Here is a 47949-nt window from a genome sequence, read left to right as displayed (position 1 = left end):
TGGCAGGACATGCCCCTGACCGACGCCGCGCAGACCGTGCAGGTCTCGGCCTACCCCGACGCGTACGCCCAGTGGGAGCAGCAGGCCACCGACCTCGTCGCCCAGCACTGGAACAGCTGACCCACCGCACCGACCGATGGCCGGCACCCGACAACGGGTGCCGGCCATCGGCATACCCGGCCGGCACCCCGAACCCCGGGGTGCCGGCCATCGTCGTGCCCGAGAGAGATCTTGGACAGTTCCCGTCACCAGCTGACGGAAACTGTCCAAGATCTAGGGGCGGCCGGCGTCAGGCGTTGTTGTGCCCGGCCAGTGACTGACCGGCGACTGGCATGACGGCCCGTGGGGCGCGTCGGCCCGACCGGCATGCTGGCCCGTCGGGCCGGGCGGCATGTCGGCCTCTGTGGCGCGTCGGGTCGGGCGGCGCGCGTACCCCCGGGGTTTTTCAGTCGTGGTTGCCGCGGAAGATGTCGATCAGCGCGGCTACCAGCGCGAGCGCGATGATCCCCGTGGCGAGCAGGAGCGATTTCTCGAAGGCCGACGTCCAGTTGCCGCGATTGTCGGCGAGCGAGGAGAAGAACATCGAGCCGACCGCGGCGATGCCGGCCGCCGCTCCGATCCGCTGGCCGGTCTGGAGCATGCCGGCTCCGCTGCCTGCCTGGTCGACCGGCACCTGGGCGAGGGTGAGCGTCTGGTTGGGGGCGATGACCAGTCCGCTGCCGATGCCGGCGACGAGCAGCGGCGCGGCGGTGACCCAGGGCGCGGGGGCGTCCGGCGCGAGGTGCAGTGCGAGCACTGTGGCGGCCAGACCGATCACCACGGCGAGCAGTCCGATGGCGACCAGGGGACGACCGAAGCGGTTGACGATGCGTCCCCCGAGTGCGGACGCGGCGGCGGACCCGAGCGCGAACGGGGTGATGGCGAGACCGGCGACGAGCGCGCTGTAGCCGAGCCCGTTCTGCAGGAACAGGGTGAAGATGAAGAAGATCGCGGTGAATCCACCGAAGTAGACGAGCGCGATGAGCGCTCCGAGCGTGTACGACTGGAAGCTGAACAGGTGCAGGTCGAACAGGGGTTCGTGGTGCCGCGCGTACCGCCGTTCCCACAGCCCGAAGGCGACAAGCACCGCCAGGCCAGCGGGGATGAGCGCCCACTTCCACGGCGTACGCCACTGCTGTTCCTGGACGAGTGGCAGCAGGATCAGCACCACGCCGACGCCGAGCAGCAGCACACCGATCGGGTCGAGCCGGCGTCGGCCGGGCTGGCCGTCGGGTCGACCGGGCAGCAGCCGCCACCCGAGGATCACCGCGACGATGCCGACCGGCACGTTGACGAAGAAGACCCACCGCCAGCCGTGCTCCTCTCCGCCGAGGGCGATGAGCAGCCCGCCGAGCAGCGGCCCGACGGCGGTGGAGATGCCGATGGTGGCGCCGAGGATACCGAACGGGCGGGCTCGTTCCGGCCCTCGGAACAGCTGTTGGATCAACCCGATCACCTGTGGGTTGATGATGCCGGCGGCGGCGCCCTGGAGCAGTCGGGCGGCGACCAGCCAGGTGGGGGAGGTGGCCAGGCCGGCGAGCGCGCTGGTCAGGGTGAACAGCGCGATGCCGAAGACGAACGCGTTGCGCCGTCCGCGGAAGTCACCGAAGCGGCCGGCCGGTACGAGCACCAGCCCGAAGGTCAGCGCGTAACCGGAGAGGACCCACTGCAGGTCGCTCGGGGAGGCGTGCAGCGCCCGGTCGATGGAGGGCACCGCGACGTTGACGATGCTCACGTCGAGCAGCGTCATGAACGCGGCGACCAGCCCGACCCCGACGGCCTGCCAGCGCCGGCGGTTCTCCGCCGCGTCGACCGGCTGCGGCTCGCGCGCCGCGCTCATGGTGCCCCCCGTTGACGGTCGATCATGCATCCCTGACCGCTACCCCGGCAGGCGGGGGCCAATCGTCGGGGGTCACGCCATCTGGCGGGCGCAGAATCGGGGGCCGAAGTCGAGGCCGGCCATCGGCGAGTCCTCGCGGTGCAGCAGGCCCTTCTCGGTGAGTTGGTGCAGTGGAGTGTGCACCTGCTCCTCGGTCAGACCGGATCCCTCGGCGATCAGTTCCGGATAGGGCACCTGGCCACGTGCTTCGAGGGCGGTGACCGCCTGGTACACGCGCTGCTCGACGTCCGACAGCTGCACCCGCTGCATGATCTCCTCCTTTGCCCGCCCGCTCGGCGCGGACGGTCGCGCCAGGCCGGTTACCCCGTGCCTGACCGAAGATGCCCACCCGATCGGGCGGTTGGCAGCGCGCCGTGCCGGGGCCGCCCGGCGGAGGGTGCCCTAGGCTGCAACCGTGATCGTCTGGGATCTCGTCGTCGTCGGCGCCGGCCCCGCCGGACTCTCCGCGGCACACGCCGCGGCCCGCGCCGGCGTTCGTACGCTGGTTGTCGAGCGGGCCGCGCACCCGCGGTACAAGACGTGCGGCGGTGGGCTGATCGGCACGTCGCTGGCGGCCGTGCGCGGCCGCATCGAGGTGCCCGCGCACGACCGGGTGGACCGGGTGACGTTCACCCGCGACGGCCGGCGTGAGTTCACCCGCCGCAACGGCAGTCCGGTGGTGACCATGGTGCGCCGCGAGGAGTTCGACGACCGGCTGCGCGCGGCGGCGGTGGCCGCCGGCGCGCAGATGCGCGAGCAGGTCGCGGTCCGCGCGATCGAGCAGGACCCCGAGGGGGTACGCCTGCGGTTGGCCGACGGTACGACGCTCACGGCCCGCACGGTGATCGGCGCGGACGGTTCCTCGGGGGTGACCGCCCGACATGTGGGTGTGCGCTACCGGCAGGTGGACCTGGGGCTGGAGTTGGAGGTGCCGGTGCCGCCCGCCGAGCAGGAGCGCTGGCGCGGGCGGCTGCTGTTGGACTGGGGTGCGATGCCGGGTTCGTACGCCTGGGTGTTTCCGAAGGGCGACCGCTTGACGGTCGGTGTGATCGCGGGTCGGGGCGCGGGGGAGGGGACGCGGGCCTACCTGCGGCAGTTCGTCGACCGGTTGGGGCTGACCGGGCTGCCGGCGGAGCACGACTCGGGTCACCTGACCCGTTGCCGCGCCGAGGACTCCCCTCTGCGCAACGGCAGTGTGCTGGTGGTGGGGGATGCCGCCGGGCTGCTGGAGCCGTGGAGCCGCGAGGGCATCAGCTTCGCGCTGCGCTCCGGGGAGATGGCCGGCGCGGCGGTCGCCGACGGTGACCTGGCCGGGTACGAGCGGGCGGTGACCGAGCGCCTGACGCCGGAGATGCGGGCGGGGTTCCGGCTGCTCGACCTGTTCACCCGCCGACCGGAGGTCTTCCACGCCCTGTTGGCGACCCCGCCGGGTTGGCGGATGTTCGTCCGGTTCTGTCAAGGGCGGGCGAGCTTCGACGACATGCTGCGACGTCGACCGGTCCGGGCGGCGCTCGCGGTGCTGGACCGGCTGCCCGCCCCGCGCCGGCCGGCCGCCAGCATCCACCCCTGACCAACGCCTGCCGATGGCGCATCGGCCCACGCCATACACCCAGGATCCTAGGATGCCTTACGCGGTGTGTCGGCTCGCACCGACAGCCGATGGACCGTCAGCCGACAGACCGGTGCCGCGGGCGACCGGCCGTCAGACAATGGCGGAGTAGGAGGGGGTGCCGATGGCCGAGCAGCCGTTCACCGAGGACGAGTACGCGTTCCTGCGCCACATCCGGTTCGGGGAGTTGCCGCCCGCCGTACGCCCGGACGAGCGCGTCGCGCTGACCGAGACCGATCCGGGGCGGGACCGGCCGGAGAAGGCCGAGGACCCGATCCGCTGGAACGTGCAGGGCTGAGACCGGAACGGGCCAGGCCGGGAGACGAACGGGCGGGCCGGGGTGTCGCCACCCACGGCCCGCCGACGTTCTGCGGTCAGAAGACCGGCACGCCCTCGCGTACCAGTCGCCAGTTCGGCTGGAAGAAGTCGTCCGGGTTGATCGTCCCCTTGGCCTGCGCCCAGTCGATCAGCAGCTGGCGGATCTCCTGCTGCGCGTTGTAGACCTGGGTCTTCACGATGCCGGGGAAGTTGCCGCCGCCGCTGCGCCGGTAGTTGTTCACCGCCACCACGAACTGCGCGTCGTCCGCCACAGGGGTGTCGGTGCCGGGCAGCACCAGCCGGGTGATCCGCTGGCCGACCGGCTTGGAGATGTCGATGTCGTAGTCCAGGCCGGAGATCACGTCGTAGTTGTAGTCCGGCACGGCCGGGTCGCTGATCTGCTCCGGGTCCACGGGGGCTCCCGGGGCGAGGGTGCGGAAGTACTTCGCCGAGTACTCCAGGTACGCCCGGACCTCGGCGCCGCTGAGCACGACCGCCTCGAGGGTGTTGTCGTACACGTACAACCCGGCCACGTCACGGATCTTGACGTCGCCGGCGGGGAAGACAGCGGTACGGCTGAACGGCGCCGCGATCGACAGCACCGGCAGGTCGGCGTACGCGGTGCCGGCCAGCGCCGCGTCGACGACCTCGGTCTGCACGTGGTTGATGAAGTCCAGGATCGGCGTGTCCTTGTACCGCGACTCCGCCGCCGACAACTCCACGGTGGACTGCGCGACCACCTGGTTCACGTACGCCACTGTCTTCTGGTGTTGGGTGCGCACCGCGGCCAGGACCTTCGGGTCCTCGACCACCGAGTTGGTGTTCAGCATGGTGGCGGCCTTCTTGGTGATCGTCCAGCGGCCACGCTCACGGGCGAGGGTGAAGTCCATCCGGGTGAGCCGCTGGCCCCACTTCGACGGCTCGGAGAGCAGCACCTGCGCGCCGGTCCGCTCGTTGGTGACGAACCGCTCGACCACCTCGTTGTGGGCGTGCCCGAAGAGGATCGCGTCGATCCCGGGCACCTGCTGGGCGATCAGGGCCACCGGGTTCTCGTTGGGCAGCTCCGGGCCGTAGCTGGAGGTGCCGCTGTCGCCGCCGTGTGCGGAGATCAGCACGAGGTCCGCGCCGCGCGCCCGCATGATCGGCACCCACTTCGCGGCGGTCGCCACCATGTCGTCGAAGCGCAGCCTGCCCTCGACGTTGCCCTTGTCCCAGATGGCCACGCCGGGGTTGGTCAGGCCGAGGATGCCGACCCGCAGGGTCGGCGCCGCGAAGCCGAGGGAGACCTTCTTGATGACGTACGGCAGGAAGGCGGGCTTGCCGGTCTTCGCGTTGATCGCGTTCGCGGCGAGCGCCGGGAAGCCGAGTTGACGGATCCACAGGTCCAGCAGCGGCAGGCCGTAGTTGAACTCGTGGTTGCCCAGCGTCACGGCGTCGTAGTCGATGACGTTCATGGCGCGGGCCATCGGGTGCTTCTCGCCGGTGGCGGTGATCGGCTCCTGCTTGGCGTAGTACGTGGCGAGGGGAGTGCCCTGGATGGTGTCGCCGGCGTCGAGGACCAGCGTGGCCTTGCCGCGCCGCTCGGCGCGGATCTGGTTGATCAGGGTCGCCAGCTTCGCGACGCCGATGTCGTTGTGCTTGCTGTCGTCGTACTCGGCGTCGCGGTAGTAGTCCCAGTTGTAGACGTTGCCGTGCGTGTCCGACGTGCCCAGGAGGGTGAGGTCCCAGGTGCGCGACCGGGCGGCGCCGGCCGCCTGCGCGGGGGCGGCGGCGATCAGCGGGGCGGTCGCCGCCGCGGCGGCGACCGCGAGCACCTGGCGACGCGACGGGCCGGATCCAGAGGTCATGACGTGCCTTTCCATGGGGGTGGACGCGCCTCGTGAGCGCCTCGCGCACCATAACCAGCGCCTGTCACTTGCGCCACGCCAGCCCCGGTTTCCGCAGGTCGTTGCAGGGTAGGGCGTTCTGGACGAGGTCACGGGGGAGTAGTCCGCACAGTGCGAGGAGATGTCGGTGAGCGAGGACCAGCACACCCAGCAGGACCCGACCAGCCAGTACGGCCAGCAGTCCGGTTCGCCGGGCCAGCAGCAGTCGCCGCCCGGTTCGACGGGGGAGATGACGCCGAAGCCGGACCACGGTGAGGAGTCGTACCGGGGGAGCGGGAGGCTGGACGGCAAGCGGGCACTGATCACCGGAGGTGACTCGGGGATCGGTCGGGCCGTGGCTATCGCGTTCGCCCGTGAGGGCGCCGACGTGCTCATCTCGTACCTCAGTGCCCAGGAGGACGCCGACGCCCGCGAGACCGTCCGGCTCGTCGAGGACGCCGGTCGGCGCGGCATTGCGGTGCGCGGCGACATCACCGACGAGGCGCACTGTCAGGAGCTCGTCGACCGGGCGGTGCGTGACCTGGGCGGGATCGACATCCTGGTGAACAACGCGGCGTACCAGATGTCGCAGGACAAGGGCATCCTCGGGATCAGCACCGAGCAGTTCGACCGGGTGCTCAAGACCAACCTGTACGCCATGTTCTGGCTGTGCAAGGCCGCCATCCCCCACCTGGCGGAGGGCTCGGCGATCATCAACACGGCGTCGATCCAGGCGTTCGACCCGTCGCCGCAGTTGCTGGACTACGCCACCACCAAGGCGGGGATCGCCAACTTCACCAAGGCTCTCGCGGCCGACCTCGCCGAGCAGGGAATCCGGGTCAACGCGGTGGCTCCCGGCCCGGTCTGGACGCCGTTGATCCCGTCGACGATGCCGAAGGAGAAGGTGAAGCAGTTCGGCACCGACACCCCGGAGGGCCGCCCCGGTCAACCGGCGGAGCTGGCGCCGGCGTACGTCTTCTTCGCCTCCCAGGAGTCCAGCTACGTGACCGGCGAGATCCTGGGGGTCACCGGCGGTCGACCGACCAAGTGATCCGGCCGCCGGGTGGTCGCCGTGGCGGCCACCCGGCGGTGCGTGTTCGTGCTCAGCGAGGCCAGGTGGCGAAGCGGTGGCGCACCCGCGCGACGTCGTCGGCGCCCAGGCCGTAGCGGCCGAACCGTTTGTCGGACAGCCGGTCCAGGTAGCGGCCGGCGGCCCGCACGTCGGCCGGGTCCAGGGCGGGGTCGACCTGCCGGGCGAGCACCAGCAGCTGCGTCACGTCGTAGTGCTCCAGCGCCGCCGCCACGTCGATGAAGTCGCGGACCTCCCGCCGGTTGACCAGGGCCGCGATCTTGTTGGCGACCAGGTCGCGCACGTCCATCACCGGGCCGAGGTCCATCACGACCGGGCTCTGCTGCCGGTCCAGCCGGGCCAGGCTGAGCCGGATCTCCCGCCCGTCGCGGCTCACCACGAAGTCCTTCATGTCCTGGCCGTACCCGTCGAACAGATCGGCGAGCTCGCTGTCCGGGTCGGCGTCGGTGACGGTGAACCCGGCCCGCTCCAGCGCCCCGCGCACCCCTGCGGTGGCCGCCGCTGCGGCGCCCTCGACGTCGGCGAAGAGGTCCACGTCCTCGGTCGGCCGGGCGACCAGGCCGTGCGCGGCCCAGGCCACCCCGCCACCGAGCACGAACCGGTACGGCCCGGCGGCGGTCAGCGCCACCCGGGCCACCTCCCGGTAGAACTCGTGCAGATGGGGTGCGATCACGCCGCGCGCAGGCCGCGGTGCCGGCTCTCCCAGGCGAGGCGGACGCCCCGGGGCAGGTTGAGCAGCCGCCACACCCGGCGCAGTGTCCGCCCGTTGATCAGGACGCGCAGGTCGTCGGCGCTGGCGGTCTCACGCAGCACATTCTCGTACATCCAGAGCAGCTGGTCGGGGTCGCCGAGGTCGAAGGTGCGCTCGGCGTTCCACATCAACCGCACCGGCAGCTCGACCACGCCGCGGGTGGGGCCGGTGAGCTCGGTGAGGGTGCGCGCCACGACGGCCGGACGACCCGGGCGGGCCAGGAAGGCCACGCCGGTCGCGGTGGGCGAGACGGCCTGCATGCTGTCAGGGTAACGCCCGCCGGACCCGGTGTCGCTCAAGCGACCTTCCCCGGGCCTCGGCGCCCGCCCGGCGTGGCTCGCGGAAGCTGCCGGACACGTGCCAGCTCGTCCGGTTCCGCAGGGCTAGGGTGGCCGCTTCCCGGCGTCGTCCGAAGTAATCGTCCGACCCGGTGATGAGTTGTCGGGCCCGCACCCGTCATACCTGCGACGGGACACGACGAGACGGGAGCATGACGTGACGAGTGCGCACACGGACGAGCAGGTGGGCGAGGGCGGTCTGGACGGGGTCGACGAGTCGGCCTTCGCCGGACTGGCGGGTCGGCACCGGCGGGAGCTGCACGTGCACTGCTACCGGATGCTCGGGTCGTTCGAGGATGCCGAGGACACCGTTCAGGAGACGTTGCTTCGCGCGTGGCGGCGGCGGGAGACCTTCGCGGGGCGGTCGTCGTTCCGGGCCTGGCTGTACCGGATCGCCACGAACGCCTGCCTGGACCTGCTCGCCCGACGCCGTCCCGAGCCTGCGACAGGTGGCGAGGTGCGGTGGTTGCAGCCGTACCCGGACCGGCTGCTCGACGAACTGCCGGCGGGTGACGCGGACGAGCCGGAGGCCGTTGCCGTCGCGCGGGAGACGATCGAGCTGGCGTACCTGGTGGCGGTCCAGCACCTCGCGCCGCGCCCACGGGCCGTGTTGATCCTGCGGGACGTGCTGGGCTGGCCGGCCAAGGACGTCGCGGAGCTGCTCGGGGATTCCGTCAACTCGGTGAACAGCGCGCTGCAACGGGCCCGCGCCGGCATGCGCGAGCACCTGCCCGCCGAGCGGCAGGACTGGACCGGCGGTGCGGAGGACGTCGGGACGCGCGAGCTGGTACGCCGGTTCACCGACGCGAGCGTGGCCAAGGACATCGACGCGCTCGCCGCGATGCTGCGCGACGACGTGCGCTGCTCGATGCCGCCCACACCCGGCGTCCACGTCGGCCGCGACGCGGTGCTGAACGACTGGCTCCAGGATGGCTTCGCCGACCTGGGACGCCTGCGCGGCGTCCTGACGGCCGTGAACCGGCAGCCCGCCATCGCCTTCTACCTGTGGCGGGAGTCCGAGGGCGCGTACCTGCCGTTGACCATCGACGTCCTGCGGGTCACCGGCGGCGCGGTCGCCGAGATCGTCATCTTCCACGACGACCAGTTCCCGCGGCTCGGGTTGCCGCAGCGCCTGCCGGCGGACGGTGCCCGGTGACCGCCGCGGCCCCGGCGTCGGGCCGGACCAGCCGTGTTCACCGACTGCGCGGGCTCGCCGGTGTGGGGCTCCTCGCCACGCTCGCGGCGATGCTGGCCACGACAGTCGTCGCCGCGCTCGCCCGGGCCGCCGGCGTCGACTTCGCGGTCCCCGCCGGTGGCGAGACGATCCCGATACCCGGGTTCGCCGTGGTGACCGGCGTCTTCTCGGTCGTGGGCATCGTCATCGCCGCCGCTCTGCTGCTCTGGAGCACGCGTCCCGCCGCGCGGTGGGTGTGGACGGCGGTGTCGCTGACCGCGATCTCGTTGGTTGCGCCCCTGCTCTGCGGGGGCACCGCCGCCACCGTCACCGCCCTTGTTGGACTGCACCTCGTTCCCGCGGCCGTGATGATCCCCGCGCTGAGATGGAGCCTGCGCGCCGAGTGACGATGCCACGACGCCCCCTCCCCGATTAGCGAAGAGTCCTCATCTGACCTATGTTCGTGAGGTCGCTCGCGTGGGAGGGGGTGTCGGAGATGGGTCTGCGGACGTTCATCGAGGGTTGGCCGGTGTATCGGCAGCTCACCGGCACGGACCCGTTGGGCCGGGGCGCCGCCGCCAAGTCCGCGCGCTCGGCCGGCCTGACCGCCCGCACCGACACCGCCGACAGCGTGGCCCGCTCGGTGTGTCCGTACTGTGCGGTGGGTTGTGGCCAGCGGGTGTTCGTCAAGGACGGGCAGGTCACGCAGATCGAGGGCGATCCGGACAGCCCGATCTCGCGGGGCCGGTTGTGTCCGAAGGGTTCGGCGAGCAAGAGCCTGGTGACCAGTCCGCTGCGGCAGACGACGGTCCGCTACCGGCGGCCGTACTCGACGCAGTGGGAGGACCTGGACCTCGACACCGCGCTCGACATGATCGCCGACCGTGTCCTCGCCGCCCGCGAGCAGACCTGGGAGGACGTCGACGAGCAGGGCCGGCCGCTCAACCGGACGTTGGGGATCTCCAGTCTGGGCGGGGCGACGCTGGACAACGAGGAGAACTACCTCATCAAGAAGTTGTTCACCGCGATGGGGGCCTTGCAGATCGAGAACCAGGCCCGTATTTGACACTCCGCCACCGTCCCCGGTCTGGGGGCCAGCTTCGGTCGTGGCGGTGCGACGGATTTCCAGCAGGACATCGCCAACGCTGACGTCATCGTCATCCAGGGCTCGAACATGGCTGAGGCGCACCCGGTGGGTTTCCAGTGGGTGATGGAGGCCAAGCGCCGGGGCGCGAAGGTCTTCCACGTGGACCCGCGGTTCACCCGGACCAGCGCGGTGGCCGACGCGTACCTGCCGATCCGGGCCGGCACGGACATCGCCCTGCTCGGCGGCGTGGTGCGCTACATCCTGGACAACGAGCTGGACTTCCGCGAGTACGTGCTCGCCTACACCAACGCGGCGACGATCGTCAGCGAGCGGTTCAGCGACACCGAGGACGGCGACGGCTTCTTCTCCGGCTTCGACCCCGAGACCGGCAGCTACGTGCAGGACAGCTGGCAGTACGAGGGCCACGAGGACTCCTCCGGCAGCGGGCACACCGCCCAGGAGCGCGACAACGCCGCGGGGTTGGCGCACGAGTCGCACGGCGCGCAGGTCGGCGGGCAGACCCAGCGGGACGAGACGTTGCAACACCCCCGCTGCGTCTACCAGATCCTCAAGCGACACTTCTCCCGCTACACCCCGGAGATGGTGGAGCGGGTCTGCGGCATTCCGCAGGAGAAGTTCCTCGAACTGGCCCAGGCGTGGACCGCCAACTCCGGCCGGGACCGCACTGGCATGCTGATCTACTCGGTGGGGTGGACGCAGCACAGCGTGGGCGTGCAGTACATCCGTACCGGGGCGATCATCCAGCTGCTGCTGGGCAACATGGGCCGCCCGGGCGGCGGGGTGATGGCCCTGCGCGGTCACGCCAGCATCCAGGGTTCGACGGACATCCCGACGCTGTTCAACCTGCTGCCCGGCTATCTGCCGATGCCGCACCACGCCGAGCACCCCACGTTCGACGAGTGGGTGGAGAGCATCCGGCACCCGGGCCAGAAGGGCTTCTGGGGCAACGCCCGATCGTTCGCGGCCAGCCTGCTCAAGGCGTACTGGGGTGACGCGGCGACACCGGAGAACGACTACTGCTACGGCTACCTGCCCCGACTGACCGGCGATCACGGCACCTACCAGCAGGTGTTGAACATGATCGACGGGAAGATCAAGGGGTACTTCCTGCTCGGGCAGAACCCGGCGGTCGGCTCGGCGCACGGCCGGGCGCAGCGCCTGGGCATGGCCAACCTGGACTGGCTTGTCGTCCGCGACCTGTTCATGATCGAGAGCGCGACCTTCTGGCAGAACGGTCCCGAGGTGGCCACCGGCGAGATCGTGCCCGAGGAGTGCCGTACCGAGGTGTTCTTCCTGCCCGCCGCCTCGCACGTGGAGAAGGAGGGCTCGTTCACCCAGACGCAGCGGTTGTTGCAGTGGCGGGAGAAGGCGGTCGAGCCGCCCGGCGACGCCCGCTCCGAGCTGTGGTTCTTCTACCACCTCGGCCGCAAGCTGCGCGAGAAGCTGGCCGACTCGACGCTGCCGCGCGACCGGGCGCTGCTCGACCTCACCTGGGACTACCCCACGCACGGTCCGCACGCAGAGCCGAGCGCCGAGGCGGTGCTGCGCGAGATCAACGGGTACGACGTGTCGACCGGCCGTCCGCTGTCCAGTTTCGCCGAGGCCCGCGCGGACGGCTCCACAGCGATCGGCTGCTGGATCTACACCGGCGTGTACGCCGACGGCGTCAACCAGGCCGCCCGCCGCAAGTCCCGACACGAGCAGGACTGGGTGGCCGCCGAGTGGGGCTGGGCCTGGCCGGCGAACCGCCGCATCCTCTACAACCGTGCCTCCGCCGACCCGGACGGCAACCCGTGGAGTGAGCGCAAGCGCTACGTGTGGTGGGACGCGGAGAAGGCCGAGTGGACCGGCTACGACGTGCCGGACTTCGAAAAGACCAAGCCGCCGTCGTACCGGCCGCCGGCCGGCGCGTCCGGGCCGGAGGGGATCGCCGGCGACGACCCGTTCGTCATGCAGGGCGACGGCAAGGGCTGGCTGTACGCGCCCAGCGGTGTGCTGGACGGGCCGCTGCCGACCCATTACGAGCCGGTGGAGTCGCCGGTGCGCAACCCGCTCTACCGGCAGCAGGCCAACCCGACCCGCAAGTCGTACGCGCACCCGGTGAACTCGGTCAACCCGAGCCCACCCGAGGACCACAGCCAGGTCTTCCCGTACGTGTTCACGGTCAGCCGGCTCACCGAGCACCACACCGCCGGTGGGATGAGCCGCACGGTACGCCCCCTCGCGGAGTTGCAGCCGGAGATGTTCGTCGAGGTGTCACCCGAGTTGGCCGCCGAGACCGGGTTGGCGCACCTGGGGTGGGCGCACCTGATCAGCGGGCGCGCGGTGATCGAGGCGAAGGTGCTGGTGACCGACCGGCTCACGCCGCTGCGGGTGGACGGTCGGATCATCCACCAGGTGTGGCTGCCGTACCACTTCGGTTACGAGGGCCTGGTCACCGGCGACTCGGCCAACGACCTGTTCGGCATCACCCTCGACCCCAACGTCCTCATCCAGGAGAGCAAGATCGGCACCTGTGACGTCCGGTCGGGCCGCCGTCCCACCGGGACGGCGTTGCTCGACCTGGTCGCCGACTACCAGCGGCGGGCCGGCATCACACCGGGCGGACACGCGCCGGCCGTCACCACCGACCAGGACGTGGAGGGGCGCGATGGCTCCTGACCCGAACAGCCTCTACGGGCCGCTGGACCCGGCGCCGGACGCCGGTTATGTGGATGCGCCGCCGCGGATGGGGTTCTTCACCGACACGAGTGTGTGTATCGGGTGCAAGGCGTGCGAGGTGGCCTGCAAGGAGTGGAACGGTGTTCCGGGCAGTGGCCTGGATCTGTTGGGCATGTCGTACGACAACACGGGGGCGTTGACCGCGAACTCGTGGCGGCACGTCGCGTTCATCGAGCAGCCGCGTCCGGCAGGGCACGGCGGCGCGGCGTTCGCGGGCACGCCGACCGGCGCGACGGTCAGCGCGGCGTCGGCGGCGGTCGCCGCCGGCACCGGCGGCCCGACCGGCACCGACCCCGGCCTGCCGCCCGGCTCCCCGTCGGCCGCCGCACGCATGGTCACCGGCACCCCGACCACCGCAGGGCCGGCCCCCGGCGGCCGGCTCGACGTGCTCGGCGACCCGGCCGCCGCACCCGGCCCGCACCTCACCGTCACGCGCGACGCCCCCGACGACGGCGCGGGCCCGCAGTTCCTGGGGATGCCGGGTGGGCAGCCGCCGGGGCGGGGTACCGGTGTGGAGCAGCGGTCGGATTTTCGGTGGTTGATGATGTCGGATGTGTGTAAGCACTGCACGCATGCGGCTTGTTTGGATGTGTGTCCGACGGGCTCGTTGTTCCGGACGGAGTTCGGGACGGTGGTGGTGCAGGAGGACATCTGTAATGGGTGTGGGTACTGCATTTCGGCGTGCCCGTACGGGGTGATCGATCAGCGCAAGGGTGATGGTCGGGCGTGGAAGTGCACGTTGTGTTATGACCGGTTGGGTGCGGGGATGACGCCGGCGTGTGCGCAGGCGTGTCCGACGGAGTCGATTCAGTACGGGCCTCTGGAGGAGTTGCGGGAGCGGGCGGCGGCGCGGGTGGCGACGTTGCATGAGCGGGGTGTGCCTGAGGCGCGGTTGTACGGGGAGGATCCGAACGACGGTGTCGGTGGTGATGGTGCGTTCTTTCTGTTGTTGGATGAGCCGGAGGTGTACGGGTTGCCGCCGGATCCGGTGGTGACGACGCGGGATCTGCCGGCCATGTGGAAACGCGCCGGCCTCGCCGCGCTGGCCATGACGGCGGCGACCGTCGCCGCGTTCGTCGTCGGAGGATCCTCGTGAGCCCGGAGCGACAGCCGGTGGGCGATCGGTTCCGCCGGTTCACCGACGCCCGCGACGAGACGGCCGCACGGCAGTCCGGCGGTGACGCCGTCGCGCGATCGTCCGGTGCCGACCCGGCCCGGCGGTCGGGTCGGCGGCGCGGTCGCGGCGGCGGCGAGGAGCTGCGGGTTCCGGAGGCCGAGTTCACGTCCTACTACGGTCGGCCCATCCTCAAGGCGCCGGTCTGGAAGTGGGACATCGCCGCGTACCTGTTCACCGGCGGGCTGGCCGCCGGCTCGTCGCTGCTCGCCGCGGGAGGGCAGCTCACCGGCCGGCCGGTGCTGCGCCGCGCCGGTCGGGTCACCGCGCTGGGCGCCGTCAGCGCCAGCGCCGTCTTCCTGATCCGCGACCTGGGCCGGCCGCAGCGGTTCCACCACATGCTGCGGGTGGCGAAACCGACCTCGCCGATGTCGGTGGGCACCTGGATCCTCACCGCGTTCGGACCGGCCGCCGGGGTCGCCGCGATCGCCGAGGGCGCCGGCCTGCTGCCCCGCCGCGGGCTGCTCGGCGTGGCTGGCCGGGCACTGCCGCCGGTCGGGCACGCCGCCGGGCTCGTCGCCGCCGCCACCGCGCCGGCGCTGGCCACGTACACCGGGGTGCTGCTCGCCGACACGGCGGTGCCGTCGTGGCATGAGGCGTACCCCGAGTTGCCGGTCATCTTCGCGGGCAGCGCGCTGGCCAGCGGCGCCGGCGTGGGTCTGCTCGCCGCGCCACCCGCGCAGGCGGGGCCGGCCCGCCGGATGGCGGTGGCCGGCGCGGCCCTGGAGCTGTACGGCGCGCACCGGGTGGAGACCCGCCTGGGGCTGCTCAGCGAGCCCTACCGGTCGGGGCGACCCGGTCGGCTGCTGCGCGCCGGTCGGCTGCTGACCGCCGCCGGGGTGGCCGGGGCGCTGCTCGGCCGGCGCAGCCGCGCGGCGGGCGCGCTGTCCGGGGTGGCGTTGCTGGCCGCGTCGGTGGCCACCCGGTTCGGCATCTTCTACGGTGGCGTCGCGTCGGCGCGCGACCCCCGCTACACGGTGGTGCCGCAACGCGAGCGGGTGAACGCTCGACGGACCGGGGTGGATCCGGCGGCTGACTGAGCGGCCGCTTCGGCGTTGTGATCGAATGTCCGACGGAGGCGTTCAGGCGGCTGGTGCCCCTCCCGGTCTTCAAAACCGGTGTGGTCCGGGACCCGGGCCAGGCGGGTTCGATTCCCGTCCGTCTCCGCCAACGGCGGCAGGAGTGAGCGATGCGCGACGGCAGCGTGGACCCGCGACGCCGGGTGCCCCGCACCGACACGCTGCTCGCCGACCCGCGGCTGGCGGAGGCCGTCGCGACCCTCGGCCGGGACCGGGTCAAGGCCGCCGTCGTCCAGGCGCAGGAGCGGGCCCGTCGTGGCGAGATCGAGCCCGACGAGGTCCCCGACGCCGTGGTCGCCGGGTTGCCCGCCCCCGGTCCGCGTACGGTGCTCAACGCCACAGGCGTCGTGCTGCACACCAACCTGGGTCGGGCGCCGCTGTCACCGACCGCAGTCGCCGCGGTCGTGGCGGCCGCCGGACACACCGACGTCGAGCTGGACCTGCGCACGGGACGACGCGCGCGCCGCGGCCGGGACGCGATGGACGCGCTGGCCGCCGCCGTGCCGGACGCCGCCGCCGTGCACGTGGTCAACAACGGCGCCGCCGCGCTGGTGCTGGCCGCCACCGCGCTGGCCGCCGGTCGGGAAATCGTGGTCAGCCGGGGCGAGCTGGTCGAGATCGGCGACGGCTTCCGCCTGCCGGACCTGCTGGAGAGCACCGGCGCCCGCCTGCGCGAGGTGGGCACCACCAACCGCACCACGCTCGACGACTACGCCGCGGCCGTCGGCCCGCAGACCGGCTTCGTGCTCAAGGTGCACCCGTCGAACTTCCAGATCACCGGCTTCACCTCGGCCACACCGGTGCGCCACCTGGCCACGCTCGACGTGCCGGTGGTAGCCGACATCGGCTCCGGGCTGCTCGCGCCGGATCCGCTGCTGCCCGACGAGCCGGACGCGGCCGGCACCCTGCGCGCCGGCGCGGCACTGGTCACCGCGAGCGGCGACAAGCTGCTCGGCGGCCCCCAGGCCGGGCTGCTGCTCGGCGACGCCACGCTTGTCGAACGGCTGCGCCGCCACCCGCTGGCCCGGGCGCTGCGGGTGGACAAGCTGACCCTGGCCGCGCTGGCCGCCACCCTGCACCGCCCGGACACGCCGACGCGGACCGCGCTGCACGCCGACCCGGCCGCCCTGCGCCGCCGGGTGAGGCTGCTGCGGGACCGGCTCGGCGCCGACGGGTGCAAGGCGGAGGTCGTCCCGGCCGTCGCCGTGGTCGGCGGCGGCGGCGCCCCCGGCGTCGAGCTGGACTCGTGGGCGCTGAGCCTGCCCGAGCGGTACGCCGTGCCGCTGCGCACCGGCGAGCAGCCGGTGCTCGGCCGGGTGGTGCGGGGCCGGCTCCTGCTCGACCTGCGCTGTGTGCCAGCCGACGCCGACGAGGCCGTCCTGGCGGCCGTGCTGCGCGTCGGAGGGGACGACTGATCATGTTCGTCGTCGCCACCGCCGGGCACGTCGACCACGGCAAGTCGACACTGGTCCGGGCGCTCACCGGGATGGAACCCGACCGGTGGGCCGAGGAACGCCGCCGGGGCATGACCATCGACCTGGGTTTCGCCTGGACGACGCTGCCGTCCGGCGCGACCATCGCCTTCGTCGACGTGCCCGGGCACGAGCGGTTCGTGCCGAACATGCTCGCGGGGGTCGGCCCGGTGCCGGCCGCGCTGCTCGTGGTCGCCGCCGACGAGGGGTGGATGCCGCAGTCCGCGGAGCACCTGGCCGCGCTCGACGCGCTCGGCGTCGGGTACGGCCTGCTGGTGGTGACCCGCGCGGACCTGGCCGACCCCGCGCCGGCGGCGGAGCGGGCCCGCGCCGAGATCGCGGCGAGCAGCCTCGGCGCGGTGGAGACGGTGGCGGTCAGCGGGTTGACCGGCGCCGGCCTGCCGGAGCTGCGCGCCGCGCTGGACCGGCTCACCGCCCGGCTGCCCGCCCCCACAGTGGACGCGCCGGTGCGCCTCTGGGTGGACCGCAGCTTCACCGTCCGGGGCAGCGGCACGGTCGTCACCGGCACGCTGGGCGCGGGCCGGTTGCGCGTCGGCGACGAGTTGGAGCTGGCCGGGGCCGACGAACCGGTCCGGATTCGGGGCCTGCACTCCCTCGGCGAGGCCCGTCCGGAGGCGGCGGCCGTGGCCCGGGTGGCGGTCAACCTGCGTGGTACGCCCCGTGACCGGCTCGGCCGCGGCGACGCGCTGCTCACCCCGGGCCGGTTCCACCACACCGACGTCATCGACGTACGGCTCACCGGCGACCCGGCCGCCGACCTGCCCGCCACACTCACCCTGCACGTGGGGTCGGCGGCGGTGCCGGTGCGGGTACGGCCACTCGGCGCGGACACCGTCCGGCTGCGGCTGGCCCGCCCGTTGCCGCTGCTGGTCGGCGACCGGGCATTGCTGCGGGATCCCGGCCGACACCACGTCGCTGGTGGCGTCCGGGTCCTCGACGTGGCGCCTCCGCCGCTGTCGCGCCGGGGCGCGGCTGCCGCCCGCGCGGCGGTTCTGGCCGACCTCGACGGTCGACCCGACCTGGCCGGTGAGCTGCGCCGCCGTCGGCTGGTGCGGGCCGGCGCGCTGCGGCGGATGGGTGTGCCGGTGCAGGCCACACCGGTGGCCGGTGACTGGCTGGCCGACCCCGCGCACTGGCGGCGGCTCGGCGAGCAGCTCACCGACGAGGTCGGCCGGTACGCCCGGGAGCACCCGTTGGAGCCCGGCATGCCGGTGGACGCGTTGCGTCAACGCCTCGCCCTGCCCGACCGGGCGCTGGTCGAGGCGCTGATCCGCCCGCCGCTGCGGGTCCACGCGGGGCGGATCGGCACGGCCGCCGTCGACACCCTGCCGGAGCCGGTGGCCCGGGCCGTGCAGCGGGTCCGCGCCGAGTACGCCGACCGGCCGTTTCGCGCCCCCGAGGCGGACCGCCTCGTCGACCTGGGCCTGGGCCCGCGGGAGATCGGTGCGGCGGTGCGCGCCGGCGCGCTGCTGCGGCTGGCCGACACCGTGGTGCTGCTGCCCGATGCGCTGGACGCGGCGGTCACCGTGCTGGCCGCGTTGCCGCAGCCGTTCACCCTTTCGGCGGCCCGGCAGGCGTTGGACACCACTCGCCGGGTGGCGGTGCCGCTGCTGGAGTTGCTGGATCGTCGCGGCGCCACCCGCCGCCTGCCCGACGACGCCCGGGTCGTCGTCACCTGAGCGCGCCACCCGCGATGGTCGGGGGCGGCCGGGATTGCGGCGGGCTGCCAGGGTGGAGCGATGGCCGAGCTGTCCGCGTCCCCGTCCGTCTCGCGGCCGTTTGGTGACCGGTGGCGTGGTGTCGTTTCGATCGCGCTGCGCTGGGGGTTGCCGCTGCTGTGGGTGCTGTGGGCTGCGCTGGCATGGTGGGTGGCGCCCCGCGAGGCGACGGCGGGCCAGCTCGACCGGGATCTGGCGGCGGGCCGGGTGGTGACCTTCCAACGGGCGTCGGGCTGGGCCGACGACGACGCGTACTGGGGCAGCCGACCGCAGCCGCGGTACGACCCGCAGGGCGCGATGATCGCCTGGAGCGTGCCGAACGGCCACGTCCGGTACGCCTTCGTCGAGCCGCCCGAGGAGCAGGCGGAGCCCACCGGGTCGCAGTCGACGGATCGACCCACCGGGTTGGACGCGAGACTGGCCGCGTCGGCGGGTCCGTGGCAGTCGGCCGGCGCTGTCGCGCACCGGCTCGCCGACGCCGCCGGGCTGCTCGCTGGCGCGGTGACCCTGCTGTGGCTGGTCCGGCTGGCCGTTGGCGCCCCGCCGCTGGTCGGCAACCGGTGGTTCTGGTACTGGATCGGACTCCTGCCGTTCGGGGTGGGCGTGCTGGCCTGGTCGTACCGTGAGATCTGGCGACCGCCGCCGGTGCCGCCGGCCGTTCGCGGCTCGGGGTGGCGCGGCGCCGGTTGGCTGCTGCTCGCCGGGGTCGGCATCGTCCTGTTGGTGTCGGTGGCGCGTGCTCTGTTCGGCGGCTCGGTGGTGCCGGGCTAACCGGCCCCCCGACCGTCGGCGGTCACCTACGGTGACGCCATGGACCCTTCGGCCATCTGGCGGGACCGGCAGCACCAGTGGCGGATCGAGGCGTACCGCGCGCCGGATCTACGGTTTGCCATCTACGCGACCAACGGCCCCACCGAGTCGGTGCCGCTGTGGCTGTTCGGCATGTCGGCGCTGGCCCGGTGGTTGATGACCCACTCGATCTCGCTGGACGACCTGGAGGTCGACTGAGCGCCCCCGGCCGGAAACGGGACCCGGAGCCGGGTGCGCTGCGGTTAGGTGACCTGAGGCGGTCAACGGGGGTGGGCGGTGGGCGGTCAGCTGGGGCAGTTGGCGCTGGTGGCCGTGCTGGTGCTGGTCAACGCCGCGCTCTCGGGCAGCGAGATGGCGCTGGTGACGCTGCGGGAGGGGCAGCTGCGCCGGTTGGGTCGGCGGACCCGCGCCGGTGACCGGCTGGTCCGGCTCTCCCGGGACCCGAACCGCTATCTGGCCACCATCCAGCTCGGCATCACCCTGGCCGGGTTCCTCGCCTCGGCTGCCGCGGCGGTGTCGCTCGCCCAGCCGTTGGTCGGCCCGTTGGGTTTCCTCGGCGCGGCGGCCCGACCGGCCGCGGTGCTGCTGGTGACCGTGGCGCTGACCTTCGTCACGTTGGTGCTGGGCGAGTTGGCGCCCAAACGCCTCGCCATGCAGCGGGCCGAGCGGTGGGCGTTGCTCAGCGCCGGGCCGCTGGACCTGCTCGCCCGGGTGTCCCGCCCGGCGGTGTGGCTGCTCAGCGCGGCCACCGACGTGGTGGTCCGGCTCGCCGGCGGGAACCCCCGGGCCAGCCGGGAGGAGATGACCGAGGAGGAGTTGCGGGAGATGCTGGTCAGTCAGCGTGGCCTGTCGGCGCAGCAGCGGGAGATCCTGACCGGCGCGTTCGACATCGCCGGCCGGACGCTGCGGGAGATCCTGGTGGCCCGCCGGGACGTGACGACGCTGCCGACCGACCTGGCCGCCGACGAGGGGGTACGCCTGCTGGCCGCCGCGGGCCGGTCCCGCGCCCCGGTGACCGGCCCCGGCGGTCTGGACGAGGTGACCGGCGTGGTGCACATCCGCGATCTGGTGCGGGCCGGCACCGGGACGGTGGGGGAGCGGGTCCGGTCGCCGTTGCTGCTGCCGGTCACCCTGCCGGTGGCCGACGCGTTGCGCCGCTTGCGCCAGGAACACCAGCAACTGGCCCTCGTCGTCGACGAGCACGGCGGCATCGACGGCATCGTCACGCTGGAGGACCTGCTGGCCGAGGTCGTCGGCGAGTTGTACGACGAGACCGACCGCGACGTGCGGGACGTGGCCCGGGAGCCGGACGGGTCGCTGCTGGTGCCCGGTGACTTTCCCCTGCACGACCTGCCCGATCTGGGGGTGCGACTGAGCTTCCCGCTGTCGCGGGAGTACACGACCGTGGCGGGGCTGGTGCTGGCGCGGTTGGGGCACCTGCCGGGTGAGCCGGGCGAGACGGTGCGGTTGCCGGGCCTGACCATCGAGGTGGTGGAGGTCGCCGACCGGGCGGTGCGGCGGGTGCGGCTGCTCGGCTTCGTCACCGAAACGTGAGCGCGTCGCCCAGAAGAGGGACAAGACCCACGAAAAGCCGCCCAGCGGATGCTCCTCGCCTAGCGTGCGGTACGTGAAGGACCGAGGGTTGCGTACGTTCGTCACCGTGCTCGCCGGTCTCGCGGTGATCTACTTCGGCAGCGCGGGCCGCAGCCCCGAGGAGGGCCGCGGCCTCTCCGGCGGGGTCATCGTCCTGGCGCTGCTCGCCGCGCTCGGCGTGTGGCACCTGACCCGGCCGGGCGACAAGACAGTCAAGTGAGCGCCTCACCCGGCGGCGACGCGGGTGACCTCGCCGGCGGACTCCTCGCCGAGCGCCACCCGCACCAGCGCCGAGGCGAGCCGACCGAAGTCCGGTTCGTCGACCAGCGAGGCCAACCGGTCCGGTGAGCCCGGCAGGCCCAGCCGCTTCGCGCCGGCGAGGGCCCGACGGTCGGCGTACGGGCGCAGGTCGGACCACACCGTCTGGGCCTCGCGCAGGTAGATGTCGGCGCCGGTGGGCCCGATGCCGGGAAACTCGGTGAGCCGTCGGCGCAGCCCGGCCGGGTCACCCTGGGCGTCCCGGTGCAGGCGCCGCAGGTCGCCGTGCCAGCGGTCCAGGCACAGCCGGGCGCCGGTGCCGAGCATGGTGGCGGTGCGCTCGTCGTAGCGGCGGTAGTGTCCGCGGCCCAGCGCGTCGACCCGCTGCTGCCAGCTCGCCGCCTCCATCGCCTGCGGTGTGCGGTAGCCGGCCGCGAACAGCTCCCGCGCGGCGTCGACAGCCACGCACGCCCGGATCCGGGTGCTCAGCAGGGTGGCCAGCACCAGCAGCTGGTACAGCGGGCCGGGGCGGTCGGAGAGCCGGATACCGGCCTCCTCGGCGTACGTGTGGCTGCGCCGGTCCAACAGGACCCGCACCACCGCTTCATCGTCACCCACACCTCGTGCGTACCCACCCCGCGACCGGCTAGCCCTCCCACGTGTGACCGGGGCCGGAATGCCCTCGGGCGGGGCGGGTATGCGCACGGTGGAGGCGGTCGATGCCGTCTGCCGTACCCGGAGGGGAGACACCTCGTGACGAACCCGCAGCAGCAGGAGTTCCGGCGCAACGCACTCGGTGGGACCAGCCAGGACAACAAGGGCCCCGCCCCGGGCGGGCACCCGGCCAACCGTGGTACCTCGCGGGGTGACCAGGGTCGACCGGTGCCCAAGGGCCAGGTGTCGCCGTACGGCCCGGCGGGTGAGCCGGTCGCCGAGGACGACAGCGACACCCGGGCCTAACGAGCGTGACCTGACGGCCGCCGCAACCTGTTCCAGGTGGCGGCGGCCGTCAGTCCGTACGCCAGGTGCGGGACGATGTCGGAGATCCAGTCGGAGCGCCCCCAGGTGCGCGGATCGCTGATCCCCAGCACGGTGATGGACCCGTCGGTCATCGTCATGACCCCGGCGCCGAGCACGCCGGTGGCCATCGGCAGTGGCTGGCGGCGCCCACCGGCGTAGAGCGCGAACGCCACGCCGGCGGCGATGCCCAGCCCGTAGCCGATCAGGGCCCCGAGCCCCGAGCGGCGGTTCGCCGCCCGGGGCCCCGACCCCAGGTCCACGTGCGCGATGCCGGCCAGCCGGTCGACTGTCTGCTCCGGTGTGCTGCTCGCCGCTCGTGCCCGCAGGGCGATGTCCAGGTAGCCGACCACGTTGAGCGCGGTGGTGCCGACGGCGCCCGCGATGGCGCCGTCGGCCAGGTCGACCCCCCTCACTTCGGATCGCCCGGTTCGCGTTCACTCTTGGGTCCGTAGGTGCGCTCGCCGCGTACGACGCCCCGTTGGCCGCGATCCTCCTGCAGGATCCGGTTCGCTACCTGGTTGGCCTTGCCGTCGGGCACCCGTCGTCCGGAGTCGTCGATCGCGTTGCGCAACCGCGCCCGCTGCTTGTCGTACGCGTTGCTGCCCGGCCGTGGTCCTGGCATCTGCTGCCTCCTTCGTCGCCGTTGGCGTACCGCGGCCGTCTACCCGTCTCGCGGCGGGCCAACCCCGGGGGTCAGCGGGGGCCGCGCACCACGGCGACCGGGCACCGGGCGTGGTGCAGCACCGACTGACTCACCGACCCCAGCAGCAGGCCGGTCACCTCGCCGCGCCCCTGCCCCCCGACGACCATCAGTTGGGCGGAACGGGACGCCTCGGCGAGCACCGCGCCGGTGCGCCCGTGCGTCGCCCGCCAGGTCAGCCGCAGCCCCGGGTGGCGGTCGGTCAGCCCGTCCAGCCAGCCGGTGAGCATCCGCTCCTGCTCAGCGTGCAGCTGCGCCTCGTCGTACACCAGGGGTTGCATGTCACCGGGGCCGCTGCTGCCGGGGTGCCGGTAGGCGTGCACCGCGCGCAGCGGCACGCCGCGCGCCACGGCGGTCTCGGCGGCGAAGTCGGCGGCGAGCCGGGACGCCGCCGAGCCGTCCATCGCCACCAGCACCGGCTCGTCGGGGCGTTGGTCGCCGCGGGCGACGAGCACCGGGCAGTCGGCGTACGCGCAGACCTGCACCGCCACCGAGCCGACGACCAGCGCGGAGAAGCCGCCCAGCCCGCGGTCGCCGAGCACGATGAGCGCGGCGGTGGGGGACTCACCCACCAGCACGGCGGAGGCCTCGCCGTCGATGATCTCACCGGAGACCGTGAGCCCGGGTGTGGTCGCCTCGGCCTCGGCCACCGCGGCGGCCACCAGTTCCTCGGCCCGGTGGCGCAGTCCGGCGCCGGGCGGCGCGTCGGGAGCGGGGGAGACCGGCACGTGCAGCAGCGGCCAGATGAACCCGTGCACGACCCGCAGCGGTCGGTGCCGGCGGACGGCCTCGGCGGCGGCCAGGCGCACCGCGCGCAGGGACGACTCCGAGCCGTCCACGCCGACCACCACCGCCGCGCTGTCCGCCGAGTTCACCCGTGTCACCTCCCGCCGGGCCAGTATCGCGGGCGTGGCGGCGCGGCGGAGCGATACCGCCGGTCGGGCCCGGGTCGGTACGCTGGCGGCGACCGGACGGGGAGGAGCGTCGTCGATGGGTGAACCGGACGAGCCGAGCACCGCCCGCATGATCGACTTCTGGCTCGGCGGGGAGCACCACTTCGACGTCGACGTGGCCGCGGCGGGCGCCTTCGAGCAGGCGTACGGGCCGTGCGCGCCGGTCTTTCGGGAGCTGCGGGCGTTCCTCGGCCGGGCGGTGCGGGCGATGGCCGAGCAGGGCGTGGACGGGTTCCTGGTGTTCGGCGCGGGCGTGCCGACGATGGGCAACGTGCACGAGGTCGCCGCCGAGGCCACCGTGCTCTACACCGACGTCGACCCGGTCACCATCCGGCTGGGGCAGCGGATCCTCGCCGACAGCGACCGGGCGGGCTACGGCTACGGCGACGCCACGGACATCGGCACTGTCGACCCGGCCCAGCTGCACCGATTCGTCCCGGGGTGGGGGCGGCGGCCGGTGGGGGTGGTCTTCCTCGGGCTCGCCGCGTTCCTCGACGACGCCACGCTCACGCGCACCCTCGACGAGCTGTACGCCGCAGCGGCGCCGGGGAGCCTGCTGGCCGTGGACTTCGACACCGAGGAGTTGGCCGCCCACCCGCAGGCGCTGGCGATGATGGGGCCGGCGTTCCGGATGCGTCCCCCGGCGGCGTTCGCCCCGCTGCTCGGTAGGTGGACGCCGACGGCGGACGGGATCGTCCCGGTCCACCGGTGGCGGCCCGCCGGCCCGCCCGCCGACGTGCCGGACGCCTTTCACGGCGTGCTGGCGACACGGGGCGCCGACTGACCCGCGACGACCGGTTGTCCGGGGGCGTCCGTATGATGCTTGCCCTGTAGCAAGTTTCTGGAGGGACGACCAACCATGGTGGACGCGCCGGACGGGGTGTCGCGCGCGCTGCGCGAGGCCGCGCCCGACCAGCTGGCGGAAGCGGCGGACCGGGCGATCCGGTCGGCGTTGGGCGCGTTGCGCACCGACGTGTTCGTCGCCGACTACCGGATCAGCGGTCTCTGGCCGGTGCTGGATCCCGACCTGCCTGCGGCCGGAGCCCTGGCCCGGCACACCGTGGCGCAGCGCTGCTTCTCCAGCCAGCAGCCGGTGCGCGACGGGCTGGACGACGGCGCGTGCCGGCTCTACCTGCCGCTGACGGTGTGGGGGGAGCGGCTGGGTGTGCTGCTCATCGAGCTGCCGACCGTCCCGGGCCCGGCGGTCACCGGCCACGCCACCGACATCGCCGGCGACCTGGCGGTGGCGATGCGGGCAGCGGACCGCGAGACCGACCGCTATCGCCGGGCCCGTCGCCGCGAGCGGCTCAGCATGGCCGCCGAGATGCAGTGGGACCTGCTGCCCGGTCGCAGCGTGTCGCACCGCGCCTTTCACCTGGCCGGGCAGTTGGAACCGGCGTACACCGTCGGCGGGGACCACTTCGACTGGTCGTTGGACGGTGACCGGCTCACCCTGACGGTGCTCAACGGCGAGGGCACCGGCCTGGCCGCGTCGCTGCTGACGGCGGTCACGGTGAACGCGATGCGCAACGCCCGCCGCTCCGGCGGTGGCCTCGTGGAGCAGGCGGAGCTGGCCTCGGACACGGTCTACTACCAGCACCGGGGGCGTCGGCACGTGGCCACGCTGCTGCTCGAGCTGGACATCCGCACCGGGCGGGTGCGCGCGGTCGACGCCGGTTCGCCGCACCTGCTGCGGATGCGTGGCGCGACCGTCGAGCCGGTGAAGCTGGAGCAGCAACTGCCGTTGGGCATGTTCGCCGAGACCCGCTACGAGCTGCAGGAGTTCACGCTCGCGCCGGGTGACCGGGTCTTCGTCGTCAGCGACGGGGTGTGGGCGGCCGAGCCGGCGGGGCGGGAGCCGTACGGGCAGCGGATGATGGCCCGATCCCTACGGGCCACACGGTTGCAGCCGGCGACCGAGGCGGTTGGTACGGTGATGCGCGAACTACACGCCTACCACGCGGATTCCGATTTGCGCGACGACGCCGTCGTCGTCTGCCTCGACTGGCATGGTCCGCGTGAGCGGGACGGCGGATGAGGGTCGCCGCCGCCGCGCCGGGCGGGCACCAGCGCGACGACGGCAGGGGACATCGGGTGGAGCGACCTGGGGATCTCGCCTCGGCGATCGACGCGGCCGCCGAAACGCTGATCGCCGTGCTCGACTCGGCGGCGTCGCGGCATCAGGTGCCACCGACGCAGCTGCGGGTGCTGATGCTGATCAGCGGCCGGCAGGAGACCAACGTCAACGGCCTCGCGGAGTTGCTGGACGTGGTGCCCTCCTCGGCCAGCCGTCTCTGCGACCGGCTGGAGGCGACCGGTCTGTTGCGCCGGGTGGCCGACCCGCGCGACCGGCGGGAGGTGCGGTTGGTGCCGACCGCCGCCGCCCTGACCCTGCTGCGGGAGCTGGCGGAGCGGCGCCAGCGCGCGGTGCAGGCAGTGCTGGACAGGATGCCCCCGCGGATGCAGCACGATCTGTTGCTGTCGTTGCTCGCCTTCGGTCGCGCGGCGACGCAGACGGTGCCGGAGCAGCAGAGCGATCAGGCGGTTCAGACGGCCTGAACCGCCACGCTCCTTCCACTAGTATCCTAGGACGCCTTAGACGTCGTGATCCACGCCACAGTGCGGCACAGCCGCACCAACGGCACGCGGCGGCGACCGAGGAGCGCGGGGGAGCCCGATATAGTGGCAGCGCACTCAGCCGGCCCGTGATCATCGAGATCACGGGCCGCATCAGGGCAGAGGTCCCATCCCGGGGCCGCAGGGGAGCCGGCGGTTGCCGGCCCGACAGCGCGTACGACCTCCGCCGCGCCCGTTCACGGTCTGGCGTCGGGGCGTGCGGTGGAGGAGGTTCGGTGTCGCGTCGGCCGGCTCGGGCAGAGCATCCGCGGGACACCGGTGACCAGGCTCCCGGCGACCAGGTGCTCACCCTGCCCAACCTGATCAGCTTCGGGCGCCTGCTGGGCGTACCCCTGTTCCTCTATCTGTTCCTGGTGGCCCGCGCGGACGTGGCGGCGGTGGTGGTGCTGGCCATCGGCGGCACCACCGACTGGGTCGACGGTTGGATCGCGCGCCGGCTGCGTCAGGTGAGCCGGCTCGGAGAGCTGCTCGATCCCCTCGCCGACCGGCTCTACATCCTCGCCACGCTGCTCGCCTTCACGGCCCGGGAGGTGGTGCCGTGGCAGTTCACGGCGGCGCTGCTGGCCCGGGAGGCGCTGTTGCTCGGCTCGCTGGCGGTGTTGCGCCGCTACGGGTACGGGCCGCCGCCGGTGCACTACGTGGGCAAGACCGCCACGTTCCTGCTGCTCGCGGCGTTCCCGGTGCTGTTGCTGGCCACCGAGTGGAGTGCGGCGGCGACGGCGACGGCCGCGATCGGCTGGGGGCTGGCCTGGTGGGGGCTGGTGCTCTACTGGGTGGCTGGCGCCATGTACGTGGTGCAGGCGGCGCGGCTGGTGCGCGCGGCGCGCGGCCCGGGAGCGGCCACGTGAGCGCGACGCCGCCGGAGCGTCCCCGCACGGATCGGGTGTACGCCCCGGACTTCCTCACCGAGCTGTTCCGCAACCCCCTGGATCCGGGGTACGCGGACGCGGCGGCCGCGTGCCGGCGGGCGGCGTCGTCGCAGGACGACGCGTCCCCGGGTTGGCCGGCGCGGTCGGTCAGTCTGGTCGTGGTGGTGGTGCTGGGCTTCCTGTTCGCGGTGGCGTACCGCCAGACGATGGCGGACGAGCCGGGGCGTGCCCAGGCCCGCTCCGGGTTGGTGGCGCAGATCAAGGAGCGGGAGGGCCAGACCGACCGGTTGTCGGCGCGCGCGGACCAGCTGCGCGAGGAGGTCAGCCGCCAGCGGGACGCGGCGTTGAGCGGGTCGACCGCGGCCCGTCTGCGGGACCTGGAGGCGGTCACCGGGCTCGGCCGGGTGCGGGGTGACGGTGTGGTGGTGCGCCTGGCGGACGCGCCGGGCAACGCGGATGCGGTGACCGGTAAGGGCGCGGGGCCGTCGCAGGTGCTGTACAGCGATCTGCAGGGTGTGGCGAACGCGTTGTGGAGCGCCGGCGCGGAGGCGATCTCGATCAATGGGCAGCGGTTGACGTCGACGTCGACGATCCGGACGGCGGGCGAGGCGATCCTGGTGGATTTCCGGCCGGTGACGGGGCCGTACGAGGTGTCGGCGATCGGGCCGGGGTCGATGCGGCGCAAGTTCGAGGACAGCCGGAACGCGGCGGTGATGCGGGAGGTCGCGCAGAAGACCGGCCTGTCGTTCGGTGTGCGCAAGGCGGAGGACCTCACCCTGCCGGCGGCTCCGGAGCCGCAGCTACGCTACGCCAAGCCGTCGGTCAGTCCGAGCCCTTCTGGGTCGGGTGTCCGGTCCGGCAGTCCTGGGTCGTCGGGTTCGCCGGGGACCGCTAGTCCTTCCGGAGGTGGCGGATGATCGCGGTGCTGGCGTTGCTCGCCGGTGTGGTGCTGGGCGTGTGGCTTGATCCCACGGTGCCGGCGGCGTTGCAGCCGTACCTGCCGATCGCGGTGGTCGCCGCGTTGGACGCGGTGTTCGGTGGGGTGCGGGCGAAGTTGGACCGCATCTTCGACGACAAGCAGTTCGTGGTGTCGTTCATCTCGAACGTGCTGGTGGCTGGTCTGATCGTCTATCTGGGGGATCAGTTGGGGGTGGGCGGGCAGTTGTCCACAGGTGTGGTGGTCGTTCTGGGTGTGCGGATCTTCGGGAATGTGGCGGCGATCCGTCGGCACCTGTTCCGGGCGTAGGTTTGACAGCGATGAGCGACGAGCAGGCGGAGACGGGGACGGGTTGGCCGCAGCCGGCGGGGCCGGGGCGGCCGGGTGGGCCGGCTGGTGAGCCGGATCCGCGGCCGGACGCGCCGGACCCGGACGAGTTGAGTCCGTTGGCGCCGCACGGTCCGACGGAGGAGCCGGAGTCGCCGGACGCGGAGCCCGGGGTGGCCCCTGTCGATGACGGCGCGACGGTGGACCTGAGCGCGATGTCGCGTCCGGCTGAGCCGGCGGACGAGCCGGTGGTGGAGTCGGCCCCCGCGGCGTCGGTGCGGTCGCGGTTCAGCGCGGCCGGGGTGATGATCGCGGCGTTGTTGGCGTTGCTGGGGTTCACGCTCGTCGTGCAGTTGAGGACGACGTCGACGGATCCGACGTTGGGGGCGACGCGTCAGGAGGACCTGGTGCGGATCCTGTCGGATCTGGATGCGCGCGAGAACCGTCTCCAGCAGGACATTCGGGCGTTGGAGGACAGTCAGCGGCAGTTGGCCTCGGGTGCGCAGGGTCGGCAGGCGGCGTTGGACGAGGCGACTCGTCGGGCGGACGAGCTGGGGATTCTGGCGGGTACGTTGCCGGCGGTGGGTCCGGGGTTGACTGTGCAGTTCTCCAGCAACGGGATCAAGCCGATCACTGCGGACCGGGTGTTGGACGCGGTGCAGGAGTTGCGGGGCGCGGGCGCGGAGGCGATGCAGATCTCCGGTGGTGACCGGGAGACGGTGCGGGTGATCGCATCGACGTACTTCCTTGATGGGGACAACGGGTCGTTGGTGGTGGAGGGGCGTCGGTTGACGGGTCCGTTCACCATCACGGTGATCGGTGATCCGGCGACGATGCGTACGGCGTTGAACATTCCTGGTGGGGTGGTCGCGTCGGTCCGGGGTGACGGCGGTAACGTGACGTTTGGGGAGCGTGAGGTTGCCGAGGTTTCGGCGCTGCACGTGCCGACCAAGTAGGAACACGCCCGTCCGGTCTCCTGACCGGCGCGGCCGCGCCGGGCCCGGGTGGTCCGGGGCACCGATGGATGAAGGACGCGTCTGGTGATTCCCGAGGATCTGCGATACACCGCCGAGCATGAGTGGGTGGCGGGTGACGGTACCGGCTCGGTCCGGGTCGGCATTACGCACTTCGCGCAGGACGCGTTGGGTGACATCGTGTACGTGCAGTTGCCGGAGGTGGGTGCGGCCGTCGCGGTCGGTGACTCGCTGGGTGAGATCGAGTCGACCAAGAGTGTGTCGGAGATCTACGCGCCGGTTGCGGGCACGGTGGCGGCGCGTAACGACGCGCTGGGTGACACTCCTGAGCTGATCAACACGGATCCGTACGGTGCGGGTTGGCTGGTGGAGATCACGCCGAACGATCCGACGGCGACGGACGGGTTGCTGACGGCGGGCGCGTACCAGAAGATCACCGAAGGCTGAGTGTGCTTGATCCGGTGTGCGGGATGTCTGCGCGCGTCCGGTTGCCCTGCATTTCGGCGCTGGCTAGGCTCGCCCAGTCGACCGAGAAGAACCCATTAGTTGAGCGTTGTGGAATTGCCTTCCCGGGCACGGGGAGCCAGCCGCCGGGTGGACGAGCGCCCGGCGGCCAGACCCGCCATTACCCGACGCCGACCGAACAGATCCGTGAGGTGGTCCCATGACGCGCCCAGACGACGAGTTCCCCCCACTCGACGTCACCTCGACGCTCAATCTCGGCTCGCTCGACGAAGTGCTGGAAGGGCCGGACACCGATGTGGTGCCGAGCCGGATGTCCGGTTCGTTGCCGCCGGGTATGGCGTTGCTGGTGGTTCGTCGCGGCCCGAATGCGGGTGCCCGGTTCCTGTTGGACCACGATGTGACGACCAGTGGCCGGCACCCGGACAGTGACATCTTCCTCGACGATGTGACGGTGTCGCGCCGGCACGCGGAGTTCCACCGTGATGGTGGGACGTTCACGGTGCGGGACGTGGGTAGCCTCAACGGCACGTACGTGAATCGTGAGCGGGTCGAGGCGGCCACGTTGAGCAATGGTGACGAGGTACAGATCGGTAAGTTCCGGGTGGTGTTCATCGCCGGTCCGCGCCCGGAGGAGGAGGCCGGCCGGGGGTGAACGAGCCTGCGGCCTCCACGCCACCCGGGGCGGCCCGGTCCCAGCCGCTGATGAGCATCGGTGAGGTGCTGGGGCAGTTGCGGGTGGATTTCCCGGACACGACGATTTCGAAGCTGCGGTTCCTCGAGGCCGAGGGGCTGGTGGAGCCGCAGCGGACGGCGGCGGGTTACCGGAAGTACAGCTGGGACGATGTGGCGCGGTTGCGGTTCGTGCTGACCGCGCAGCGGGACCGGTACCTGCCGTTGCGGGTGATCCGTGAGCAGTTGGCGCAGTGGGATTCGTCCGGCGAGCAGCCGGAGCGGTCACGGCCGGCGTTGGTCGCGGTGGGGCCCGATGGTGAGGTGCCGGGTCGGGAGTCGGCGGAGCCGGCCGAGTCGTCGCAGGTGCGGCTCGGCCGGGCTGAGCTGGTGGCCCGCAGTGGGATCGACGAGTCGACGCTTGTGGAGTTGGAGCGGCTCGGTGTGCTGGTGTCGGATCCGCCGGGGTGGTACGACGCGGATGCGTTGATCATCGCGTCGGCGGTGGCGGGTTTGGCGGCGTACGGGTTGGAGCCGCGGCACCTGCGGGGTTACCGGAGTGCGGCCGATCGTGAGGTCGGGTTGTTCGCGCAGTTGGTGGCGCCGTTGGCGCGGCAGAGTGATCCGGCGGCGCGGGCGCGGGCGGCGGAGACGGCGCGGGAGTTGGTGGCGTTGTCGGAGCAGTTGCACGCGGCGTTGGTGCGGGTGGGGCTGCGGTCGACGTTGGGTCGGTGAGGGTGCCCGGCAGGTGGCGGTGGAGCGGAAAGATCTCTTCTGCGAAGCGTGCCGTAGGCTTGCCGGGGTAACCCCTCTCTGGCGCGGGCGTGGTGCTGTAGCGCATCGGACGACCGTGTTGCGGTCCGTGTACCGTGCAGGGAAGGGCGCGGTGCGGCGTAGGTGACAACGACACGGAGGCGGCGGTGCGCGAGCTGAGCGTGGTCGGAGTTCGGGTGGAGCTGCCCAGCAACCAGCCGATCGTCCTGCTCAGGGAGGTCGAGGGCGACCGCTATCTGCCGATCTGGATCGGCGCGGTCGAGGCCACGGCTATCGCTTATGAGCAGCAGGGGGTCAAGCCGGCCCGTCCGTTGACGCATGATCTTTTGCGGGATGTGTTGGCGGCGTTGCAGGCGCCGTTGCAGGCGGTGGAGATCACCGAGCTGAAGGAGAACGTGTTCTACGCGGATCTCCTGATCGGCGATGGGGTGCGGGTGTCGGCGCGGCCGAGCGATTCGATCGCGTTGGCGTTGCGCGTCGGTGCGCCGATTCGTTGTGCGGAGCAGGTCCTCAGCGAGGCGGGGATCGTTATCCCCGATGAGCAGGAGGATGAGGTGGAGAAGTTCCGCGAGTTCTTGGAGCAGGTGCGTCCGGAGGATTTCGCGGGCTGAGCGGCTTCGGTTCCGCGTTGGCGTCACGGTGGGTGACGTCGGCGCGTGGTGGTGATCTTTCTCGGTGGCTGCGCGGCGTGTCGCGTCGGTTCCTCCGTGGTAACCCCTGAAGGTGGCGTTAGGGTTGCCGTGTCGAGGGGTGCGCGTCGGACGAAACGATGCGTCGCCGCACTGACGGGGAGGTTGTCCGGATGCACGAGCCGCAGGATCCTGATCCGGGTACACAGGTGGGTGAGCCGGGCGCGTCGTCGCCGGGTGTGGCGACTGAGGGTGACGGCTCGGTGGGCTACCGAGGTGTGACGGCCTGCCACGCGGTGGGCATCAGTTACCGGCAGTTGGATTACTGGGCGCGGACGACGCTTGTGGTGCCGAGTGTGCGCGACGCGTCGGGTTCGGGGACGCAGCGGTTGTACTCGTTCCGCGATCTGGTGGTGTTGAAGGTCGTGAAGCGGTTGTTGGACGCGGGGGTGTCCCTGCAGAACATCCGCAAGGCGATCGAGGCGTTGCGGTCGCGTGGTGTGGAGGATCTGGCGGGCATCACGTTGATCTCCGACGGGACGACGGTGTACGAGTGCCGGTCTCCGGAGGAGGTGGTCGACCTGTTGCAGGGTGGCCAGGGCGTCTTCGGGATCGCGATCGGTGGGGCGTTCAAGGAGATTCAGGGGTCGTTGTCGCATCTGCCGGCGGAGCCGGCGGCGAGCGGCCCGGCGGAGCCTGCGGTGGGGTCCTCGTCGGATCCGGTGGGTGACGAGTTGGCGGCGCGGCGGGCGAGGCGTCGGGCCGGCTGAGTCGCGGTGCGCGTCCGTTGGCGTGCGGTCCGTTGATACGGGTGACTTTTTTGGCTGCGGCCGCCTGGTGACTGTGGGTCAGGTCGTGGTGTCCGGGTGCGGGTTCCCCGGGTGGCCGATTCCACTGTGGACACTGTCGGTGCTCTTCTGGTTGCCGTCGGTGGATTTCGGGTTCCCTTGTGATGACGGTGCGTGTGCGTCAATTGTCGGGAAACCGATAGGGGGGCCCTGACCGGAGGTCGCGGGCACGCTATGGTCCGTCACGGTCCCTGGCGTGCCGCCGTGGCATGACGGTGTGGCGTCGGTGGCCGTTGCCCCTGCGCGTCACCGCGCGCGCGACCTGTCACCCCGGAAGGAACGACCGTGACGGTTACGGAAGAGACCGCTCCAGCCTCGAATTACGACCGCATCGGCGGTGCGAGTTCGGTGAAGGCGGCCGTGGAGCTGTTCTACGACAAGGTGCTCGCCGATCCGGAGTTGGCGGGTTATTTCGCCACTGTGGACATGACGGGTCAGCGTCGGCACCTGGCGTTGATGTTGACGGTGGTGCTGGGCGGCCCGAACGAGTACACCGGTCGCGGGTTGGCCGAGGCGCACCAGCCGTTGGGCATTCCGGTGGCGCACTACGCCAAGGTGGGTGAGTACCTGATCGCGACGCTGGCCGAGCTGGGCGTTCCGGCCGACGTGCAGGACGACGTGCGGGCGGTGCTGGTGCAGGTGCAGGACCAGGTGGTGGCCACCGGAGAGCGTCCGGGCGTCTGAGCGTGGACGCGGCCCGACTCAAGCAGAGTTGGTCCCTCGTCGCCGGGCACGGCGACGAGGTGCCGCTCTACTTCTATTCAACGTTGTTTCTGGCGCATCCCGAGACGCGGCAGATGTTCCCCACGAACATGGCGGGGCAGCGGGACCGTCTGGTCACCGCGTTGGGTCACATCGTGTCCCACGTGGACCAGGTCGATCGGCTGGTGGGTTTCCTGCAGGACCTCGGCGCGGATCACCGTAAGTTCGCGGTCCGCGCGGAGCACTATCCGGCGGTCGGTGAGGCGCTGCTGGCGACGTTGCAGCATTTCCTCGCCGAGCAGTGGACCGATGAGCTGGCCCAGGACTGGGCTGCCGCGTACGGGCTGATCGCGCAGGTGATGATGGAGGCGGCGCAGGCCGCCGAGGCGGTGAACCCGCCGTGGTGGGTGGCCGAGATCGTGGCCCATGAGCGGCGGGCGTTCGACGTGGCGGTGTTGACGGTGCGTCCGCAGTACCTTTTGCCGTTCACCCCGGGTCAGTCGATCGGGGTGTCGCATCCGTCGGTGCGGTCGTGGCGGTACTACTCGCCGGCGAACGCGCCACGCGCGGACGGCACGCTGGAGTTGCATGTGCGGGCCGCGCCGGGTGGCGCGGTGTCGTCGCGGCTGGTGTACGGCTCGGCGGTGGGGGACCGCGTGCATCTGGCCGCTCCGGTGGGGGACCGCCTGTCGTTGTGGTCGGCGGGTTCCAGTGATCTGTTGCTGCTGGCGTCGGGCACCGGCTGGGCGCCGGTGAAGGCGCTGGTGGAGCAGGTCGCCGCGGAGGGGTCGGGTCGTCGCGTGGATCTGTACGTGGGTGCGCGGTCGCGCAGCGAGTTCTACGACAGCGACGCGATCGACAAGTTGGCGTCGTCGTATCCGTGGTTGACGGTGACGTACGTGGTGGGCGCGGACGTGAACCGCCCGGGTGAGTTCGTGTACGCGGTGGACCGGGCGTTGGCCGATGGGGACTGGCGTTCGCGGCACGTGTACGTGTGCGGGTCGGACGAGATGGTGTCGCACGCGGTGCAGTCGTTGGCTCGGGCGGGTTACCACGAGGGTCAGGTGCATCACGAGGGTCTGGGCAAGCAGTGGTACGGCCCGGCGTGGCGTACGGCGGTCCAGCAGTCGAGTGAGGGGGGTGACCGGTGAGCGCGAGGAGTGAGCTTGCGAGCCCCGCAGTCGCGAAGGAAGGGCGTGAGCGGTGAGCGCGACCCCGATCAGCCGGTACGACGGTATTCAGGTGTCCGGCGGTGTGCAGGTGCGGATGACCTCCGACCGGGTTCGGCGGTGGGAGTTCGGGACGGCGCCGTTCGCGCGGCGTGGCTACGACAACGCGGACGTGGACCGGTTCCGGGTGCAGGTCGCCGACGAGTTGGATCTGTTGGCGACGCAGATCGCGAACCTGCGGGCGGAGAATGAGCGGCTCACCGACCGGGTGGAGTTGCACCGCCACGGGGTGATCCCGAGTACGCCGGCGGCGGCGAAGGTGCCAGCGGCCAAGGAGGTGAATCTGCTGTCGGCGGCGCAGCGGGAGGCCGAGCAGATCATCGCGCAGGCGCACGACTACGCGCGGCGGGTCGCCGAGTACGCCCGGATGCAGTACGAGAGTTACATGCGGGCGGCGGCGGAGGAGGCGAAGCAGGAGGCTGAGCGGGCGGTCACGGAGTACCGCAGTTCGGCCGGGTCCAGCTTCGACGACACGGTGGCGACCCGGGAGGCGTTGCGGATCTTCGGCGAGATGATGGTGTCGCACATGCAGGCGGCGGCGCGGCATCTCGACGACGGCAGTGAACAGTTGGCGCGCACGATGGACCGGATCGCGAAGGAGACGCCGGGGGCGCCCTTCGTGGGTGGCGCGGCCGGGCAGGCGGCGTTGCCCCGTCACCACCAGCGGTGAGTTGTCAGGGGTGGGGTTCGCTGCGGTGGACCCCACCCGGCGCGCTGGCGGCGGTGGCATAGTCGAAGGGGCCAGGCGGGGCTGATATCGGTGGCCCGCCCCGGGGAGAGGCGCCGTCGTGTCCGTATCACCCTCACCGGATCCGCTGGCCGCGTTGGAGGCTTCGGCGTGGGCTCTGGCGGCCGCGGTCGGCACCATGAGTGACGCCCTGTCGGCCCCGCTCGCCGAGGTCCTCGCGGCGTCGCCGCACCGCAGCGCGGTGCTGGAGGCCGCTGGTCTGCTGTCCTGGGATGCTGGGGTGCCGGTCGCGCACCCGTCGCTGTTGGCTGCCGACGGGCCGACCGGGCGCAGCGCGGTGCAGGCGCGGTTGAGTTCGCTGCGCCAGGCGGTCGCCGCGGCGGCGCAGGAGCCGTCGGGGCCGGGCGGGACCGGTTGGGCGGAGCTGGGCGACGAGGTGTTGCTGCATCAGGGTCGGGCGTCGGCGGCGACCGGCCGGGCGTTGGCCACCCGGGTGGTGCCCGAGTTGCCGGGGCTGGCGCGGCGCCTGGGCTCGACCGACGGCCGGGTGCTGGACGTGGGCACCGGTGTGGCGGCGTTGGCGGTTGCCCTGGCCCGGGCGTTGCCCCGGGCGTCGGTGGTGGGGATCGACGTGCTGCAGCGGGCGTTGGACCTGGCCCGCGGGGAGTTGGCCGCAGCGCCCGACGTCGCGGATCGGATCAGTCTGCGCCGTCAGGACGTCGCGGAGGTGGCCGAGCCGGGCGGGTACGACCTGGTGTGGCTGCCGGCGCCGTTCCTGCCCCAGCAGACGTTGACGGTGGCGTTGCCCCGGCTGGTGCAGGCGTTGCGGCCAGGCGGCTGGCTGGTGGCGGGCACCAACCCGCCGGCGGCTGATCCGTTGCGGGCGGCGGTGGGCCGGTGGAACGCGGTCCGTAACGGCGGCAACGCCTTCGACGCGGACCGGATGGCGCAGGTGCTGGCGGGGGCGGGGCTGGTGGATGTCCGTCGTTTCCCGACCGTGCCCGGCGGGCCGGTGCTGGTCGCCGCGCACCACCCCGGGGGCTGACCGCCGCCGACCGGGGGTGCCCCTCGACGGTTGGGTCGGTCAGGTGGCGGCGGCGCGGATGGCGTCGGCGATCGGGGTGGGGCCGTCGACGAGTTCCAGGGTCGTGCCGGCGGTGCGGGGTTCGTCCAGGAGCGCGGCGAGGACGTGGGCGACGTCGGCGCGGCTGATCGCGCCGCGGCCGGCGTGTGGGGTGAGGGTGACCTGCCCGGTGGGTTCGTCGTCGGTGAGCCGGCCGGGGCGCAGCACCGTCCAGGCCAGGTCGCGGGCGCGCAGGTCGTCCTCGGCGGCTCGTTTGGCGCGTAGGTAGGCGGCCCACACGTCGTCGGTGCCGGCGGCGGGTGGCTTGTCCACGCCCATGGAGGACACCAGCAGGTAGCGGTGGACGCCGGCGCGGGTGGCGGCGTCGGCGAGCAGCGCGGCGGCGCCCCGGTCGACGGTGTCCTTGCGGGCGGCGCCGCTGCCGGGGCCGGCGCCGGCGGCGAAGACCACCGCGTCGGCGTCGCGCAGGTGCGCGGCGACCTCGTCGACGTCGACGTGTTCGAGGTCGCAGACGACCGCTGTGGCGCCGGCGGCGCGCAGGTCGTCGGCCTGGTCGGGGTTGCGGATCAGGCCGACGGCGGTGTCGCCGCGGTCGGCGAGGTGCCGCTGGAGCAGCAGGGCGATCTTGCCGTGGCCTCCGGCGATGACAACACGCATGTGTCCAACCTACCGCTGTCGCCAGGCTTGACCTTGACCTGCGGGCAACCCCCAGGCTGGTGTGTGCCGGTCACCGTGACCGGCGCGAGGAGGAAGCCGACGTGGGGTTGTTGACCATCGGGGCGTTCGCCCGGGCGGCGGGACTGACGCCGAAGGCGTTGCGCCTGTACGGACGGGTGGGGGTGCTGGCGCCGGCCGCGGTGGATTCCGAGTCGGGATACCGGCTCTACGACCCGCGGCAGGTGCCGCTGGCCCGGCTGGTGGCCCAGTTGCGTCGCATCGGCATGCCGCTGGCGCAGATCCGCGCCGTGTGCGAGCTGGAACCCGCGGCGGCGGCGCAGGCCGTCACCGCGTACTGGCGGCAGGTGTCGGTCGACACCGCGGTCCGCGCCCGGCTCGCCGGCCTCCTCGTGGATCACCTGTCCGAGGGGAGCGCCACCGTGTCGAGAACGAACCGCACCGTCGCCGTCCGCTACGCCGCCGGTTGTGACACCGGGACCGTGCGGGACAGCAACGAGGACGTCGCGTACGCCAGTGAGCGGTTGCTGGCCGTCGCCGACGGGGTACGGGGGCCCGGCGGCGGGGCGGCGAGCGCCGCCGCCGTCGACGCGCTCACCGCGTTGGAACTCGCCGACGGGCCGGCCGTCGACCTGCTGACGATGCTGGCGGGGGCGGTCACCGACGCGGACCGGGTCGTGCGCGAGTTGGCGACCGACGACCACCAGCCGGCGACCACGCTGACCGCGCTGCTGCGCAGCGGCACCCACCTGGCGCTGGTGCACGTCGGTGACACCCGCGCGTACCTGCTGCGCGACGGTGAGCTGTCCCTGTTGACGCAGGACCACACGTGGGTGCAGGCGCAGGTGGATCAGGGCCGGCTCGACCGCGACGAGGCGGGCGCGCATCCCCAGCGGGCGGTGCTGGTGCGCGCGCTGGGCGGCGGTCAGCAGGTCGAGGCCGACCTGGCGTTGCGGGCGGCGTTGCCCGGTGACCGGTACCTGCTGTGCTCCGACGGGCTGTGGGCTGTCGTCGACCGGGTCGCCCTGTTCTCGACACTGACCGCGGCGGCCGATCCGGAGCACGCGGTGCGGGCCCTGGTCGACGCCGCGCGGGCCGCGGGGGCGCCGGACAACATCGCCTGCGTCGTCGCCGACGTCGTCGCGGTGTAGGAGCGCGGCGGGGTGGCCGTCGCGCGGGTGCGGTGCCGGCGGCCGCCGGCACCGGACGAGGCTGCTGCCGGGCGTACGGCGTCGCACGTGGCCGGCTGCCGGCGGTGTTCGGCATCGGCGGGCGCGCTGAGGCAGCATGAAGGGGTGACGAAGAGCCTGGAGGCGTTGACCTCGCTGGTGGCCGGCGGCGGAGTGGTGGTGCTCAGCGGGGCGGGGCTGTCCACCGAGTCGGGTATCCCGGACTATCGGGGGCCCAGCGGGGTGGCCCGCCGGCACACCCCGATGACCTTCCAGGCGTTCACCCGGGATCCCGTCGCTCGGCGGCGGTACTGGGCGCGCAGCCACCTGGGGTGGCGGTTGATCGCCCGCGCGGCACCGAACGCCGGGCACCGGGCGGTGGCGCGGCTGCAACGCGCCGGTCTGGTCGACGCGGTGATCACGCAGAACGTCGACGGGTTGCACGGTGCCGCGGGCAGCGACCGGGTGGTCGAGTTGCACGGGCGCCTCGACGAGGTGGTCTGCCTGGACTGCGGCAACCTGACCTCCCGGGAGGAGGTGGACCGGCGGCTGCGCGAGGCCAACCCGGACTTCGTGGCCCGTGCCGCCGCGGTCAACCCGGACGGTGATGTGGATCTCCCCGATGAGCAGGTGGCCGGGTTCCGGCCGGTCGACTGCGGGATCTGTGGGACGGGGATGCTGAAACCGGACGTCGTGTTCTTCGGTGAGACGGTGCCGCCCGAGCGGGTGGCGCGGTGTTTCGCGCTGGTGGAGCAGGCGCGGGCGGTGGTGGTGCTCGGGTCGTCGTTGACTGTCATGTCGGGGCGCCGGTTCGTGATCCGCGCGGCGAAACACGGCATTCCGGTCGCGATTGTCAACCAGGGGCCGACCCGGGGTGACGGGTACGCCACGGTGTGCCTCGACGCGCCGCTGGGAGCGCTGCTGCCGGCGCTCGCCGACCGGGTCGCCGGCGAGGCCGCGCCGCTGGCCACAGCGGCCGGCGTGTGACGTCACAGGGGTAGGACATGAGCCGGAAACACCGGCGCTGGTAGCGTTGACCATGCCGGTACCACCCACGTGGGAGAGACCGCCCGAGAGCAGCAGGGGCGGCGCCGAAGGGGCAAATCCTCCCCGGAACCTCTCAGGCAAAAGGACCTCGTGGGCAGGCACTGTGGAGCGCTGTGCGGGCGCGACAGAGGGGGAGGCCGATCCGTCGACCTCGCCCGGGAGCGCCAAAGATGTCCGTAGAGCAGTTCGCCACCCGTCACATCGGTCCCGGCCCCGACGATGAGCGTCGCATGCTGGAGGTCGTCGGCCACGACTCGATCGACGAGCTGATGGACGCCGCGATCCCCGAGGTGATCCGCTGGCACGGCACTCTCGACCTGCCGGAGGCGGCCACCGAGGCCGAGGCGATCGCCGAGCTGCGGGCCCTCGCGGCCCGCAACACCGTCGCCGTGTCGATGATCGGCCTGGGCTACCACGGCACGCACACCCCGGCGGTGATCCGCCGGAACGTCCTGGAGGACCCGGCCTGGTACACGGCGTACACGCCGTACCAGCCGGAGATCAGTCAGGGCCGCCTCGAGGCGCTGCTGAACTTCCAGACGATGGTCACCGACCTGACCGGCCTGGCCACAGCGAACGCCTCCATGCTCGACGAGGGCACCGCCGCCGCGGAGGCGATGACCCTCGCCCGGCGGGCGTCCAAGAGCAAAAGCGGGGTGTACGTCGTCGACGCCGACGCCCTGCCGCAGACCATCGCGGTGATCACCAGCCGGGCGGTGCCACTCGGCATCGACGTGCGGGTCCTCGACGTCGAGCGCGACGAGCTGCCGGCCGAGTTCTTCGGCCTGCACCTGCAGTACCCGGGCGCGTCGGGCGCGGTGCGCGACCACGCGGGTCTCGTCGAGGCGGCGCACGCCGTCGGGGCCCTGGTGACCGTCGCGGCGGACCTGCTGGCGTTGACGCTGCTGCGGGCGCCGGGGGAGATCGGCGCGGACATCGCCGCCGGCACCACCCAGCGCTTCGGCGTACCGATGGGCTTCGGTGGGCCGCACGCCGGTTACCTGGCGGTGCGCTCGGGCCTGGAGCGGATGCTGCCCGGGCGCCTGGTCGGGGTGTCCCGCGACGCGGACGGCAACCCGGCCTACCGGCTGGCGTTGCAGACCCGCGAGCAGCACATCCGGCGGGAGAAGGCGACCAGCAACATCTGCACCGCCCAGGTGCTCCTCGCGGTGATGGCCGGCATGTACGCCGTCTACCACGGCCCGGACGGGCTGCGCGCCATCGCGGCGCGTACCCACCGGATGGCGGCTTCGCTCGGGGCGGTGCTGCGCGGCGCGGGCATCGAGCTGGAACACCAGCGGTTCTTCGACACGATCACCGCGATCGTGCCGGGACAGGCCGCGGAGGTGGTCGCGGCCGCAGCGGACGGCGGCGTCAACCTGCGGCTGATCGACGCCGACCGGGTGGGCATCTCATGCGACGAGACCACCACGGGCGCACACGTGAAGGCGGTGGTGGCCGCGTTCGGTGTCGAGTTCCGCACCACCACTCCCCGCGACTTCGACGAGAGCCCAATCCGGGGGGCCCTGGCCCGTACCAGCGACTTCCTGACCCACCCGGTGTTCCGTAGCCACCACTCGGAGACGGCGATGCTGCGCTACCTGCGCCGGCTGTCGGACTTCGACTACGCCCTGGACCGGGGCATGATCCCCCTCGGCTCGTGCACGATGAAGCTGAACGCCACCACCGAGATGGAGCCGATCAGCTGGGCGGAGTTCGCGCACATCCACCCGTTCGCCCCGGACGACCAGACCGCCGGGTACCGGGAGATGATCGGGCAGCTGGAGTCGTGGTTGGCCGAGGTGACCGGTTACGACGCGGTGAGCGTGCAACCCAACGCCGGGTCGCAGGGTGAGCTGGCCGGTCTGCTGGCCATCCGCTCCTACCACGCGTCGCGGGACCAGGCGCACCGCGACGTGTGCCTGATCCCGTCGTCGGCGCACGGCACCAACGCGGCCAGCGCGGTGATGGCCGGCATGCGGGTCGTCGTGGTGGCCTGCGACGACGACGGCAACGTCGACCTCGTCGACCTCGACGCGAAGATCGACAAGCACCGCGACGCGCTCGCCGCGATCATGGTGACGTACCCGTCGACGCACGGTGTGTACGAGACGGGCATCGCGTCGCTGTGCGCGAAGGTCCACGACGCCGGCGGCCAGGTGTACGTCGACGGGGCGAACCTCAACGCCCTGGTCGGGTTCGCCAAGCCGGGCAAGTTCGGGGCGGACGTGTCGCACCTGAACCTGCACAAGACGTTCTGCATCCCGCACGGCGGCGGTGGCCCCGGGGTGGGCCCGGTGGCGGTGCGCGCGCACCTGGCGCCGTTCCTGCCCGGTGACCCGCTCGGCGCGCACGCCGACGCCACCCCGGCGATCTCGGCGGCGAAGTACGGGTCGGCGGGCATCCTGCCGATCCCGTGGGCGTACCTGCGGATGATGGGCGCCGAGGGCCTGACCCGGGCCACCGGCGTGGCGGTCCTCGCCGCGAACTACGTGGCGGCGCGGCTGCGCGGGCACTACCCGGTGCTGTACGCCGGCAACAAGGGCCTGGTGGCCCACGAGTGCATCCTCGACCTGCGGCCGTTGACCAAGGCGACCGGGGTGAGCGTCGACGACGTGGCGAAGCGCCTGATCGACTACGGCTTCCACGCGCCGACGATGTCGTTCCCCGTCGCCGGGACGCTGATGGTCGAACCGACCGAGAGCGAGGACCTGGCCGAGCTGGACCGGTTCTGCGACGCGATGATCGCGATCCGCGCGGAGATCGACCAGGTGGGGTCGGGGCAGTGGCCGGCGGGGGACAACCCCCTGGCGAACGCGCCGCACACCGCGGCGATGGTCAGCGGCGACGAGTGGCCGCACGCGTACCCGCGTTCGGTGGGCGCGTACCCGGGCGGGGTCGACCGGGCCGGGAAGTACTGGCCGCCGGTGCGGCGCATCGACGGCGCGTACGGAGACCGGAACCTGGTCTGCTCGTGCCCGTCGCCGGAGGCGTTCGAGGACTGACGTCGGCAGGCCGGGGCGGGCGGTTTCGGGCCGCCCCGGCTACGCCGCGACCTGGGCGCAGACGTCCCGTACCGGGGGACTAGCCTGGGTCGACGGCGGCTGGTGTGGTGACGCTGGGTGGTCGTTCAGGCCACGAGAGCGTGTCGGGCGGGGCCGCGGTGCGGTGCGATGCTGCTGCCGTCGGGAAGCAGCTCGCCGGTGTCCTCGAAGACGATCACACCGTTGCAGAGCAGGCTCCAGCCCTGCTCAGGGAAGCAGGCGAGGACCCGGGCGGCTTCCCGGTCGGTGGCTTCAGCTAAGGGGCAGGTCGGTTGGTGCTGGCACATCGGGTTCTCCGGACTGTGGGGGCACTGTGTCATGGTTCACATGACCAGTGACGCACAGTACCAAGCGAAAGTGTCCAGCATCGAGCAGGTGCCGGCCTGGCGTACGGGAAATCCACTGAACGGATGAGGAAGGTCGGACCATACGGCGTGGAAACGCTCCCACAGGTGCCTGTCGATGTGCCGGCGGCACCCACCGCGTGTCGCGACACGCTCGCTGAACGCGCCCGCCTGCACTGGCGCCGCACCGACGGCGGCGACCCCGCGGTCCTCGCCGAGGAGTTCCTCGCCGCGCACGGCCTGAACCTACGCGACCTCACCCGGCCCACCCCCACCCACCACGACACCCGCGCCTGCGGCGCCGCCCTCTACCTGTCCGCCGCCGCCGGAGCACACCTGGCCGGCGCCCCCACCGCGGCGCCCGAACCCGCCCCGACCCTGCCCGACCTCGCCGTCGTCGTCTACGACCACGCTCGGACCCGACGCGCCCCCGCCCGCACGGCGACACCCTGGTGGCTCGGCGACTGGACCGACAGCTGGACACCCGAGCAGCACGCCGCCGCCGTCGACGCCATCCGCGCCGCCATCGGCCGCGGCGACGTCTACCAGGCCAACCTCGTCGGCCACGCCGCCGCCCCCTACACCGGCGACCCCCTGCCCGCCCTGCGCCGCCTCGGCGCGCTGCCCGGCGCCCGCTACGGCGGAGTCCTCACCGGCCACGGCTGGGCCATCGGCTGCGCCTCACCGGAAACCCTCATCGAGGTCCGCGACGGACACCTGATCACCCGACCCATCAAGGGCACCCGCCCCGCCACCGCCGCCGGCCGCGCCGAACTACTCAGCAGCGCCAAGGAACGCGCCGAACACATCATGATCGTCGACCTGGAACGCAACGACCTCGCCCGCATCGCCCGCACCGGCACCGTCACCGTCGACGACCTGTTCGCCGTACGCCGCTGGTGCGACCTGTGGCAGGCCGAGTCGACAGTGCGCGCCACCGCCGCCGACGGCCTCGGCCTGGCCGACCTGCTGCGCGCCACCTGCCCCGGCGGCTCCGTCACCGGGGCGCCAAAACTCGCCGCCCTGACCCACATCGCCGCCGGAGAACCCGTCGGCCGCGGCGCCAGCATGGGCGCCCTCGGCTGGGTCGCACCCGGGCACGTCGACCTCGGCCTGACCATCCGCACCGCCGCCACCGACGGCGACATGATGCACACCTGGGCCGGCGGCGGCATCACCTGGGACAGCGACCCCGCCGCCGAGGTCGCCGAAGCCGCAGCGAAAACCGCGCCCATCCGCGCCACCCTGGCCGGACGCTGACCCGGCCACCGGCGGCGATACGCTGACCCCCATGACCATGCGGCCCATCCGGATCATCGGCGACCCCGTCCTGCGCACCGAATGCGCGCCGGTCACCACCTTCGACGCCGAGCTGCGCGCCCTGGTCACCGACCTGATGGACACCCTGCTGGGCGAACCCGGCCGCGCCGGCGTCGCCGCACCGCAGATCGGCGTCGACGCCCAGGTGTTCGTCTACGACGCCGACGGCCACCGCGGCCACCTCATCAACCCCACCCTGGAACTGTCCGACGAACTCCAGGACGACGAGGAAGGCTGCCTGTCCATCCCCGGGCTGTACTTCCCGACCGTACGGGCCCTGCACGCCACCGCCCACGGCGTCGACCAGAACGGCGAACCACTCACCATCAGCGGCACCGGCTTCCTCGCCCGCGCCCTGCAACACGAGACCGACCACCTGCGCGGCACCCTCTACGTCGACACCCTGCGCGGCGACACCCGCCGCCGGGCCCTGCGCGAGATCCGCGCCGGCCGCTTCGACTCACCCAGCCGCCGCGCCTAGAGCCCCCGCACCCGGGCCCGCCCGGTCAGCGGGCCACCCACTGGTCGTGACCCAACTTGGCGACCAACGCCAGCACCACGACCAGCAGCACCACCCGCACGAACCCTGACCCGCGCCGCAACGCCATCCGCGCACCCAGCACCGCGCCCGCGACGTTGCACACCGCCATCCCCGCGCCCAGCAACCACCACACGTGCCCGGTCACCCCGAATACCACCAACGCGCCCAGGTTCGTGCCCGCGTTGATCACCTTCGCCATCGCCGACCCGTGCACGAAGTCCGCACCGATCAGCGCCGTGAACGCCACCACCAGGAACGTCCCCGTACCCGGCCCGATCAACCCGTCGTACAGGGCGATACCGACACCGGCCACACCGATCGCCACCGCGACCCGCACCGGCGTCCGCCGCGCCGGGACCGCCACCACCCCCAGCCGCGGACGCAGCAGCACGAACGCCGCCACCGCCACCAGGACCACCAACACCACCGGCCGGTACGCCGACGCCGGCACCGCCCCGGCCAACGCCGCACCCACCCCGGCGCTGAGCACCGCCAACCCCGCCGCCGGCCCCACCATCCGCCAGTCGAGCTTCGTGCGCCGCGCGTACGTCGCCGCCGCCGTCGTCGTACCGAAGATCGCCGCCAACTTGTTCGTGCCCAACGCCGTGGCCACCGGCAACCCCGGCGCGGCCACCAGCAACGCCGGCAACAGCAACAACCCACCACCGCCGACCACGGCGTCCACCCACCCGGCCATCGCCGCGGCGACCAGCAACGTACTCAGCGATACGGCGTCCACGGGCCGCAATTCTTCCCACCCGACGCGCCCGACCGGCCCCCGAAGTGGCAAGACTCACCGCTCACCGACCCCGCGTACGCCGCAACCACACCCCCAACGCGCCAACCGCCACGAACACCAGCATCGAACACAGCAGCACCTTCACCACACGGCAACCCTCCCACGGGGACGTAAGGTGCAGGAGTGCGCCTGGCCACCTTCAACCTGCTGCACGGCCGATCCCTGACCGACGGACTCGTCAACCCCGACCGCCTCGCCGCCGCCGTACGCGCCCTCGACGCCGACGTCCTCGCCCTGCAGGAGGTCGACCGCGACCAACACCGCAGCGGCAACCTCGACCTCACCGCCATCGCCGCCCGGGCCCTCGACGCGCCACACCACCGCTTCGCGGCAGCCGTCGTCGGCACCCCCGGCGAACAGTTCCGCCCCCTGCGCCACGACGACGACGGCCACGGCGAACCCTGCTACGGCATCGGACTCATCAGCCGCTACCCCGTACGCAGCTGGCACGTCACCCGACTCAAGCCCGCCCCCGTGCGCTCACCGGTCTACGTCCCCGGCCCCGGCGGCGGCCTCATCCTGCTGCACGACGAACCCCGCGTCGTCCTCGCCGCCGTCCTCGACACCCCACACGGCCCCCTCACCGCCGCCGCGACCCACCTGTCCTTCGTGCCCGGCTGGAACGCCCGCCAACTCCGCCAGACCGTGCGCGCCCTGCGCGCGCTACCCGGCCCCCGCGTCCTGCTCGGCGACCTCAACCTGCCCGCCGGCCCCGCCCGGTTCATCTCCGGCTGGCGCCCCCTGGGCCGACGGCCCACCTACCCCTCCGGGCAGCCCCGCGTCCAACTCGACCACGTCCTGGCCGACCGGCACGCCCTCGGCCAGTTCCCACCCGTACGGGCCGTCACCGCACCACCGTCCACCATCTCCGACCACCGCCCCCTGCTGGTCGACCTCGGCTGACGACCGACCCCGACTCCACGCGGCCAGCGCCGAGCCGCAAGATTCCCTCAAGATCATTGCATCGACGAACCCCGACGATCATGCTGGGCGGGTCGCGCCACGATCACGTCGGAGGCCACATGAGACGCCCGCGAACCACCCTCGTCGCCGCAGCCACCCTCATCGCTCTCACCCTCACCACCGCACCCACCCCCGCCAACGCCCAGAGCGCCGCGCAACCCAACCAGGTCGCCGACCTCACCGTCCGCCAGGCCGACGGGTACGCCACCCTCGCCTGGACACCCGTCGACGGCGCCACCGACTACCAGATCGAACGCACCGCGGTCGACACCAACGGCACCCCCACCGGCGCACCGACAATCGTCGGCGTCTGGCGCCCCAACCGCCAGATCAACCAGCAGGCACCCACCTTCGCCGACGCCGGATTCAACCCCGGCGACAGCTTCCAGTGGCGCGTACGCGCCCGCACCGGCACCACCGAACAGCCCTACTCCGACCCCGTCACCGCCACCACCACCGCACCCTGGGGCAACCCCGACACCCCCGGCCAACAACTGCGCACCCAGTGGGAGACCACCCACGCCGCGCAGTACACCAGCGACACCGACGAGTACGCCTACACCGCCGCCATCGACGCCCTCAGCGACCGCGTACGCGTCGTCGAACTCGGCCGCACCGTCCAGAACCGACCCATCAACATGCTGGTCATCGGACACCCCACCCCGGCCACCACCCCCGAAGCCGTCGCCGCCACCGCACCCGTGGCCATCAACTGCAACGTGCACGGCAACGAACCCGGCGACCGCGAAGCCTGCCTCATCATGGCCCGGCAACTCGCCTTCAGCACCGACCCCCGCATCACCGACCTGCTCAGCCACACCACGGTCCTGATCGTCCCCACCATCAACGGAGACGGCCGCGCCAACAACACCCGCGGCAACTCCACCGGCCAGGACCTCAACCGCGACTACTCCCTGATCCGCCAACCCGAAACCGCCGCGTACATCAGGATGGTCCGCGACTACCGACCCGTCGCCGGCTACGACGGCCACGAGTTCGGCAACTCCCGCGCCGGCGACCTGCCCATGCTGCCGCCCCGGCACCAGAACGTCCCCCAACCCATCTTCGACCAGTCCCAGGACATGATCGAAGGCCACATGTACGCCAAGGGCGCCGAAGCCGGCTGGTGGCCCTGCCCCTACGGCTGCGAAGGCGGCGGCAACGTCGGCCTCAGCGAAGAGACCATCCTGCGCAACACCCTCGGCCTCAAGAACGTCACCAACTCCCTGCTGGAACTGCGCAGCTCCGGCGGACAGACCCGACCCGACGAGGGCAACACCGCCAACAACCGGCGCCGCAAGACCTACTCCGCCCTCTGGACGTTCCACCAGTTCCTCGACTACCACCGCGCCGACCGCGCCAGCATCCTCACCTCCCGCGCCGAGGCCATCACGATCCAGGCCGCCAACACCGGCCGCCTCGTCTTCCGCGGCTCCCCCCCCCAAACCCCCCCCCCCCCCCCCCCCCCCCCCCCCCCCCCCCCCCCCCCGGGGGCCCCCCCCCCCCCCCCAAAAAAACCCACCAA

General features: G+C 72.5%; 50 protein-coding genes, 1 tRNA gene and 1 riboswitch. Of the genes, 39 read left to right on the top strand and 12 right to left on the bottom strand.

Annotated elements, in window-relative coordinates:
- Window positions 1–445: 445 nt before the first annotated feature.
- Both AB0B39_RS28725 and AB0B39_RS28720 read right to left on the bottom strand, forming a co-directional pair.
- Entirely contained in the window at window positions 446–1909 is a 1464-nt protein-coding gene (locus AB0B39_RS28725) for an MFS transporter (protein WP_357575872.1), read from the bottom strand.
- Between the two features lie 42 nt (window positions 1910–1951).
- Window positions 1952–2188: a hypothetical protein gene (locus tag AB0B39_RS28720; protein ID WP_234591430.1), complete on the bottom strand. Its 237-nt coding sequence runs from the start codon at window positions 2186–2188 to the stop codon at window positions 1952–1954.
- Between the two features lie 145 nt (window positions 2189–2333).
- Between AB0B39_RS28720 and AB0B39_RS28715 the strand changes: the two genes are divergently transcribed.
- Window positions 2334–3488: a geranylgeranyl reductase family protein gene (locus AB0B39_RS28715; protein ID WP_357575871.1), complete on the top strand. Its 1155-nt coding sequence runs from the start codon at window positions 2334–2336 to the stop codon at window positions 3486–3488.
- A 163-nt stretch (window positions 3489–3651) separates the two neighbouring features.
- A complete protein-coding gene (locus AB0B39_RS28710; protein WP_234591432.1) occupies window positions 3652–3825 on the top strand; it encodes a hypothetical protein in 174 nt (57 codons plus the stop codon).
- A 76-nt stretch (window positions 3826–3901) separates the two neighbouring features.
- Here AB0B39_RS28710 and AB0B39_RS28705 read toward each other — a convergent pair whose 3' ends face one another.
- Window positions 3902–5692 (bottom strand): 5'-nucleotidase C-terminal domain-containing protein, encoded by a 1791-nt coding sequence (locus AB0B39_RS28705; RefSeq protein WP_357499110.1) that lies wholly within the window; start codon window positions 5690–5692, stop codon window positions 3902–3904.
- 166 nt (window positions 5693–5858) lie between these two features.
- Between AB0B39_RS28705 and AB0B39_RS28700 the strand changes: the two genes are divergently transcribed.
- Window positions 5859–6761, top strand: coding sequence for an SDR family oxidoreductase (locus AB0B39_RS28700; RefSeq protein ID WP_357499112.1), 903 nt, complete (start codon window positions 5859–5861; stop codon window positions 6759–6761).
- A gap of 52 nt (window positions 6762–6813) precedes the next feature.
- Here the strand turns inward: AB0B39_RS28700 and AB0B39_RS28695 are convergent, their stop codons facing one another.
- A complete protein-coding gene (locus AB0B39_RS28695; RefSeq protein WP_357499114.1) occupies window positions 6814–7473 on the bottom strand; it encodes a nucleotidyl transferase AbiEii/AbiGii toxin family protein in 660 nt (219 codons plus the stop codon).
- The gene (locus AB0B39_RS28690) at window positions 7470–7811 is read right to left on the bottom strand and encodes a hypothetical protein (protein ID WP_234591437.1); all 342 of its coding nucleotides are present in this window, start codon (window positions 7809–7811) and stop codon (window positions 7470–7472) included. The genes AB0B39_RS28695 and AB0B39_RS28690 overlap by 4 nt, the downstream gene beginning before the upstream one ends.
- A 235-nt stretch (window positions 7812–8046) precedes the next feature.
- On the opposite strand from AB0B39_RS28690, the gene AB0B39_RS28685 reads away from it, so the two are divergent.
- From AB0B39_RS28685 to AB0B39_RS28630, 12 genes are all read left to right on the top strand, one after another.
- Window positions 8047–9045 (top strand): RNA polymerase subunit sigma-70, encoded by a 999-nt coding sequence (locus AB0B39_RS28685; protein WP_357499117.1) that lies wholly within the window; start codon window positions 8047–8049, stop codon window positions 9043–9045.
- Window positions 9042–9470: a DUF6069 family protein gene (locus AB0B39_RS28680; RefSeq protein ID WP_357575870.1), complete on the top strand. Its 429-nt coding sequence runs from the start codon at window positions 9042–9044 to the stop codon at window positions 9468–9470. The genes AB0B39_RS28685 and AB0B39_RS28680 overlap by 4 nt, the downstream gene beginning before the upstream one ends.
- 89 nt (window positions 9471–9559) lie before the next feature.
- Entirely contained in the window at window positions 9560–12832 is a 3273-nt protein-coding gene (gene fdh / locus AB0B39_RS28675; RefSeq protein WP_357575869.1) for a formate dehydrogenase, read from the top strand.
- Window positions 12822–13988, top strand: coding sequence for a 4Fe-4S dicluster domain-containing protein (locus AB0B39_RS28670; protein WP_357575868.1), 1167 nt, complete (start codon window positions 12822–12824; stop codon window positions 13986–13988). Before fdh ends, AB0B39_RS28670 begins: the two co-directional genes overlap by 11 nt.
- A complete protein-coding gene (gene nrfD / locus AB0B39_RS28665) occupies window positions 13985–15106 on the top strand; it encodes an NrfD/PsrC family molybdoenzyme membrane anchor subunit (protein ID WP_357575867.1) in 1122 nt (373 codons plus the stop codon). The genes AB0B39_RS28670 and nrfD overlap by 4 nt, the downstream gene beginning before the upstream one ends.
- Before the next feature lie 34 nt (window positions 15107–15140).
- Window positions 15141–15236 (top strand) — tRNA-Sec (locus AB0B39_RS28660).
- Window positions 15237–15255: 19 nt separating this feature from the next.
- Window positions 15256–16560 carry an L-seryl-tRNA(Sec) selenium transferase gene (gene selA, locus AB0B39_RS28655; RefSeq protein ID WP_357575866.1) on the top strand — a complete coding sequence of 435 codons (1305 nt, stop codon included), beginning with the start codon at window positions 15256–15258 and terminating at the stop codon, window positions 16558–16560.
- 2 nt (window positions 16561–16562) lie between these two features.
- Complete coding sequence (gene selB / locus AB0B39_RS28650; protein WP_357490563.1) at window positions 16563–18317, top strand: selenocysteine-specific translation elongation factor; 1755 nt, start codon at window positions 16563–16565, stop codon at window positions 18315–18317.
- A 60-nt stretch (window positions 18318–18377) separates the two neighbouring features.
- Window positions 18378–19127, top strand: a complete 750-nt coding sequence (locus AB0B39_RS28645) for a hypothetical protein (RefSeq protein WP_357575865.1) — start codon at window positions 18378–18380, stop codon at window positions 19125–19127.
- 39 nt (window positions 19128–19166) lie between these two features.
- The gene (locus AB0B39_RS28640; RefSeq protein WP_234586099.1) at window positions 19167–19364 is read left to right on the top strand and encodes a hypothetical protein; all 198 of its coding nucleotides are present in this window, start codon (window positions 19167–19169) and stop codon (window positions 19362–19364) included.
- A 78-nt stretch (window positions 19365–19442) separates the two neighbouring features.
- Window positions 19443–20720 (top strand): hemolysin family protein, encoded by a 1278-nt coding sequence (locus tag AB0B39_RS28635; protein WP_357575864.1) that lies wholly within the window; start codon window positions 19443–19445, stop codon window positions 20718–20720.
- A gap of 73 nt (window positions 20721–20793) precedes the next feature.
- Window positions 20794–20979: a hypothetical protein gene (locus AB0B39_RS28630; RefSeq protein WP_234586346.1), complete on the top strand. Its 186-nt coding sequence runs from the start codon at window positions 20794–20796 to the stop codon at window positions 20977–20979.
- Window positions 20980–20984: 5 nt separating this feature from the next.
- On the opposite strand, the gene AB0B39_RS28625 is transcribed toward AB0B39_RS28630, so the two are convergent.
- On the bottom strand, window positions 20985–21635 hold the full coding sequence (locus AB0B39_RS28625; protein ID WP_357575863.1) for a hypothetical protein: 651 nt from the start codon (window positions 21633–21635) through the stop codon (window positions 20985–20987).
- 135 nt (window positions 21636–21770) lie between these two features.
- Here AB0B39_RS28625 and AB0B39_RS28620 point away from each other — a divergent pair, with 135 nt between their 5' ends.
- Window positions 21771–21977 carry a hypothetical protein gene (locus AB0B39_RS28620; protein WP_234586106.1) on the top strand — a complete coding sequence of 69 codons (207 nt, stop codon included), beginning with the start codon at window positions 21771–21773 and terminating at the stop codon, window positions 21975–21977.
- Here the strand turns inward: AB0B39_RS28620 and AB0B39_RS28615 are convergent.
- The 3 genes from AB0B39_RS28615 to AB0B39_RS28605 all read right to left on the bottom strand — a co-directional run bounded on the left by AB0B39_RS28615 (window position 21974) and on the right by AB0B39_RS28605 (window position 23612).
- A complete protein-coding gene (locus AB0B39_RS28615; RefSeq protein WP_234586111.1) occupies window positions 21974–22450 on the bottom strand; it encodes a hypothetical protein in 477 nt (158 codons plus the stop codon). The genes AB0B39_RS28620 and AB0B39_RS28615 overlap by 4 nt on opposite strands.
- Window positions 22447–22659 carry a phosphatidylethanolamine-binding protein gene (locus AB0B39_RS28610; protein ID WP_088948250.1) on the bottom strand — a complete coding sequence of 71 codons (213 nt, stop codon included), beginning with the start codon at window positions 22657–22659 and terminating at the stop codon, window positions 22447–22449. Before AB0B39_RS28610 ends, AB0B39_RS28615 begins: the two co-directional genes overlap by 4 nt.
- 71 nt (window positions 22660–22730) lie before the next feature.
- Window positions 22731–23612, bottom strand: coding sequence for a universal stress protein (locus AB0B39_RS28605; protein WP_357575862.1), 882 nt, complete (start codon window positions 23610–23612; stop codon window positions 22731–22733).
- Window positions 23613–23727: 115 nt separating this feature from the next.
- Here AB0B39_RS28605 and AB0B39_RS28600 point away from each other — a divergent pair, with 115 nt between their 5' ends.
- The 16 genes from AB0B39_RS28600 (at window position 23728) to AB0B39_RS28525 (ending at window position 36483) form a co-directional block, all read left to right on the top strand.
- The gene (locus AB0B39_RS28600) at window positions 23728–24474 is read left to right on the top strand and encodes an SAM-dependent methyltransferase (protein WP_357575861.1); all 747 of its coding nucleotides are present in this window, start codon (window positions 23728–23730) and stop codon (window positions 24472–24474) included.
- 75 nt (window positions 24475–24549) lie between these two features.
- Window positions 24550–25728, top strand: coding sequence for a PP2C family protein-serine/threonine phosphatase (locus AB0B39_RS28595; protein WP_234586117.1), 1179 nt, complete (start codon window positions 24550–24552; stop codon window positions 25726–25728).
- 56 nt (window positions 25729–25784) lie between these two features.
- Window positions 25785–26249, top strand: coding sequence for a MarR family transcriptional regulator (locus tag AB0B39_RS28590; protein WP_357490632.1), 465 nt, complete (start codon window positions 25785–25787; stop codon window positions 26247–26249).
- Between the two features lie 293 nt (window positions 26250–26542).
- Window positions 26543–27175 carry a CDP-alcohol phosphatidyltransferase family protein gene (locus AB0B39_RS28585; RefSeq protein ID WP_234586119.1) on the top strand — a complete coding sequence of 211 codons (633 nt, stop codon included), beginning with the start codon at window positions 26543–26545 and terminating at the stop codon, window positions 27173–27175.
- A complete protein-coding gene (locus AB0B39_RS28580; RefSeq protein WP_357575860.1) occupies window positions 27172–28113 on the top strand; it encodes a DUF881 domain-containing protein in 942 nt (313 codons plus the stop codon). The genes AB0B39_RS28585 and AB0B39_RS28580 overlap by 4 nt, the downstream gene beginning before the upstream one ends.
- Complete coding sequence (locus AB0B39_RS28575) at window positions 28110–28442, top strand: small basic family protein (RefSeq protein WP_007460356.1); 333 nt, start codon at window positions 28110–28112, stop codon at window positions 28440–28442. The genes AB0B39_RS28580 and AB0B39_RS28575 overlap by 4 nt, the downstream gene beginning before the upstream one ends.
- Window positions 28443–28453: 11 nt before the next feature.
- Window positions 28454–29416 carry a DUF881 domain-containing protein gene (locus tag AB0B39_RS28570; protein ID WP_357490546.1) on the top strand — a complete coding sequence of 321 codons (963 nt, stop codon included), beginning with the start codon at window positions 28454–28456 and terminating at the stop codon, window positions 29414–29416.
- A gap of 84 nt (window positions 29417–29500) precedes the next feature.
- Window positions 29501–29881, top strand: coding sequence for a glycine cleavage system protein GcvH (gene gcvH, locus AB0B39_RS28565; protein ID WP_234586125.1), 381 nt, complete (start codon window positions 29501–29503; stop codon window positions 29879–29881).
- A gap of 217 nt (window positions 29882–30098) precedes the next feature.
- The gene (locus AB0B39_RS28560) at window positions 30099–30551 is read left to right on the top strand and encodes an FHA domain-containing protein (protein WP_007071101.1); all 453 of its coding nucleotides are present in this window, start codon (window positions 30099–30101) and stop codon (window positions 30549–30551) included.
- A gap of 50 nt (window positions 30552–30601) precedes the next feature.
- Window positions 30602–31303, top strand: coding sequence for a MerR family transcriptional regulator (locus tag AB0B39_RS28555; protein ID WP_234586290.1), 702 nt, complete (start codon window positions 30602–30604; stop codon window positions 31301–31303).
- A gap of 185 nt (window positions 31304–31488) precedes the next feature.
- Window positions 31489–31953: a bifunctional nuclease family protein gene (locus AB0B39_RS28550; RefSeq protein ID WP_007460347.1), complete on the top strand. Its 465-nt coding sequence runs from the start codon at window positions 31489–31491 to the stop codon at window positions 31951–31953.
- A gap of 191 nt (window positions 31954–32144) precedes the next feature.
- Entirely contained in the window at window positions 32145–32741 is a 597-nt protein-coding gene (locus AB0B39_RS28545; RefSeq protein ID WP_234586138.1) for a MerR family transcriptional regulator, read from the top strand.
- Between the two features lie 363 nt (window positions 32742–33104).
- Window positions 33105–33503 carry a group 1 truncated hemoglobin gene (locus AB0B39_RS28540; protein WP_308195378.1) on the top strand — a complete coding sequence of 133 codons (399 nt, stop codon included), beginning with the start codon at window positions 33105–33107 and terminating at the stop codon, window positions 33501–33503.
- Window positions 33504–33505: 2 nt separating this feature from the next.
- The gene (locus AB0B39_RS28535; protein WP_357490542.1) at window positions 33506–34672 is read left to right on the top strand and encodes a globin domain-containing protein; all 1167 of its coding nucleotides are present in this window, start codon (window positions 33506–33508) and stop codon (window positions 34670–34672) included.
- 52 nt (window positions 34673–34724) lie between these two features.
- The gene (locus AB0B39_RS28530) at window positions 34725–35420 is read left to right on the top strand and encodes a DivIVA domain-containing protein (protein ID WP_234586171.1); all 696 of its coding nucleotides are present in this window, start codon (window positions 34725–34727) and stop codon (window positions 35418–35420) included.
- 118 nt (window positions 35421–35538) lie between these two features.
- Window positions 35539–36483 (top strand): methyltransferase domain-containing protein, encoded by a 945-nt coding sequence (locus tag AB0B39_RS28525; protein ID WP_357575859.1) that lies wholly within the window; start codon window positions 35539–35541, stop codon window positions 36481–36483.
- A gap of 39 nt (window positions 36484–36522) precedes the next feature.
- Here the strand turns inward: AB0B39_RS28525 and AB0B39_RS28520 are convergent, their stop codons facing one another.
- A complete protein-coding gene (locus AB0B39_RS28520) occupies window positions 36523–37179 on the bottom strand; it encodes an SDR family oxidoreductase (RefSeq protein WP_234586175.1) in 657 nt (218 codons plus the stop codon).
- A gap of 101 nt (window positions 37180–37280) precedes the next feature.
- On the opposite strand from AB0B39_RS28520, the gene AB0B39_RS28515 reads away from it, so the two are divergent.
- From AB0B39_RS28515 to gcvP, 3 genes are all read left to right on the top strand, one after another.
- Window positions 37281–38348 (top strand): MerR family transcriptional regulator, encoded by a 1068-nt coding sequence (locus AB0B39_RS28515; RefSeq protein WP_357575858.1) that lies wholly within the window; start codon window positions 37281–37283, stop codon window positions 38346–38348.
- A gap of 144 nt (window positions 38349–38492) precedes the next feature.
- On the top strand, window positions 38493–39353 hold the full coding sequence (locus AB0B39_RS28510) for an NAD-dependent protein deacetylase (protein WP_357490536.1): 861 nt from the start codon (window positions 38493–38495) through the stop codon (window positions 39351–39353).
- A gap of 60 nt (window positions 39354–39413) precedes the next feature.
- A riboswitch (glycine riboswitch) is annotated at window positions 39414–39512 on the top strand.
- Between the two features lie 71 nt (window positions 39513–39583).
- Entirely contained in the window at window positions 39584–42418 is a 2835-nt protein-coding gene (gcvP, locus tag AB0B39_RS28505; RefSeq protein WP_357575857.1) for an aminomethyl-transferring glycine dehydrogenase, read from the top strand.
- 125 nt (window positions 42419–42543) lie between these two features.
- On the opposite strand, the gene AB0B39_RS28500 is transcribed toward gcvP, so the two are convergent.
- Complete coding sequence (locus AB0B39_RS28500) at window positions 42544–42744, bottom strand: DUF5999 family protein (protein WP_234586185.1); 201 nt, start codon at window positions 42742–42744, stop codon at window positions 42544–42546.
- A gap of 96 nt (window positions 42745–42840) precedes the next feature.
- Here AB0B39_RS28500 and AB0B39_RS28495 point away from each other — a divergent pair, with 96 nt between their 5' ends.
- Both AB0B39_RS28495 and def read left to right on the top strand, forming a co-directional pair.
- Entirely contained in the window at window positions 42841–44061 is a 1221-nt protein-coding gene (locus tag AB0B39_RS28495) for a chorismate-binding protein (protein WP_357575873.1), read from the top strand.
- Window positions 44062–44092: 31 nt separating this feature from the next.
- A complete protein-coding gene (def, locus tag AB0B39_RS28490; RefSeq protein WP_357490533.1) occupies window positions 44093–44602 on the top strand; it encodes a peptide deformylase in 510 nt (169 codons plus the stop codon).
- A gap of 25 nt (window positions 44603–44627) precedes the next feature.
- On the opposite strand, the gene AB0B39_RS28485 is transcribed toward def, so the two are convergent.
- Complete coding sequence (locus tag AB0B39_RS28485) at window positions 44628–45401, bottom strand: TSUP family transporter (protein ID WP_357575856.1); 774 nt, start codon at window positions 45399–45401, stop codon at window positions 44628–44630.
- Between the two features lie 183 nt (window positions 45402–45584).
- Between AB0B39_RS28485 and AB0B39_RS28480 the strand changes: the two genes are divergently transcribed.
- Window positions 45585–46364, top strand: a complete 780-nt coding sequence (locus AB0B39_RS28480) for an endonuclease/exonuclease/phosphatase family protein (RefSeq protein WP_357575855.1) — start codon at window positions 45585–45587, stop codon at window positions 46362–46364.
- A gap of 119 nt (window positions 46365–46483) precedes the next feature.
- On the top strand, window positions 46484–47949 hold a 1466-nt coding region (locus AB0B39_RS28475), incomplete at its 3' end, for a M14 family zinc carboxypeptidase (RefSeq protein ID WP_357575854.1).

Origin of the sequence: Micromonospora sp. NPDC049114 (assembly GCF_040648635.1) — a bacterium.
Taxonomy (GTDB): domain Bacteria; phylum Actinomycetota; class Actinomycetes; order Mycobacteriales; family Micromonosporaceae; genus Micromonospora.
Note: the sequence above shows the minus strand (reverse complement) of the source record. Positions and strands in the feature narration are given on the sequence as shown.

Excerpts from the sequence above, each read along its gene's own strand:
- AB0B39_RS28725 (WP_357575872.1), bottom strand. The coding sequence starts at position 1,909 with ATGCATGATCGACCGTCAACGGGGGGCACCATGAGCGCGGCGCGCGAG.
- AB0B39_RS28720 (WP_234591430.1), bottom strand. The coding sequence starts at position 2,188 with ATGCAGCGGGTGCAGCTGTCGGACGTCGAGCAGCGCGTGTACCAGGCG.
- AB0B39_RS28710 (WP_234591432.1), top strand. The coding sequence starts at position 3,652 with ATGGCCGAGCAGCCGTTCACCGAGGACGAGTACGCGTTCCTGCGCCAC.
- AB0B39_RS28705 (WP_357499110.1), bottom strand. The coding sequence starts at position 5,692 with ATGACCTCTGGATCCGGCCCGTCGCGTCGCCAGGTGCTCGCGGTCGCC.
- AB0B39_RS28690 (WP_234591437.1), bottom strand. The coding sequence starts at position 7,811 with ATGCAGGCCGTCTCGCCCACCGCGACCGGCGTGGCCTTCCTGGCCCGC.
- AB0B39_RS28670 (WP_357575868.1), top strand. The coding sequence starts at position 12,822 with ATGGCTCCTGACCCGAACAGCCTCTACGGGCCGCTGGACCCGGCGCCG.
- selA (WP_357575866.1), top strand. The coding sequence starts at position 15,256 with ATGCGCGACGGCAGCGTGGACCCGCGACGCCGGGTGCCCCGCACCGAC.
- selB (WP_357490563.1), top strand. The coding sequence starts at position 16,563 with ATGTTCGTCGTCGCCACCGCCGGGCACGTCGACCACGGCAAGTCGACA.
- AB0B39_RS28645 (WP_357575865.1), top strand. The coding sequence starts at position 18,378 with ATGGCCGAGCTGTCCGCGTCCCCGTCCGTCTCGCGGCCGTTTGGTGAC.
- AB0B39_RS28640 (WP_234586099.1), top strand. The coding sequence starts at position 19,167 with ATGGACCCTTCGGCCATCTGGCGGGACCGGCAGCACCAGTGGCGGATC.
- AB0B39_RS28610 (WP_088948250.1), bottom strand. The coding sequence starts at position 22,659 with ATGCCAGGACCACGGCCGGGCAGCAACGCGTACGACAAGCAGCGGGCG.
- AB0B39_RS28600 (WP_357575861.1), top strand. The coding sequence starts at position 23,728 with ATGGGTGAACCGGACGAGCCGAGCACCGCCCGCATGATCGACTTCTGG.
- AB0B39_RS28595 (WP_234586117.1), top strand. The coding sequence starts at position 24,550 with ATGGTGGACGCGCCGGACGGGGTGTCGCGCGCGCTGCGCGAGGCCGCG.
- AB0B39_RS28575 (WP_007460356.1), top strand. The coding sequence starts at position 28,110 with ATGATCGCGGTGCTGGCGTTGCTCGCCGGTGTGGTGCTGGGCGTGTGG.
- AB0B39_RS28570 (WP_357490546.1), top strand. The coding sequence starts at position 28,454 with ATGAGCGACGAGCAGGCGGAGACGGGGACGGGTTGGCCGCAGCCGGCG.
- AB0B39_RS28560 (WP_007071101.1), top strand. The coding sequence starts at position 30,099 with ATGACGCGCCCAGACGACGAGTTCCCCCCACTCGACGTCACCTCGACG.
- AB0B39_RS28555 (WP_234586290.1), top strand. The coding sequence starts at position 30,602 with ATGAGCATCGGTGAGGTGCTGGGGCAGTTGCGGGTGGATTTCCCGGAC.
- AB0B39_RS28545 (WP_234586138.1), top strand. The coding sequence starts at position 32,145 with ATGCACGAGCCGCAGGATCCTGATCCGGGTACACAGGTGGGTGAGCCG.
- AB0B39_RS28520 (WP_234586175.1), bottom strand. The coding sequence starts at position 37,179 with ATGCGTGTTGTCATCGCCGGAGGCCACGGCAAGATCGCCCTGCTGCTC.
- gcvP (WP_357575857.1), top strand. The coding sequence starts at position 39,584 with ATGTCCGTAGAGCAGTTCGCCACCCGTCACATCGGTCCCGGCCCCGAC.
- AB0B39_RS28500 (WP_234586185.1), bottom strand. The coding sequence starts at position 42,744 with ATGTGCCAGCACCAACCGACCTGCCCCTTAGCTGAAGCCACCGACCGG.
- def (WP_357490533.1), top strand. The coding sequence starts at position 44,093 with ATGACCATGCGGCCCATCCGGATCATCGGCGACCCCGTCCTGCGCACC.